This is a genomic window from Streptomyces sp. NPDC001594, from assembly GCF_042893675.1.
Classification (GTDB): domain Bacteria; phylum Actinomycetota; class Actinomycetes; order Streptomycetales; family Streptomycetaceae; genus Streptomyces.
Genome location: NZ_JBIAVB010000004.1, coordinates 111426 through 166110, shown reverse-complemented (window position 1 = coordinate 166110; position 54685 = coordinate 111426). Strand labels below are relative to the sequence as shown.

Genomic DNA, 54685 nt, shown 5'->3' with positions numbered 1-54685 from the left:
GCCACAGTCCCTGACGATCAGGCGTGCCACCGCGGACGACGCCGAAGCCCTCACCACACTCGTGCAGCAGTCGGGCGCCTACTCCGGACCGTACGCCGCGATCGTCGCCGGCTACCGGGTGACGTCCGACTACATCGACCGGAACGAGGTCTTCGTCGCGGACGACGGCCGGATCCTGGGCTTCTACGCGCTCCTGCCGGACCAGGCCGAACTCGACCTGGCCTTCGTGGCCGACGCCGCGCAGGGGTCGGGAGTCGGGCGGCTGCTCATCCGGCACATGCTCGACCGGGCGAGCGCCGCCGGCCTCCCGCAGGTGCGCGTCGTGTCGCACCCGCCGGCCGAGGCGTTCTACCGCCGCATGGGCGCCGAGCGCGTCGGCACGGTCGCCCCCGCGCCGCCGAAGGTGACGTGGGAGCGCCCGGAACTGCGTTTCCTCACGGGTGCCCCGGCTGCCGACGCCGCGGCGTCCGGAACCCGGGTGATCATCCTCAACGGCGGCTCCAGTTCCGGTAAATCCGGGATCGTGCGGTGCCTGCAAGCCGTCCTGCCCGACCCCTGGCTGGCCTTCGGCGTGGACACGCTGGTCGACGCCATGCCGCCCTCCCTCCGCGCCTCGGACGCGGGGATCGGCTTCGCCGACGGCGGCGGGGTCGTCGTCGGCGAGGCGTTCCGCACCCTCGACGCCGCCTGGGCCGACGGGATCGCCGCCATGGCCCGGGCCGGGGCCCGGATCATCGTGGACGACGTGTTCCTCGGCGGCCCGGAGTCCCAGCGGCGCTGGCGCGCGGCGCTCCAGGGGCTGGACGTCCTGTGGGTCGGCGTCCGCTGCGACGGCGAGGTGGCCGCCGCCCGCGAGATCGCCCGCGGCGACCGCCCCTCGGGGATGGCCGCGGCCCAGGCCGAGACGGTCCACCGGGGCGTGGCGTACGACCTGGAGGTCGACACCACCCACACCGAATCCCTCACCTGCGCCCGCACCATCGCCGCCCACCTCTGCCCCGCCCGATCCGCGGGCCACGGAAATTGAACATGTTCACTAGAAACAATTGAACATGTTCAATCCCTCTGACAGGCTGTTGCCAGCGGCCGCCGCCCATGGCGTGCCGCTCGTTCGGCATGCCATGAGGGGGATACGCCGTGGACGAGAGCACGCCGTGGAAGAACCTGGGGATCATCGGGCTGAGGTTCATCGACCTGGTGGTCCGCTACGCGATCATCTATGCGATCCCTCTGGCTCTCGGAGACAAGCTGCTGTGGCACACCAGCGAGCCATGGCGGCTCCTCCTGGTGGTCGGGGTGCCGTCCGTCCTGATCAGCTTCGTCTACGGGCTGGTCTCCGCCCTTCCGGAGGGTGAGTTCCGGGCCCGACTCACCGGGTGGCTGCTCCTCCCGCTACTTCCGCTGCTGCCGCTGTTCCTCTTCGTTCCAGTGCTGTTTCCCCCCCTCCTCGTGGCTCAGGCGCTCTTCGCCCTCCGGGTGATGCGCTTTCCCTTCCTGGGCCCGTCCCAGCTCCGGCGGCTGGCGAAAGCGGCGGTCACCAAGTTCGCCGGGCGCCAGAACATGACCCAGGTCACCACGAAAGGGTGACACGGGGCTGTCGCGGACGGCGGCGAACCTTGCCGCATGACCACGACCACGACCCCGAAGACGGCCCCGAAGCCCACCCCCACCCTGCCGCTCACCGACCAGGACTGCCTCGCCGAGACCCTCACCTTCAACGCCCGCTTCGAGGCCGACGCCGCGAGCCGCCCCGTCCGCGGGGCCGCCCCGGACGCCGCGCTCCTCGCCCGGCTGCGCCGCAACCGGCTCGCCGGGGACCAGCCGCCCCTGCGGCTCCCGCAGGGGCGGGACCGGACGGTCGCGGGCGGGGTCCGGGTGCGGACCTTCGTGCCGGACGCCGGACACGCCGAGGGGGTGTACCTGCACATCCACGGCGGCGGCTGGGCCTTCGGCTCCGCCGACGGGCAGGACGAGCGGCTCCGGGGCATCGCGGAGGAGGCCCGGCTGGCCGTCGTGAGCGTGGACTACCGGCTCGCGCCCGAGCACCCCTTCCCCGCCAGCCCCGACGACTGCGAGGCCGTCGCCCGCTGGCTCGTCACCCACGCCGCCGCCGAGTTCGGGACCGACCGGCTGCTCATCGGCGGCGAGTCCGCCGGCGCGCACCTCAGCGTCCTGACCCTGCTGCGCCTGCGCGACCGCCACGGCATCGCCGGGATCTTCCGCGCCGCCCACCTCCTCTTCGGCCCCTACGACCTCTCCATGACCCCGAGCCAGCGGGCCTTCGGCCCCCGCCCCCTCCTCAGCAACACGGACTCCCTCCGCGGCAGTTACGAGCTGTTCTCCCCCGGCACCGGCCCGCAGGAGCGCCGGGACCCCGAGCTCTCCCCGCTCTACGCCGACCTGACCGGCCTGCCGCCCGCCCGCATCGTCGTCGGCACGGAGGACCCCCTGCTGGACGACTCCCTCTTCCTCGCCCGGCGCTGGCAGGCGGCGGGCGCCCCCGTCCAACTCGGCGTCGTGGCGGGCGCGATGCACGGCTTCACCCTCTTCCCCCTCACCGTCTCCGAACGGGAGCGGGTGCGCGAACGGAAGTTCCTGGCCGAGGCCGCGGCCCGGTAGCGTCGGGCCCATGGACCGCACCACCCGGCTCTACGCCCTCGTGGAGGAACTGCGCGCCGCCGCGCCCCGGCCGCGCTCGGTCGCGGCGCTCGCCACCCGCTTCGAGGTCAGCACGCGGACGGTGCAGCGCGACCTCCAGGCGCTGATGGACGCCGGCGTTCCCGTCCGCACCGCCCTCGGGCGGGGCGGCGGCTGGACCGTCGACCCGGCTATGACCCTGCCCCCGGTCCACTTCACCGCCGACGAGGCAGCGGCCCTGGCCGCAGCCCTCGCCAACGCCGACACCCCCTACGCGGCCGCCGCCCGCACCGCCTACCAGAAGCTGCTCGCCTCGATGACCGGCCCCACCGCGGCGGTGGCCGAAACCCTCGCGGCCCGGATCGTCGCCCTCCCCTCCCGGACGGAGCCGACGGTCCGCGCGGCGGTGGAACGGGCCCTCACCGACGCCACCGTCCTACGGCTCACCTACGTGGACGCGGCCGGCCGCCCGAGCGAACGCGCCGTGGAACCGGCGGGCCTGCTCACCGCCGAGGGCCGCTGGTACCTCATCGCCTGGTGCCGCACCCGCCGCGCCGGCCGCGGCTTCCGCCTGGACCGCATCACGACCGCCACCCCGACCGACGAACCGTCCCACCCCCACGACCTCGCCGCCCTCCTCCGCGGCTCGATGGCGGCCGACGCAACCCGGCCGACCGCCCTGGACGGGAGACCGCGCGCGCCGTAGGGATCCAGTGGGTGGGCATCAGGCGGCGCCGGTCAGTCGGTCCTGCACCCCCGGTCCTTGGCCACCGTGTCGAAGAATGCCCTGAAGAGGGCCGTCCGGGCTTGTTCGTGCGCGGTAGCGCCCGCGTCCAGCAGCAGGTCGCGGTACGTGTCGTCGTAGCTCATCGCGACGTACAGGTCCCCTGCGGCGCAGGCGGTGACGGTGCGGTTGTTCTGCGGGGTGGCCGTCTCATCACGGCGTACCCCCTGGGTCAGGAGGGGATCCTCGCTGACGGCAAGGGTGAGGCGAGGCGCGCCAGGGCCCTTCAGGGTCAGCTCACAGACCCTGGTCCTGGAGTCGCTTCCGGTCACCCGCTCGGTGCCGGGTTCCGCTCGTCCTCTGAGGAGAGCGGCCTCCGGCAGCCTGAAGCCGGCCATGCCGCAGGCGTTGGCCGGATCGGTGGGCCGCGGTTCACCCGCGCCGGACGGACCCTGCAGGCGCACAGGAGCCTTCAACGCACCGCTGCCGGCGCAGCCGAGCCCTTTGGCGACGTGCCGGGCTGCGCTCACCGCGGCCTGGGCCAGATCTTCGCGGGCGGCCCGGCCGTGGGTGAGGTTCATCTCGAGCACGGGTACATTCGCGCGCTGAACGCCGGGTGGAGTCTTGGCCTCGCAGCCGGCGGGAAGCAGAACCCATGCCTGGGTCTCGGAGACGGCGCCGGTGGGGCCGCCCACGAAGTAGGAGGAGGCCGACGGGTCCCTCCACAGCCGCGATCCGAGGGCGAAGTCGGCTGGCTCGAAAGAGAGTTCCGCCTTCATTTCCGGCTCGGCTGCCCCCAGGAACTTGCTGGTGCGCCGCACGGTGCACGAGAAACCGTACGGGTCCGATTCCTCGTGGCCGTTCTTCCGGGTGAGCCTGCCGGGACCGTCCAGCACGGGGCTCAGCTCCGATGAGGTGAGCGCGTCGTCGCAGAAGCGGTCCTGGCCCATGACGTCGGTGTTCCACCAGATGAGCAGTCCGGCGCAGCCCGCCAAGGCGAGCAGTGCGGCGAGTCCTGCGCGTGTGGTTCGCCGACTGATGCGAGTATGCGGGGGCATGGTGGTCACTTCCGTTCTCGCAAGGCGAGGTAGGCGCTTTCACGCCCGCTGGTGTAGCTCTGCTGAGCCTCTCGCTGGGCCGCTCCGACACTGGTCGCCGACTGATGGGTCTCGCTTCCCCAGCTCTGGAAGAACTTGTCGAGGTCTGTCTGCGCGGCGTCGTTGGCGGAGCTGATGCGCTCGCGTGCCAGCAGGCCCTGTTCCGAGGTGACTCCCTTGAGCCATTCGTTCCAGGCCCCGTCAACCGTCCGCTGGGCGAGGTCTCCGACGATGGGTATGCCGGTGATGGCGCCACCGATGACGTGGTACCCGTACACCCTCATGTCACCGGCCGCGCTCAGGACGGCATCGCGCTCGCTGAGCTTGATGTCGCCGCCTATGGCGTTGATTGCGCCGTTGACCTCCCCGATCTTGGCCGCGCGGTTCTTGAGGGCTTCGGGGTCGGAGAGGTCCGAGGTGGTGAGTTGCTCTGCCATGTAGCGGCGCTCAGACTCGTGGAGGAGGAAGTAGTTCTCCGGATCCTCGGACACTCCTCTCAGCACACGCAGCACACTGCTTCTGCTGTTCTGGATCCTGGAATTGTCGCCGGCGGCCAGCGCGTCGTCCTTGCCCACCCTGTCACCGGGTCCTTCGCCGGCGATGATGTCCACCACGTCCGGGGAGTAGGACGACAGAGCACGGGCAAGAGGGCCGCGTACGTTCGCGTACTCCTCGCTCTTCAGGACGTTGTCGCCCTGTCCCTTCAGCACACCCTTGTCGTCCTTGCCGTTTCCGTCGCCATAGTCGAAGAGGTTGACGGCGTCGTGCATGATGCGGGCCTCGGCCTCGGAATGACGGGTGATCTCCGTGCCGAGAGACCCCGGGGTGTGGCCGGTCGTGCCGGTTTCCAGGATGAGGCCCAGGCCTGCCCGCACGTCTTTGTCGAAGGTGTCGGCGGATACGCGCTCACTGTTCCCGATCCACGTGGTGGTGTCCACGTGGTTCCAGTCGCGGTCCTTGAGCAGATACCGGAGGTTGTCGTTCCTGCCGTCCGGGCCGGGGTCGAGATAAGAGGTGGCGGCCTCGGGATTCTTCGACATGATGCCGAGGACGCCGTCGAGGGGATCGTTGGCGAACCACCCCCTGTTGTCACCGCTGAAGTTGCCCGTGAGGTCCCAGATGTCCGGGTTGCCGCCTTGTTTCTTGTCCTCGGCCTTACGAATGTCCGTGGCCATGTCGTGCAGGAAGGGGGTGGAGTACCCGTCGCCGTGCTGCATCAGCGTGACCAGGCTCTGGTAGCCGTGGACCTGCTGGCCGTGACTCCGACCGAGGGTGTAGTCGCCGATCTGCTTGAGGTCGTACGAGGCGAGCCCGGCCTTGTCGAGCTGGGTGCGGAAGTTCCTGTAGAACCCGGACTCGGGGTCCTGCATGGCGTTCGACAGGGAGTTGGCGAGGCCCTTCTCCACGTTCAGGTAGCGCTGCTTGTTGCCCTTGTCGTCGCCGTACGCGTGGTCGTTCAGCTTGTTCGTGAGCTTCAGGGTGTTCTCCGCGCCCATTCCGTTGAGGAAGGTCTGGTTGAACTCCTGGCTCTTGGCGTTGTCCCGGAAAGAGCGGTCCAGCTCGGCGTAGTCGGCTGCGGAAACGCTCCCGCCGCTGTTGATGCGGGTGGCGATGGACTGGGCGTTGCGGGCTTCGTAGACCTCGATGTCCCCTTGGGCGTCGGCGTTGAAGCCGTGGGAGGTCTGGTCGCCGCCGAAAGCGTCCTTGTTGCTGTCGACCACCACCGCGTCGAGGGCGATCTTGACGCCCTGGTCGGCCTCCGAGACGGCCTTCACCCCGTCGTCGATGCGCTGCTGCCATTCGGCGACGGCCTTGCGTAGGGAGGCCTCGCCGTCCGGGTCGTGGTGGTAGGCGCTGGACTCGGCGGGTGTGAGCCTGGAGAAGTCGAAGGCGACCCTGCCCGCCTCCGAGACCGTCATGCCTGCCTTGACCGCCTCTTCCCGGGCGCTCTCGACCCTGTTCTTCAGGTCGGTGAACTGCTCGTGGGCGTCGCGTAACAGACTCGCGATCGCCTTGGCCTGGATCTGCGCGGCGGAGTACTCGTAGCGGGTGCCGGTGAAGGTGTCGCGGGCAGCGAGGGCGCTGGCACCGAGCCAGTCGGGGCCCAGGGTGATCTTCTGGACGCTGTCGCCGTAGCGGCCCTCGACCTTCTTCAGCTCCTGCGCCATGGCGTCCCATTTGTCGGCGGCCGTGGTCAGCTGGGTCAGGTCGGTCGTCATCACCTGGTGGTACGTCAGCACGCGGGTCTCCTGGAGATCGTTGAGCTTCGACTGCGGGGCGATTGTCCGGAAGGCGTCACCTGTGGCGACGTCGTTGCGCGCGAAGAGCCCCAAGCGCCGCGCAGCGAGCTCTTCACCGCGGCATCGGTGGCCTCGTCCGCGTGCCCGGTGGCCTTCTTGGTGTTCGGCTGGAGCTCGGTCTCGATCGCGTTCGCGGCGTCCGTCTTCTGGGAGGGCGTGGAGGCGAAGTCCGCCCCGCCGCCGCCTGCTCCTCCAGGTCCCCCCGGACGTAACCGGTCCTGTCCGTTCCGTTCCCCTGGCATGCCCGTGCCCCTCCCCCATGCGGTGGACCGTGATCGTAGAACGGGGGTTCGTGCGTGATCCAGGAGGAAGGCGGAAAGAAGCCGTCAAGATCCCGGGCTCGGGATCTTGACGGCTCAGGGTGGGCCGGCTGTTGCCAGGCCCCCGCTTACGCCGCCCGGTGGGCGGAGCCGGAGTGCTGTCCGGGTGGGGCCGAGGGGGCTGCGTGGGCGTGGACGGACGGGAGGAGCCAGGTGGCGACGAGGGCGGTCAGGAGGGCCGTCCACCACGCGATGCGGCCGCGCGTGGTGGAGGGGGCGGGCTGGCGCATCATGTCTTCTTCCGAGAGAAGCGGATGATGCGACAAGCTAGCGAAACGGCATCTTCCGGCCGGGCATGTCGGCCCGGGGCGTGTCGTCAGCGGTCCGGGTCGAGCAGGTGGTCGGCCTTGCCGGCCTTGATGTCCCGGATGAGCGCGGAGAGGGCCTCGCGGCTGTCGGCGAGGGGGCGGTCCTCCTGCCCGGCGACGGCGATGTAGCTGTTGCCGTCTGCGTCCACGCCGATCCGGTAGCAGTTGTTGCCCTCGCCGCAGTACGGAGCTTCCCAGCGGATGTCGGCCATCGTTCTCACAGCTCCTTGTGGATGCGGTGGATGAAGTCTCGGGAGGCGGAGGGATCGAGTGCCCTGGAGTCCATCCATTCCAGGTGGCTGCGGTATTTGGACAGCTGGTTCTCCGCGTCCATGAAGCTCGGCCCGTGAGCGGAGTCGAGCTGTGCGGTGTCCAACTGCGGAACGGGTCCCCCGGCGTACAGCAGGGCGTGTCCGGCCCCGGGGAAGATGCCTTCGGCGATGGGCAGCACCCGGATCACGACGTGGTCGGCGGTGCTTTGCTCGGCGAGGTACTTCAGCTGGTCGCGGGCTGCCTGCCGGCCGCCGAACTGCATGAGCAGGGCCGTCTCGTGCACGAATCCGGTGTAGGGCACGGGCTGGGCGCGCTGTAGGACACACCGGCGCTCCTGGCGGAGGGCGACGCGGAGTTCGACCTCCAGACGGGGCAGCTCCGGCAGGACCGCGCCGAAGATGGCCCGCGCGTACTCCTCGGTCTGGAGGAGTCCGGGGACGTGCACGGTCTGCACGGTGTGCAACCGCTGGGCGTGCCATTCGAGTTCGGCGATGTCGAGCAGGCCGGCCGACAGCTTGCCCCGGTACTGGTCCCACCATCCGCGCGTCCGGGGCTGGGCCATCGCGACCAGGGCCTCGACGTACGTGCCGTCCGTGCAGCCGTAGTGGGCGGCCAGGGTGCGCAGGCGCTCGGGGCTCAGGGTGCGGACGCCCGACTCGATGTTGGGGATCTTGCCCCGGTCGAGCCCGATCAGCCCGGCGGCGAACTCGGCTGTCACGCCTGCGTTCAGGCGCAATTTGCGCAGCTCGGCTCCGAGCCTCGCTTGTCGGTACGTCGGGGACGTCCTGGGTGGCATGAGGGCAGTCTGCATGGAACCACCCGTTGGGTCCAACAGTGGTGCGCACATCACCAAGCACGTGGCGCAGGCATCACTTAGCCCCTACATTGGGTGGCGCACCGCTCACGCAGGGGAGTCGAAGTGCATCGCCGCAGCACGCCTCGGCCTCGGCGACGGGCCACCTCCCCACCCCGCGTGAGCCATCCGTGCGCGTCGAGCTTCCTTCGCCAATACGCCGTCCCCCCAGACGACTTGGGAGCCGAACATGCTCACCCCCTTCCACGCGCCCTTCTTCGCCACCCCCACCGCCTGCCCGGTCGCCCCCGACCACCCGGCCCCGCCGGACGGGCTCTCGTGCAGCATGACGCTGCCCGCCTCCGCCCGCTCGGCCGGTATCGCCCGGCATGCCGTACGGGCCGCGCTGCACGCCTACGCGCTCGACCCCCTCGCGCCCACCACCGTGCAGGCCGCCTCCGAACTGATGGGCTCCGCCTGGCGGATGGACCCGGGCGGGGAGCTGTACCTGTCGCTCCGCCACCGTGACGACGCCCTGCGCCTGATCGTCTACGACGGCCACCCCACCCACGCCCACCCCCGCCTCGCCGCCCTCTGCGAAGCCCGCCGCCGGGCCACCCTCCGGGTCTTCTCGGCCCTCGTCCGGGACCACGGCGGCGACTGGGGAGTCGGGCCCTCACGTGAGCCCGGCGGCGGGACCCGCACCTGGGCCACGCTGCCCCTGTGAACCAGGGCGTCAGGCCTTGCGGGGCTGGTTGAAGCGGAGCATGTTGCCGGCCGGGTCGCGGAAGGCGCAGTCGCGCACCCCGTACGGCTGGTCCATCGGCTCCTGGAGGACGTCGGCGCCCGCCGCGCGGATCCGCTCGAAGGTGGCGTCGACGTCGTCCGTGGTGAAGATGACCCCGCGCAGCATGCCCTTGGCCATCAGCTCCGCGACGGCCTGGCGGTCGGCGGGGGTGGCGTTCGGGTCGGCGAGGGGGGGCTCCAGGACGATCTCCACGTCCGGCTGCGAGGGCGAGGCGACGGTCACCCAGCGCATGTTCTCGTACCCGACGTCGTTGCGGACCTCAAGGCCCAGGACGTCCCGGTAGAAGGGGATCGCCTTGTCGTGGTCGTCCACGGCGATGAAGCACTGCGAAAGCTTGATTCCCATGTCTCAGACGCTACGCGGGGCCGCCGGGTTTGGCTTCTCCGTTCCTGACCGGCCGGGTGTGGATCTTGACGATGCAGGCGGGGATGGCGGCGCTGTCGCCGTGGTCGCGGGCCCGGTAGGCGCTCGGGCTCTCGCCGACCAGCTCGGTGAATCGGGAGCTGAACGAGCCCAGCGACGTACAGCCGACCTCGAAGCAGACCTCCGTCACCGACAGGTCGCCGCGCCGCAGCAGGGCCTTGGCCCGTTCGATGCGGCGGGTCATGAGGTAGCCGTAGGGGGTCTCGCCGTAGGCGGCGCGGAAGCTGCGCTGGAAGTGGCCGACCGACATCAGGGCGATGCGCGCCAGCGCGGGGACGTCCAGCGGCTGGGCGTAGTCGCGGTCCATCGCGTCACGCGCCCGGCGGAGCCGGACGAGGTCCTCCAGGTTCATGACCCCCACCATCTCACAGGGCGAAATCGGCCTGCCGGAGTCGATCTTGGACGCTTAGGCTGCGCCGCATGCCGAAGCAGCCGCCGCAGCAGCCCGTGAAGCTCCTCGTCCTGATCGCCACCCTCCCCGGCCGCGGCCGGGAGCAGCGGGAGGCGTACGAGCGCCTCGCGCCGCTGGTCCGGGCGGAGGAGGGGTGCCTGCGCTACGACCTCCACGGGGTGGCGGACGACCCGGACCGCTTCGTCCTGGTCGAGGAGTGGACCTCGAAGGCCGCCCTGGCCGCCCATGACGCCACCCCCCACATGACCGAAGCCGACACCACCAGCCCCGCCTTCCGCGCGGGCCCGGCCCAGGTCCTGGAACTGACCACCGCCCCTCTGGGCTGAAGCCCCCTTGCCCGCCCGTTCGAACGTTCGACGGCGATCGCGCGCATATGATCAACGCCATCCGACATGGGGGGATCGGGATGGTGACCTACAACCAGATCATGACCACGAATTTCGGTCTGCTGGTGTCAGCGGCCGCCAAGTGGGAGGCGATGGCGGGTGAACTGCAGAAGGTCGAGAGCCGCTACGGCGAGACCGTGCAGACGATCACGATGGGTGACAACTGGTCGGGTGTCAGTGCCGGTGTCGCCCTGACGAAGTTCACCGCGACCCGCTACGAGTACTCCGCCGCGCAGAGCCAGGCCAAGGCTCTCGCGAGTCTGCTCCGCGGAGCGCACGAGCAGTTCACCGACCTCAAGGCCAAACTGGAGAGCGCCCGCAACGACGCGGTCGCCGCCGGGATGACCGTCTCCGGCGAGGGTCGCGTCGCCTTCGACCACGCCAGGCTCACCCCGGCCGAGCGCAGTGCCTACCAGCACGACCCGGACGGCCAGGCCACCGTCCGGAACGCGGTCGAGGCATGGCAGCAGCACATCGACGACCGGGTGAAAGCGGTGGCCGAGGCCGACGTGCACGTCAAGGACGCCCTCGAAGCCGCCGTCGTCGACAGCAACAGGGACGCCCTGGGCAGGGGCGCCGACGAGACCCTCACCGGCTTCAACAACTACGCCGAGGGTGACCTGGCCAAGGCGAAGAAGCACGAACCGGCCGACATCAAGACGCACCCCGACGCCTTCACCGTGACCGGACCCGACATCGGCTGGACCACCAGCGGCCTGAAGTACGGCAAGGAGGGGTCGTTCAAGGCGTACGCCGACCTCTTCCACGTGTCCGCTCAGGGGGAGGACCACTTCGGGGGGCTGAAGCTTTCCGGGGTGGAGGACGTCTACGGCGGCGCCAGGGTCACCGGGAACTACGGTCTGACGGACAAGGGCGCAGTTTCCAAGCTCGAGGCGTCGACCGGCCTGCGCTTCCTGCAGGAGGGCCGAGCCGAGTACGGCGCCCACAGTGGTTACGCGCGCCTGGAGGCGTTCGCCGGAGCAGAGGCCGCGAGCACTGCCCAGGCGGGTGAGAACGAGGTCGCCATCAAGGCGAAGAGGTTCGCCGGGGGCAAGATCACCGCCGCCGGGGGTGTGGAATCCGGTGGCCTGGGTGTCGGTCTGACGGGTGAGGGCTGGATCGGCAGAGGGACGGAGTGGTCCCTCGGCTGGAAGAAGGACGAGGGGACCGGCGCGTGGGATTTCGACGTCGCCGCCGGCGCGGCCGCGCCGTACGGAGGCAAGCTCGGGCTGGAGATCACGGTCGACCCGGGCAAGATCAAGAAGACGGCCACTGACGTGGCGCACGAGATAGGCAGCTGGTTCGACTGATGGACGTTTCCGTCGAAGGAGGATCCGTGATGCCCACGACACTGCCGGTGCCGGTCGAGTTCACCTTGCCGGCGGGCTGGCTGCCCACGGCCGCCCCGCCCGGTGTGGCCCACGCCGCGGTCCTTCCCGGGCCTGACGCGGGGTTCTCGGCGAACATCACCGTGGACGGCGGATTCCCCCGGGAAGAGGTGACGGCTACGGAGCTCGCGGATGCGTCGGCGGCGCGGATCCGGGAGTTCGCCCGAGAGGTGGCGGTGACCCACCGCAGCGAGTTCGGACCGGCCGACGCGCCGGCGCTGGCCCAGCGCATCACCTTCTCGGCCCTGGAGGGCGGGGCGCGCCGGGACTTCGTCCAGTCCCAGGTCTACCTGTTCCTGCCGGACGAGGAAGACCCGCGCAAGCGCGCGCTCGTACGGCTCGCCCTGACGGCCACCGCCGTCCAGTACGGCGAAGTCCTGGCAGACTTCCAGGACTTCGTGCGCACGGTGCGCACGGTGCGCACGCGGACCAGGGTGGAGGGCTGACGGTGGGGCGGCTGTGGGACAGGTTCATGGGGACGAAGCACCCCGCCGAAGGGGTCAGGCCCGTGCCCGCCGCCGAGTTGCGGGAGGCGCTGTTCGCGGTGGGTGGACCGGACGTCCCGTTCCGGATCCGGCAGGGCCTTCCCAAGGAGAAGGCCGACGTGGTGGCGGAACACCGCATCCCGGAGCTGGAGCTCACCGTCAAGGTGCGGATGCGGCTGCTTCCCGTGCGCCGTGAGGTGGAGGTGATCACGGAGCAGTGGGGGAGGGTGTCGTACGAGGGCGGGCGCATGCAGTACGCCCGTGGGGCGGGCACCAGGAGGGTCCGGCGCTGGCAGTTCCAGAAGGGCCCCGACGGGCGCCGGCGGATGGTCGAGACCTTCCGCTACGACTCCCGCGACATGACGGACCCCCTCCAGCGCACGGTCCTCGACGGGGGCTGGGTCTGGCGCCAGGTGATCTTCGGCAGCTGAGGGGCCTGCCCGTGTCCCGGTGGATGAACGCCTGCCTGAGTCCCGGCGCCGCTCAGGCCGTCTTCAGTGCCGTCGTGTCGATCTCGAAGTCGAAGGGCGCGGGCACGGACAGCGGATTGCCGAAGGAGACCGTCTTATGCGCCCTGTAGCCCTGGGGCGAGGGGTCGGAGAAGCAGGTGATCTCCTCGGCCTGCATGTCGACCACGAGGTACACGGGCACCAGCTCCCCGTAGACGCGCAGCTTTTCCTGCCAGTCCACGTCTTTGGTGGAACTGGATGTGAACTCGGCGACGAGGGACAGGTTCTCGGCGTCCCCGTGTCGTCCCTGCTCCTTGAAGACGGCCCTGTCGACGACGTAGACGTCCGGCCCGTAGGCGCGTCCGGCAGAGGGGAAGCTGAACAGGAACGGGGCGAAGGTCGCGACGTGCCCGTCCGGTGAGTGTGCCTTCAGCTGCTCCTGCAGGGACTCCATGGGCGGGAAGTAGGAGAACTTCGACCACGGCGTCATGACGATCTTCCCCCGGATGAGCTCGGCCTTGTAGCCGTCTGGCGTGTCCATTTCCTCAACCGTGCGCAGCATGTCCTCGACGGTCGGTCCCCCCTCGACGGTCTCTATGGGCCGGGATCGCTCGATCATGGTCGTCACCGTGGTCCTCCGGGCGGCGTCGCTGTCTCGTCACGCTGTGTGCCTTCCCCCAGGCTAGCGCCGCAGACCGACACCCGCCCCGGCTGCACGGCCGCTCACCCGTTCGGGGTGGGACGGGGGCTGGGTCTGGCGCCCGGTGGGCTTCGGCAGTTGAGCGGCCCGCCCCTTACCCCGTTGGACGTCGTGTCTGTTCTGCCCCCTCCTGCCCCGGTTCGGTAGCGTGGCACGCCGTACGCGCCCGACGATCAGGAGGGGCACGCCGGTGCCGGGTTCCAAGCGGAGGACACGGGCGGTGGTGCGGGGTGCCGAGGCGCTGGACGCGCGGCTGCCGCTGGGGGAGATCGCCAAGGGGGCGGTGCGGAAGGTCTTCCCCGACCACTGGTCGTTCCTGCTCGGCGAGCTCGCCCTCTACAGCTTCGTCGTCCTGCTGCTGACCGGGGTCTACCTGTCCTTCTTCTTCGACCCCTCCATGCGCGAGAGCGTCTACCACGGCTCGTACGGCCCGCTGCGCGGCGTGCGCATGTCGCAGGCCTACCTCTCCACCCTCCGCATCAGCTTCGACGTCCGGGGCGGGCTGCTGATCCGCCAGGTCCACCACTGGGCGGCGATCGTCTTCCTCGCCGCCATCGGCGCCCACCTGCTGCGCGTCTTCCTCACCGGCGCCTTCCGCCGCCCCCGCGAGGTCAACTGGACGATCGGCGTGACGCTGTTCGCGCTGGCCACGCTGGAGGGGTTCGCCGGCTACTCCCTCCCCGACGACCTGCTGTCGGGCACCGGGCTGCGCATCGCGCAGGGCATCGTGATGTCGGTGCCGGTGGTCGGTTCGTACCTGGCCTTCTTCGCCTTCGGCGGGGAGTTCCCCGGCCTCGACGTCATCCCCCGGCTCTACCCCGTGCACATCCTGCTGGTGCCCGGCCTGCTGCTCGCCCTGATCACCGTGCACCTGCTGCTCGTCGTCCACCTCAAGCACACCCACTGGCCGGGACCCGGCCGCACCGGCCGCAACGTCGTCGGCCTGCCCTTCTTCCCCCAGTACCTGGCCAAGTCGGGCGGGCTGTTCCTCCTGGTCTTCGGCCTGCTCTCCGCCCTCGCCGCCCTCGCCCAGATCAACCCCGTCTGGGTGTACGGGCCCTACCGCCCCGACCTGGTCTCCACCGGCTCCCAGCCCGACTGGTACATCGGCTTCCTGGAGGGCTCCCTGCGGCTGATGCCCGGCACCGAGACCCGGCTGTGGGGGCACACCGTGGTGTGGAACCCGTTCGTCGCGGCCGTCCTGCTGCCCGGCGCGTTCTTCACCGTGCTGTACGCCTATCCCTTCTTCGAGCGCTGGATCACGGGCGACACCGGCGAGCGGCACCTGTGCGACCGGCCCCGTGACCGGCCCGTCCGCACGGGGCTGGGCGCGGCGGCCCTCGCCTGGTATGCCGTGCTGCTGCTGGCCGGGGCCCAGGACGTCCTCGCGTTCGTCTTCGCCGTGCCCCTGCCGGAGCTGACCTGGACCCTGCGCGCCGCGTTCTTCGTCGTGCCGGCGGTGGTCTTCTGGCTCACCCGGCGGCTGTGCCTGGCCCTGCAGGACCACGAGCGGGAGCTGCTGGCCGGCGGGGAGGAGACGGGCCTGGTGCGCCAGGGCGTCGAGGGCGGCTTCCACCCCGAGCACCGGGCCCTGCCGGCCGGCGAGCGGTACAGGATGCTGGTGGGGGAGCAGCCGCGGCCGCTGGAGGACGACCACGACCCCACCCGCCCCCTGCCGCACCGGCTGCTGGGGCGGGCCCGGGCGGCCGTCAGCTCCTGGTACTACCGCGACCGGGTCCCGTACCCGGTGACGCCCGAGCAGCGCGTGGAGATCGCCGAGGCGACGGCCGGCCCGGACCGCCCGCCCGAGCGGTAGGCCCGGCCGGGCCCTACTCGGGGTGGTCGAGGTTCTGGAAGGCGAAGCCGAGGATCCCCGCCCCCAGGGCCCCGAAGCCGATCAGGAACAGCCACAACCCCTGCACCACCCCCAGCCCCGCCAGTGCCGCGCCGAGCGCGGTCAGGACGGGGTAGTAGCTGCGGTCGGGGAAGAAGGTCCGGCGGCCGGAGGCCTCCCGCACCTCGGCGTCGTCGCGGTCCTCGGGCCGCTCCCCGCCCCGCCGGTGCCGGCGCCACAGGAAGGCGGCGACCAGGGCCGACATCAGGAAGGACACGCACAGCGCGGAGCTGCCCGCCGGGTCGGTGGACAACCAGCGGTAGACGATGGCGGTGGCCCCGAAGAACAGGGCCGTTCCGGTGAACAGCCAGGCCTCAGCCTTCACGGGGCACCTCCGGGTGGTGCAGGTCGAAGGCCGGGGACTCCGAGCGGATCCGCGGCACGGCGTGGAAGTTGTGGCGGGGCGGCGGGCAGCTCGTCGCCCACTCCAGCGAGCGGCCCCAGCCCCAGGGGTCGTCGACCGCCACCCGCTCGCCCTCGCGCGCGGTCTTCCAGACGTTGTAGAGGAACGGCAGCGTGGACACTCCCAGCAGGAAGGCGCCGATCGAGGAGAGGGTGTTGAGGAGGGTGAACCCGTCCGACGCCAGGTAGTCGGCGTACCGGCGCGGCATGCCCTGCTCGCCCAGCCAGTGATGGACGAGGAAGGTCAGCTGGAAGCCGGGGAACAGGGTCCAGAAGTGCAGCCGGCCCAGCCGCTCGTCCAGCATCCGGCCGGTCAGCTTGGGCCACCAGAAGTAGAGCCCGCCGAAGGTGGCGAAGACGATCGTGCCGAAGAGGACGTAGTGGAGGTGGGCGACGACGAAATAGCTGTCGGTGAGGTGGAAGTCCAGCGGCGGCGAGGCGATCAGCACCCCGGTCAGCCCGCCCAGCAGGAAGGTGACGAGGAAGCCGACCGACCACAGCATCGGCGTCTCGAAGGAGAGCGAGCCGTGCCACATCGTGCCGATCCAGTTGAAGAACTTCACCCCCGTCGGCACGGCGATCAGGAAGGAGAGGAGGGAGAAGAACGGCAGCAGGACGGCGCCCGTCGCGAACATGTGGTGCGCCCACACGGTCGCGGACAGGCCGGTGATGGCGATGGTCGCCCCGATCAGGGACACGTAGCCGAACATGGGCTTGCGGCTGAAGACCGGGACGATCTCACTGACCACGCCGAAGAACGGCAGGGCCACGATGTAGACCTCCGGATGCCCGAAGAACCAGAACAGGTGCTGCCACAGCAGCGCGCCCCCGTTCGCCGCGTCGAAGACGTGCGCCCCGAACTTGCGGTCCGCCTCCAGGGCCAGCAGGGCGGCCGTGAACACGGGGAACGCCAGCAGTGCCAGGATCGACGTGAACAGCACGTTCCAGGTGAAGATCGGCATCCGGAACAGGGTCATGCCCGGCGCGCGCAGGCAGATGATCGTGGTGATGAAGTTGACCGCGCCGAGGATGGTGCTCAGACCCGCCACGGCCAGGCCCATCGCCCACAGGTCGGGGCCGGTGCCGGGGGAGTAGACGGCCCCGTTGAGCGGGGCGTACGCGAACCAGCCGAAGGCCGCCGCCCCGTCGGAGGTCAGGAACCCGGAGACCACCATCAGGCCGCCGAAGAGGTAGACCCAGTAGGTGAAGGCGTTCATCCGGGGGAAGGCCACGTCCGGCGCCCCGATCTGCAGCGGCATCACCGCGTTGGCGAAGCCGGTGAAGGTCGGCGTCGCGAACAGCAGCATCATGATCGTGGCGTGGACCGTGAACAGCTCGTTGTACTGCTGGTTCGACACGATCTGCAGCCCCGGCCGGGCCAGCTCCGCCCGCATCACCAGGGCGAGCACCCCGGCGAAGAGGAAGAAGCAGAAGGCCGTCACCAGGTAGAGGTTGCCGATCACCTTGTGGTCGGTGGTCGACAGCCAGCGCAGCACCGCCGCGCCCTGCCGGACCCGCCGTCCGGTCCGCGCCTCCGTCTCCGGCGGGGGTGAGGGGTCCAGCGCCGTCATCGGGTCCTCCAGGGAGCCTCGCAGCTTCCCGGCCCCGGGGCCCCGCGGCCCCGCAGCCGGGCGTGCACTCCCTTCGAGTACCGCCGACCCGCCCCGTCACCCGTCCGACGCGCCGGGGCCCGCCCCGGCCCGGCCCGCGTATCCCCCGCCCGGGGGAGCGGTCACCCTCCGCCGTGGGCGCGGGTGATGAGGTCGGTCGCGACCTCCAGGGCCGCCAGCCGGGTCGCCTCCGGGTCGGCCTCGTCCACGTGCTGGAGGAACATCATCCCCGCGTGCAGCGTGAACAGGGCGCTCACGCAGCGCACCTGGTCCGCCAGCGGCCCGTCCTCCGTGCGCAGCAGCTCGACCAGGGTGAAGATGCGCTTCTTGACGATCTCCCCGATGCTCAGCTCGCGCATCGTCGCCTGGTTCTCGTGCATGAACCGGTACAGCTGCGTGCCCGCGACCATGGCCTCGCTGTAGCGGCGCAGCATCTCGCGCTTGGTCTCCAGCGTCCGGGGCTGCTCCTGCGCCCATTCGATCAGCTCGTCGATGGGCCGCGTGCGGTCCTCGAAGACGCTGATGATGATGTCTTCCTTGGTCTTGAAGTGGTAGTAGAGGGCCGCCTTCGTGACCTCCAGCCGCTCCGCGATCTCGCGCAGCGAGGTCTTCTCGTACCCCTGCTCGGCGAACAGCTCCAGCGCGACGTCCTGGATGCGCTGACGCGTGTTCCCGCGCCTGGCCTGCGGTCCCGTGCCGCTGGAGCTGCTGGACATGTGTCTCCCCACGAACTTACTTGACGCCCGGCTAGTGACGGGTCTACCTTCCCCAGTGTAGTGAACTAGCCGGGCGGCAAGTAAGTGTCCGCGCAGGGGAATGAAGAGATCGGTGTCACGGGGAGTGGACATGAGCGACGCAGTGAAGCAGGCCGGACAGCCGGAGGAGGTGAAGCCGCGCAGCGTACGGGTCGTCCTGATGGCCCTGATGATCGCGATGTTGCTCGCGATGCTCGACAACATGATCATCGGTACCGCGATGCCGACCATCGTCGGCGAGCTCGGCGGCCTCGAACACCTCTCCTGGGTGGTCACCGCCTACACCCTGGCCACCGCCGCCTCCACCCCGATCTGGGGCAAGGTCGGCGACATGTACGGGCGCAAGGGCTCCTTCCTCACCTCGATCGTCATCTTCCTCATCGGCTCCGCCCTCAGCGGCATGGCCCAGGACATGGGCCAGCTCATCGGCTTCCGCGCCATCCAGGGCCTGGGCGCCGGCGGTCTGATGGTCGGTGTCATGGCGATCATCGGCGACCTGATCCCGCCCCGTGAGCGCGGCAAGTACCAGGGCATGATGGCCGGCGTGATGGCCCTCGCCATGATCGGCGGCCCGCTGGTCGGCGGCACCATCACCGACCACATGGGCTGGCGCTGGTCCTTCTACATCAACCTCCCCCTCGGCGCCGTCGCCCTCGCGATGGTCTCGGCGGTCCTGCACCTGCCCAAGAAGAAGGCCAACGGGAAGATCGACTACCTGGGCGCCGCCCTGCTGACCGTGGCCATCACCTCGACCGTCCTCGTGACCACCTGGGGCGGCACCGAGTACGCCTGGGGCTCCGGCGAGATCATCGGCCTGATCGTGGCCGGCGTCCTGGCCATCGCCGCCTTCGTCTACGCCGAGACCAAGGCCGCCGAGCCGGTCATGCCGCTGCACATCTTCCGCAGCCGCAACTTCACCCTGATGTCCGTCATCGGCTTCCTCGTCGGCTTCGCCATGTTCGGCGGCGTGCTCTACCTCCCGCTGTTCCAGCAGGCGGTCCAGGGCGCCTCGGCCACCAACTCCGGCCTGCTGCTCCTGCCGATGCTGCTCTCGATGATGGTCGTCTCGCTCGTCGTCGGCCGCATCACCACCAGCAGCGGCAAGTACAAGGTGTTCCCGATCGCCGGCGGCGCCCTCATGGTCGTCGGCCTGTTCCTGCTCGCGACCATGGACACCGGCACCACCCGCCTGGTCTCCGGCCTCTACATGGCCGTCCTCGGCGCCGGCCTCGGCTTCCTGATGCAGATCACGATGCTGGTCGCGCAGAACAGCGTGGAGATGAAGGACATGGGCGTCGCCTCCTCCTCCGCCACCCTCTTCCGCACCCTCGGCGGCTCCTTCGGCGTGGCCCTGATGGGCTCCCTGTTCACCTCCCGCGTCACGGACACCATGTCCGAGCGCCTCGGCCCGCAGGCCGCCAAGGCCTCCGGCTCCGCCCAGCTCGACGCGGCCAGCCTGGCCAAGCTGCCCGAGGCCGTCCGCGACGCCTACCAGCACGCGGTGGCCGCCGGCACGCACTCGGCGTTCCTGCTCGGCGCGGCCATCGCCGTACTCGGCTTCGTACTCGCCTGGTTCGTCAAGGAGGTCCCGCTGCGGGGCGCCGGACCGGCCCAGGCCGGCGGCGCGGGCGCCCAGGCCGCCGCCTCCCCGGCCGACTCGCTCGCGCACTGACGCGCGGCGGCACGCACCACACCGCACCACACCGCACCACCCGAGAGGCGGGTGGGGCCCGGGAAGTCCCGGGCCCCACCCGCCTCTTCGCGTGTCCCCGGGGGCCCGCGGGACGACCGTGACAACAGTGGCAATAAAGGACCAAAGTCCTGATTACCGGGAACTTATAGGGCAATTAAGGGGAACCTTCTCAGGTTCGAAGGCGTCCTGATCCACATGACGCGCACGCAGAAGCACAGCCCCCGAGCCCGGATAGCCGTCGCGGCCTCGGCCGCAGCCGTCGCCGCCACCGTCTGGGGGGTCACCACCCTGCTCCCCGCCGGAGCGGACCACTCCGCCCATGACGGTGCGTCAGCCTCCAGTGCCACCCCGGCGGACGGAAAACCGGGCGCAACCCCCGCCCCCTCCACCGCCGTGCCCGAGAGCATCGCGCACGCCTCGGAGGCCGGCGGTGACGCGGTAAACATCACCATTGACGACGGCCCCGACCCCCGCTGGACCCCCAAGGTCCTCGACGTCCTCGCCAAGTACGACGTGAAGGCCGTCTTCTGCATGATCGGCCCGCAGGCCCAGGCCCACCCCGACCTGGTCAAGCAGGTCGTCGCGGCCGGACACCGGCTCTGCGACCACACCATGGACCACGACACGACCATGGCCAAGAAGCCCGTCCCCTACCAGGAGGCGCAGATCCTCGACGCGAAGAAGCTGATCGAGGAGGCCGCGGGCGGCGCCGCCGAGGTCGAGTACTACCGCGCCCCCGGCGGGGCCTTCACCCCCGACAGCCGCCGCATCGCCGCGGCCGCCGGGATGCGCCCCCTCGGCTGGAACGTCGACACCAAGGACTTCGGCAAGCCCGGCACCGCCGCCATCGTCGCCAACGTCAAGCGCGAGATCGGCAACGGCCCCACCGTCCTCTTCCACGACGGCGGCGGCGACCGCAGCCAGACCGTCGCCGCCCTCGACCAGGTACTGGCCTGGCTCAAGGACGAGGGACGGCCGACCGGCTTCCCGGTCCGCACCGCCCCCTGACACGCCGTCTCCCCCGAACGGCTGCGGGTCCGCGCCCCGGCCCCGCCGCCGGTGTTCCCTGGTCGTGCACGAAGCCCCGTACGCACGAACCCGCCAGGAGACCCCCGTGATCCCCGTGCACCAGCTGAGCGACCCCGCCGTCCGCGCCTTCGTCACCGCCCTCAACGCCGGCGACCGGCAGGCCTTCGGGGCGGCCCTGGCGCCCGGCGCCACCATGTCCGACGACGGCAGCGACCGCGACGTGAACGACTGGGCCGACCGCGAGATCTTCTCCTCCAACGGCCACATGGACGTCGACTCCGAGTCCGACGGCGGCCGCTCCCTGGTCGCCGAGTACCGCAACGACACCTGGGGCGCCATGCGCACCGCCTGGCGGTTCAGCGTCGAGGACGGCCGCGTCAGCCGCTTCGAGACCGGCCAGGCCTGACCGGCGGCGGGCGCCCCCTACAGCCCCCGCGCCACCTGGAGCACCGCCGCCGTCAGCGGCCCGTTCTCCGGGGCCAGGCCGCCCGGGACCCGAAGCGGCGGCGCGTGTACCCGTACGCGATCCCCGTCACCGGGTCGGCGAACCCGTTGGCGCCCGCCGCGCCGCAGTGCCCGAAGGCCTCCGGCCCCACCGCGTGCTGCTTCTCGAAGCCCAGCCCGAAGTGGTCCGCCTCCGCGGCCACCGCGTCCTGGCCCGGCGTGTGCAGCCGCGCCACCTCGGCCGCCGTCTCCGGCGTCAGCAGCCCGGCCCGGCCCTCCAGGCCGCCGACCGCGGCATCCCCCGTCACCATCCGTAGATCATTTCGCTGTTCGCGCACAGACAAGCAGAAGCCGGTCGGTTCATATGCCTCCCCTGGCCGGAATCTGTCACCTGTGCCCGCGCGTCCCGCTCACGTACGGGTGAACGCGGGCCCCGCGACGTTCCGGCCCCGGCGCGGGCGCCGTTGGACGGGGCATGACGCGCACCCGCACCGCCGCTCTCACCGTCGTCGCCGCCGTCGCGGCCCTCACGCCCGTCCTCGGCCAGGCGGCCGCCACCGCCGCCGACGGCAAGGGGGAGGGCAAGGGGAACCTCCCCCAGGACCCGGTCGGGAGCGGGAAGGCGTGGAGCGGGGACCAGAAGCACAAGGTGGAGGGGGAGGCCCGGTTCCACCCGGGGGTGCAGTACCAGACCGTCACCCGGCCCGGACCGGAGGGCGCCCCGGAATGGGAGCGCAAGGTCGGGGACCCGAAGACGCTGGCCTGGCTGCCCTCGTACGAGTTCGCCTGGACGGTCTCGGACGTGCTGGTGAACAAGGGCCTGACCACGAAGAACGGCAAGCACGCCCTCACCCTGCACGCCGTACTGCGCGACGCGCGGCACACCGCGGTGGCGCAGGTGCACAAGGAGCTTTCCGGCCAGGCGGCGACGGGCCGTCAGAAGGTGGCGGGGGACAAGAGGATCGCGTGCGACACCGGTGACTACACGGTGGAGTGGACGATCGAGCGCCCGGGCTACGCGACGGTGGGCGGCACGCTGCGCTGGAACTCCAGCTGCGAGCAGTACCGGACGGCGTTCGCGGCGGAGCGCGCCGGGAAGTAGCCGTGAGGGGGCCGCGAGGGGGCCGCGAGGGGGTTCGGCCCGGAAGGAGGCCTGTCGCCCTGCGCACCTCGTGGGTGCTCGGCGGGCGACCGGGCCACGGCTCCTGGATGGAGGGCCGCAGACCATTCTGCCGTACGGGGAAGGCGTCTCAGCCGTTCTTCCGGCCCGCCTCGGCCGCCTTCGCGGCGATGCCCTCCAGTACCGCCTTGGCGTCGCCGTTGGGGTCGGTGGCGTGGCCGATGTTGCGCTTGATGGTGTCGCTGACCGTCACCCAGGACGGGTCGTTGACCGGGTAGAGCTGCGCGCCGCGCAGGGCGGTCAGGAACTGCTCGTCGTTGCGGTCGAGGCCGCCGCCCGAGGGGGTACGGGAGGCCGAGACCGTCGAGGGCAGCAGGTGGTAGCGGCCCGCGAAGTCCGACAGGTTCTTGTCCTGGTAGAGGTAGTCCAGGAACTTGCCGATCTCCGGCCCCTTCCCGTTCTGCTTGAACGCCATCATCCAGTCCGCCACGCCCACGGTCGGCGGGATCTCGCCGGCGCCGAGGTTGTCCGAGACCGGCATGGGGACGGCCTGGACGGTCATGCCCTTGGCGCGGGCCTCGTGCAGCAGCGAGGGGTAGCCGTTGACCATGCCGACCTCACCGCGCAGGAACGCGGCGAAGGCGTCGGCGCGGTTGAGCTGGGACGGCGGGGTCGGGCCGGTGAGGCCGGGGGTGACCAGCTTGTCCTTGAGCCAGCGGAAGGTCGCGATGTTCTGGTCGGAGGCCAGGCTGTAGTTGCCGCTGCTGTCGGCATACCCGCCGCCGTTGCTCAGCTCCCAGATCATCGCCTCGGCGTGCGCCTCCTCGGGGCCCAGCGGCAGGGCGATCGGGTACTTCACCCCCTTGTCCTTGAGCGCCTTGGCGTCGGCCGTGAGGTCGGACCAGGTCTTCGGGGGCGAGGTGATCCCGGCCTGCTTGAACAGGGTGTCGTTGTAGAAGAGCAGGCGGCTGGACGCCACGAACGGCAGGCCGTAGAGGGTGTTGCCGACGGAACCGGCCTCGGCGAGCGGCTGGAGGAAGTCCGCCTCGGCGCTGATGGAGAGCAGTTCTTCCGCGGAATACAGCTTTCCCTGCGCCGCGAAGTCCGAGTAGGAACCCATCAGCGCCATGTCCGGCGCATTGCCGGCCTTGACCATACGGGAGACCTCGCGGTCGATGTCGGCCCAGGGCAGCAGCTGCACCTGGACCTTGATGCCCGGGTTGGCGGCGGTGAAATCCTTCGTCACCTTGTCCCAGAAAGCCTTGGAGCTGGTCGCCGGCGTATCGCCGTATTCGGCGGCCACCAGGCGCAGCGTGCCGCTGTCGCCTGCGCCACCGGCGGAAGACCCGCAGCCGGAGAGCGTGACGAGCAGGCCGAAGGCGGTCGCCGTGGCGGCGGTGCCGAACATTCTTCGTCGCACGGGTGGATACCCCTGATTTTCTTTTGAGACCGGATATTACTTATCAGTTGCTCCGGGCTGGGGTGTCCCGCCGCGGCCCGTCCTGGCCGGAATTCTCTCCTGACGGCGGCGGAGTTGTTTCCATCGGGGCGGCACTTGTGTCCGATGCTCCAAAACGGCTTTTCCGCATTTGTGTTTTCGAATATGCGGCGACGAATTCCGACGCGCGTAGACCAACCGAAACGCCCGTTTCCTTCCCCGGCGTCCCGCGCGCGAGCCTCCCGCGGCTTTCCGGCCCGCGGCCCTAGCGTGGCCGCATGACGAGGAATCAGGCCCCGGGGCGGCGAGCGGCCGTCGTGCTCTGCGTGACGGCGGCGCTGCTGGGACCGGGGAACCCGGCCGGAGCCTCCGCCGGGCCGCCGCGGGGTCCCGGCGCCCTGGTCTACGTCGCCGACCTCCACTCCGACACGGTCTCCGTCGTCGACGCCCGCACCGGCGGGGCCGTGGACGCCGTCCCGGTCGGGCGCGGACCGGACAGCGTGGCCGTCGGCCCGGACGGCTCCCGCGCCTACGCCACCGACTCCGCGGCGGACACCGTCTCGGTGATCGACACCCGCACGAGGACGGTCGTCGCCACCGTGCCCGTCGGGGACGAACCGAGCAGGGTGACGGTCTCCCCCGATGGCCGGCGCGTCTACGTCGCCGACGTCGGGTCGGACGACGTCTCGGTGATCGACGCCCGCACCCTCACCGTGACGGACACCATCGCGGTGGGCGACGCCCCGCTGGGCCTGGCCGTGACGCCCGACGGCGGCACCCTGTACGTCGCCGCCGCGGGCTCCGGCACCGTCTCGGTGGTCCGGACCGACACCGGACGGGTCACCGGCGCCATCCGCGTCGGCGCCGGACCGACCGCCCTGGTGCTCACCCCCGACGGCCGCAGCCTGTACGTCTCCAACCTGTCCTCGGACGACGTGTCGGTGGTCGACCTCCGCCGGGGCGCGGAGACGGACCGGATCCCGGTCGGGAAGCAGCCCGCGGGCATCGGGGTGCGACCGGACGGCCGCGAGGTGTACGTCGCCGACCTCGGGTCCGACACGGTGTCGGTGGTCTGCACCCGCGCCCGCGCCGTCACGGCGACCGTCCCGGTGGGCCACGGCCCCAACGGCCTCGCCGTCGCCCCGGACGGCTCCCGGGTGTACGTGAGCGACTTCGACTCGGACACCCTGTCGGTCGTCGACACCTCGACGCACCGCGTACGGGCCACCGTCCCCGTGGGCGACGGCCCGACGGGCGTCGCGGTCTTCTAGTCGGCGAACTCGCCGGCGTACGGGTCCGGCTCGCCCGTCTCGGGGTTGCGGCCCTCCTGCCAGCGGCGCTGGGCCTTGCGCCAGTGCACGAAGCTGAGGTGGCCGGCGTCCCAGAAGGTGATGCCGACGGGGCTCACGTCGAACTCGTCGGAGCACATCCGCAGCAGGAACTCGGCCATGCCGTACGGGTACACCGCGAAGGCGTCCGCGGTGTGCCGCCCGACGACCAGGACAGGCCAGCGGTCCGGGTCGGGGTCGGTGGTGAGCCAGCACAGGATGTCGGCGCCGGCGGTGACCCCCCAGGCGATGATCGCCTCCGGGTCCACGCCGAACGCGGCCCGCCCGCCCCCGGCCTCCCACGCCTGCCGGGCGTTGGCGGTCTCCTCGGCCATCTCGGCCGGGTCCCACTGGAGTCCGGGCTTCGGCAGGGGCAGCAGGATCCCGGCCTCGCCGTTGATGGAGCCGGCGCCGAAACGGCCCATGAACGCGACGAAGTCGGAGGGGAAACGGGTGCCCCAGGCGGCCTCGGCCGCCTGCCAGTCGACGTCCTCGTCGGCGCCGTGCGTCGCCGGCATGATCTGCTCAAGCGCCTTGACCCGCGCGTTCTCCGTCATGCCCGCCGCTCCCCTGACACCCCACCTCAACCGCCCCAACCTACCGCCCGGGCGCCGCCGTGACCTAGGGCCCCTCGAGACGTTCCAGCGCGACCGTGGCGCCGGGGTGCAGGCCCCAGGCGGCCATGGCCCCGGCCTCCGCCTCCAGGACGTGGCGGGCGCGGGGGCGCGGCAGGCCGAGGCGGTTGGGGGGCATGGTGGTCACGGCGATGACGCGCAGGCGGCGGTCGAGGTGGGCGACGTCGATGGGGAACCGCATGCGGAAGGTGTGCACGGAGGCGGCGGGGGTGAGCAGGAGCGCTCCCTCGATCCCGTCCCGGCCGAGCAGTCCTCTGGTCCGGGCGCGGTAGGAGGCGGCGATCTCCAGGGGCACGGCGGTCTCCCCGAGCCGGAGGATCCCGGCCCCGTCCTGATAACCCATGCCGCCACCTTAGGCTCCGCCGGCCGTCTCCGGGCCCGCTGCGCGGAGCGAGAAGGGGTCCCAGGGCCCATCCCCGGCCGGGGGCGGGGGTCTACCGTCGGCGGATGGGCGTCGTCGTGATCATCCTCGCCGCCGCGTACGGCGCGGCCGCCGGACTGGGGCTCCCCCGGCCCGCCTACCGGCTGTCCGTGGAGCCGGGCGAGCCGTGGCGCACGCACTGCCCCGACGGGCACCCGGTCGAGGGCTGGTTCGGCCGCGCCTGCTGCGGCCGGGGCCGGGGGTGGGCCCCCGCCGCCCTCAGTGCGGCCGTCTGCGCCGCGCTGGCGGCCGCCGGAGGGGTGCGGCCCGAGGCGGCCGTGTTCGCCGGGCTCGCGCCCGTCCTCGTGCTGCTCGGGATGGTCGACCTCGCCGTGCACCGGCTGCCCGACGTGCTCACCCTCCCCCTCGCCGCCGCGACGGCGGCCCTGCTCGGCGCCGCCGCCCTCCTGCCCCGCGCCGCCGGCACCTGGCGGGGGGCGCTGCTCGGCGGGGCCGCGCTCGGGGCGGCGTACCTGCTGCTGTTCCTGATCAACCCCGCCGGCATGGGCCTCGGCGACGTCAAGCTCGCGCTCCCCCTCGGGGTCGCTCTTGGGTGGTACGGGTGGGGGGTATGGGCCGCCGGGGCCTTCCTCGGGCTGCTCTACGGGGCCCTCTACGGCCTCGCCGCCCTCCTGACCAGCCGCGCGACCCGCAGGACCGGCTTCGCCTTCGGCCCCTTCATGGCCGCCGGAGCCCTCACCGGAGTGCTCCTGGGTGGATTCGGAGCGTAATCATTTCGCGCCGATGCACGCAGGACGCTTTACGAAGGGTTATGGTGGAACCCCCCCCTCGGGCCGGTCCGTATCCCCCCCACGGACCGGCCCGTTTTTTCTTTCCGCCGCAGTGCGGGCGAAAGCGCAGGTCAGCCGCGCTGGGCCCAGATGTTGGTGCCGGGGGTGGAGACGGCGAAGGAGTCGATCTCCTTCAGCTCCTGCTCCGACAGCGGAGCCCCGGCCAGCGCGGCCACGTTCTCCTCCAGCTGCTTCACGCTCGACGCGCCGATCAGCGCCGAGGTCATGCGGTCGTCCCGCAGCACCCAGTTCAGCGCCAGCTGGGCCAGCGACTGGCCGCGCCGGGCCGCGATCTCGTTGAGCCCGCGCAGCCGCCGCACCACGTCCTCCGACAGCAGCGCCGGGTTCAGCGACTTGCCGGCCGCCGCCCGGGAGTCCTCCGGGATGCCCTGGAGGTACTTGCCGGTCAGCAGGCCCTGGGCGAGCGGCGCGAAGGCGATGCAGCCCATGCCGGACTCCTCCAGGGTGTCCAGCAGCCCGTCCTCCTCCGTCCAGCGGTTGATCATGGAGTACGAGGGCTGGTGGATGAGCGGGCGCACGCCCATCTCCCGCAGGATCCGCACGGCCTCGGCGGTCTGCTCCGCCGTGTACGAGGAGACGCCGACGTACAGCGCCTTGCCCTGCCGGACCGCGGACGCGAGCGCGCCCATGGTCTCCTCCAGCGGGGTCTCCGGGTCGAAGCGGTGCGAGTAGAAGATGTCGACGTAGTCGACGCCCATCCGCTTCAGCGAGGCGTCCAGCGAGCCGAGGAGGTACTTGCGGCTGCCCCACTCGCCGTACGGGCCGGGGTGCATCAGGTAGCCGGCCTTCGTGGAGAGGACCAGCTCCTCGCGGTAGCGGGCGAAGTCCTGGGCGAAGATCTTGCCGAAGTTCAGCTCGGCGGAGCCGGGCGGCGGGCCGTAGTTGTTGGCCAGGTCGAAGTGGGTCACGCCGAGGTCGAACGCGCGGCGCAGGATCGAGCGCTGGGACTCCAGGGACTTGTCGTCGCCGAAGTTGTGCCAGAGGCCGAGGGAAATGGCCGGAAGCTTGAGCCCGCTGCGGCCCGTGCGCCGGTAGGGCATGGAGTCGTAGCGGTCGGGCTCTGCCCGATAGGGATTGGTATCAGTCACGTTGTCCTTGCTATCACGGACTTGTGACCTACCGAGTTGGGTACCCGATCCCGCCGCGCAGTAATGTGGCGGGGACTCGGGGGAGACCGCAATTCGTACGGGGGCATTGCACGGAGGGGCTGGAAGATCGTGAAGCTGCGCGACCTGGTGTACAGGCTCTATGCACGCCGGGTGGAAGGTCGCCTCGACCATGACGCGTCGCCCAAGCACATCGGCGTCATCCTGGACGGGAACAGGCGCTGGGCCAAGGCGTCCGGGAGTTCGACGGTGCAGGGCCACCAGGCCGGTGCCGACAAGATCTCCGAGCTGCTGGGCTGGTGCACCGAGACGGACGTCGAGGTCGTCACGCTGTGGATGCTCTCCACGGACAACCTGGACCGCCCCGAGGGCGAGCTCCTCCCGCTGCTCAACATCATCGAGAACACCGTCAGGGGCCTCGCCGAGGACGGCCGCTGGCGCGTCCACCACGTCGGCAACCTGGACATCCTGCCGTCCCGGACGCAGCACGTGCTGAAGGAGGCCGAGCAGGCCACCCACGACATCGGCGGGATACTGGTCAACGTCGCCGTCGGCTACGGCGGCCGCCAGGAGATCGCCGACGCGGTCCGCTCGCTGCTGCTGGAGCACGCCGAGAAGGGCACCTCCTTCGAGGAGCTCGCCGAGGTCCTGGACATCGACCACATCGCGGAGCACCTCTACACGCGCGGCCAGCCGGACCCCGACCTGGTGATCCGCACCAGCGGCGAGCAGCGGCTGTCCGGGTTCATGCTGTGGCAGAGCGCGCACTCCGAGTACTACTTCTGCGAGGTCTTCTGGCCGGCGTTCCGCAAGGTCGACTTCCTGCGCGCCCTGCGCGACTACGCCGCCCGGCACCGCCGGTTCGGGACCTGACCCCGGGCGCGCCCCCCGCGAGGAACCCCGGCGGCCGAACCCCCCCCGGAGCCACTCCGGACCCGCCCGTCCCCTTCGTCGAGCCTTCACCTGGGCTTCACCGAGCGTCCGTCATATGCCATGGCATGGGCGCCCCCGTTCAAGGGCATAAGCCTTGCAGGTCGATGCCCGATCCACGGGTGTCGAATCTCAGCGGACGGCACCGGGCCGTCCGCCCGGGAGGCCCTTTGCACCAGGACGAGCGTGCGGTTCGCACGGACGGAATGGAGGGCCGGAAAGCGGCCCTGGCACAGGTGCCGTTGACCGGTCCGGTCTTCATGGCCCGACCTCTTACGAGGGGGTACGTCCTTCCGTGGTGACCAGCACTAAGCGCCGCCTGTCCGACAGGCGGACCTACGTCCTCGACACCAGCGTCCTGCTGGCAGACCCCAACGCGATCTCCCGCTTCGACGAGCACGAGGTCGTGCTCCCGATCGTGGTGATCACCGAGCTGGAGGCGAAGAGGCACCATCCCGAGCTCGGCTACTTCGCCCGTCAGGCCCTGCGCCTGCTCGACGACTTCAGGGTCCGCCACGGCCGCCTCGACGCCCCCATCCCCCTGGGCGATCTGGGCGGGACCCTGCGCGTCGAGCTCAACCACTCCGACCCCGGCGTCCTGCCGGCGGGCTTCCGGCAGGGGGATAACGACTCGCGCATCCTCGCGGTCGCCCGCAACCTGCAGGCCGAGGGGTACGACGTCACGGTCGTCTCCAAGGACCTCCCGCTGCGCATCAAGGCCTCCTCCGTCGGCCTGCTGGCCGAGGAGTACCGGGCGGAGCTGGCCATCACCGATGCCGGCTGGACCGGCATGAGCGAGCTCGCGCTCTCCGGGGAGCAGGTGGACCTCCTCTACTCCGAGGAGCGGCTCTACGTCCCGGAGGCCGCCGAACTGCCGGTGCACACCGGGCTGATCCTCCAGTCCGAGCGCGGCAAGGCCCTGGGCCGGGTCACCGCCGACGGCAACGTCCGCCTGGTGCGCGGCGACCGCGACGCCTTCGGGCTGCACGGCCGCAGCGCCGAACAGCGCATCGCCCTGGACCTGCTCCTGGACCCGGAGATCGGGATCATCTCGATGGGCGGCCGGGCCGGCACGGGCAAGTCGGCGCTGGCGCTGTGCGCGGGCCTGGAGGCCGTCCTGGAGCGCCGCCAGCACCAGAAGGTGATGGTCTTCCGGCCGCTGTACGCGGTGGGCGGCCAGGACCTCGGCTACCTGCCCGGTGACGCCGGCGAGAAGATGAGCCCCTGGGCCCAGGCGGTCTTCGACACCCTCTCGGCGGTCGCCGGGCGCGAGGTCATCGAGGAGGTGCTGAACCGCGGGATGCTGGAGGTCCTGCCGCTCACGCACATCCGCGGCCGCTCCCTGCACGACGCCTTCGTGATCGTCGACGAGGCCCAGTCCCTGGAGCGCAACGTCCTGCTGACCGTTCTGTCCCGTATCGGGACCAACTCGCGGGTGGTTCTGACCCATGACGTGGCCCAGCGCGACAATCTGCGGGTCGGCCGGTACGACGGAGTGGTCGCCGTCGTTGAGAAGCTGAAGGGGCATCCGCTCTTCGCCCACGTCACGCTCACCCGCTCCGAGCGCTCCCCGATCGCCGCACTCGTCACGGAGATGCTCGAAAGGATCTGATCGCCCAAATCCCCCATAGTGGGACGGCGAGTTGACGCCGTCCGGCAAAGGCGCAGGAGCCTAGCCGGACGGCGTCCTTCCGCACAGGGCTTTGGCCAAATCGACGGCGTCCTGCCTGATGTGACCTTTAACACGCAACGCGGAATTGCCTTGCGGCGTCGAGGTCCGGCAGAGTCTGTTTTCCGTCAGGCCCCGCATACGGCACTCCTGTATCTCCTGTTGGGGATACGCGCAGCACCACAACTCCACAGCCGTTGACCGTATGCCGCCCGGTTTCACGCGGCAGCCCCCGCAAGGGAGTTGTCCTCGGGCCCGTGTCTCCAGTGACCAGAACACCACGGAGTCCAGTGTCGAAGGGGCACTCTTGCGCCCGCGCGGTCACTGCGGACGCTGCTGGAAGGACACCGTGTGAGCCGGATCTCGGTCCGGGGGTTCGCAGTGGCTTCGGCCACCGCGGTCACCACCGTGGGCGCTGTCGTCGGCGTCGCCACTGGCGATGCCGCCACCTCGAACGACCTCGAGACGACCGCGTCCGGAGCGACTCTCCTCCAGGACGTTCCGGTCGGCGAGCAGGCCCAGGTCCAGAGCGGGTCCCTGGCCCAGCAGGCCGACGCCATCGCCCACGCCGCCGACGACGACGCCAAGCGCTCGGCGGAGGAGGCTGCCCGCATCCAGGCCGCCGAGGACGCCAAGTCCAAGAAGGCGGACGCGCAGAAGGCGGAGCAGGAGAAGAAGGACGCCGACGCCAAGAAGCTCAAGGACGAGCGCGACGCCGCCGAAGGCATCGCCAGCCGCTCTGCCACGCGCGACGCCGGCGACTTCCCCGTCCAGGGCTCCTACACGGTCGCCCAGGTCAAGGACATCGCCCGGCAGCTGGTCCCCTCGGGCCAGTTCCAGTGCTTCTCCAACATCATCAACGAGGAATCCACCTGGAACTACCAGGCCGTGAACTCCTCGTCGGGCGCCTACGGCCTGGTCCAGGCGCTCCCCGGTTCGAAGATGGCCTCGGCCGGCTCGGACTGGCGCACCAACCCGGCCACGCAGATCAAGTGGGGCCTGGGCTACATGAACGAGCGCTACGGCAGCCCGTGCAGCGCCTGGAGCTTCCACCAGGCCAACGGCTGGTACTAGAGGCCCGGCGGACGACGCCCGCGCACAACCCGGGGGAACCCCACACCGTCCTACGGTGTGGGGTTCCTCGCGTGTACGGTCGTGCGAGGCGTGGTCGCGGGGCGGGGGAAGGGAACGACATGGCGAAGTGGACGGGTTGGCTCGGCCGGCTCGGCAGAGGGCTGAGCCGGATGGAGGCGCGCCTGGACGAGCGGCGGGCCGAGGTGGAGGCGGAGGCCGAGGCCGACGTGGAGCCGCTGCCGCTCCCGCCCGCGCCCGCCCCCCGGGCGGAGGTCCCCGACGTCCCGGAGGAGCCCGCGCCGGCCGTCCGGCCCGACCCGGCGGCCGTCATCCCCTGGGGGGTGCGCGTCGCCGCCGAGGCCAGCTGGCGGCTGCTGCTGCTCGCCGGGATGGTCTGGGTGCTGATGAAGGTGATCAGCGAGGTCCGCCTGGTCGTCCTCGCCTTCGCCGCCGCCCTCCTCGTCACCGCGCTGCTCCAGCCGTTCGTGGTCCGGCTGCGCCGGATCGGGCTGCCGCGCGGGCTGGCCACCGCCGTCACCGCCGTCCTCGGCTTCGTCGTCATCGGGCTGGTCGGCTGGTTCGTGGTCTGGCAGGTCATGGAGAACCTCGACGACCTCTCCAGCCGGCTGCGCGAGGGCATCAACGAGCTCAAGAGCTGGGCACTGGACAGTCCGTTCCACGTGACCGAGAAGCAGATCAACGACATCGCGAAGAACCTCAGCGAGACCATCGGCACCAACACCGAGGAGATCACCTCCGCCGGTCTCCAGGGCGTCACGGTGCTCGTCGAGGTGCTGACGGGCATGCTGCTCGCGATGTTCTCGACGCTGTTCCTGCTCTACGACGGCCAGAAGATCTGGAAGTGGGTCCTCGGCCTGGTCCCCGCCGCCGCCCGCCCCGGCGTCTCCGGCGCCGGCCCGCGCGCCTGGCGCACGCTGACCGCCTACGTGCGCGGCACGGTCCTGGTCGCCCTCATCGACGCCGTGTTCATCGGCCTCGGCATCTACTTCCTCAAGGTGCCGATGGCGGTCCCGCTCGCCGTGTTCATCTTCCTGTTCGCCTTCATCCCGCTCGTCGGCGCGGTGGTCTCCGGCGCCCTCGCGGTGGTCGTGGCCCTGGTGACCCAGGGGCCGTTCACCGCCCTGATGGTGCTGCTGGTGGTGCTGGCCGTCCAGCAGATCGAGGGGCACGTGCTCCAGCCCTTCATCCTGGGCCGGGCCGTCCGGGTCCATCCGCTCGCGGTGGTGCTGTCGGTCGCAGCCGGCGGGATGATCGCCGGCATCGGGGGCGCGGTCGTCGCCGTGCCGCTGGTCGCCGTCACCAACACCGTGGTCGTCTACCTGCGGGCCTACTCGCGCGAGCGGCGCCTCGCGGCGCCCTCCCCGACCGGTCCCGCGCCCCACGGCGCCACCGCCGCGTCGGCGGCCGAGCGGGAGCCCCGGGGATGATCAGCGAGCCCGAGATCGAAGGCGGCTGGTCCTCCCAGGCGCCCGAGCAGCCCGCCGACGCCGTCGGTCCGGCGGGGGCCGAGCGGCCCTTACGGGCGGCGCACTGGCGCTGGGCCCTGGGCGGGGCGCTCGTGGCCTCCGCGGTGTTCGCGGGGGCCCTGGTCGTGCAGGAACGTTACGGCGGCTCCGGGCCCCCGATCCGCTACCGGCACAGCGAGCAGCTGTGCACGGAGACCCCGCTGAAGGCCGTCGGCGCGGCGCTCGGCGGCCTGGGCCGGGGCGTGCCGAGCAACGGCGAGGGCCCCGCGCTGGACTGGTCGAACTGCTTCGCCAACGGGAACAGGGAGAACCAGGCCTTCGCCTCCTACGCCCAGATCCTGGTCGAGCTGCACAAGAAGACCGACCCCGCGCCGGAGTTCGCGGCCGTGCCGGTCCTGGACCCCTACGTGACGCCCCTGGCGGCCGAGCCGGTGTCCGGGCTGGGCGAGCGGGCGGTGCTCTCCGGCTCGCTGCAGGCGCCCCGGCTCCAGGTGCTCGACGGCGGGGCGGTCTTCACGCTCACCGTCCAGTGGTGGGGCCGCGGCGACGGCGACAAGAGCGACCTCGACGGGGACGCCGTCAAGGCGGCGATGGTCGAGGACCTGCGCGCCCTGCTGACCCGGCTCAGGAAGTAGCCGCGAAAGCACCGTGCCCCCGCGGCCGGAAGGGCGGCGGGGGCACGGAGGGGGTACGAGTCCACTCGTACGGGTGACTACTCGGCGGCCAGGGCCGCTTCGGCGTCGAGGGTGACGGCGACGGCCTGGATCACCGAGGCGATCTTGAAGGCCTCCTGGACCGTCTCACGGTCCACGCCCGCCTTGCGCAGGACCTGCTCGTGCGAGTCCAGGCACTGGCCGCAGCCGTTGATGGCGGAGACCGCGAGCGACCAGAGCTCGAAGTCCACCTTCTCCACGCCCGGGTTGCCGATGACGTTCATCCGCAGGCCCGCGCGCAGCGTGCCGTACTCCGGGTCGGAGAGCAGGTGCCGGGTCCGGTAGAAGACGTTGTTCATCGCCATGACCGCGGCGGCGGACTTGGCGGCGTCGTACGCCTCCGGGGACAGCGCGGCCTTGGCCTCGGGCTCCAGCTCACGCAGGACGCGCGGGGAGCGGGCGGCGATCGCGCAGGACAGGACGGTGCCCCACAGCTGCTGCTGCGTCAGGGTGTCCTGGTTGCCGATGACCGAACCGAGGTTCAGCTTCAGGTCCTTGGCGAAGTCCGGTATGGCGGACTTGAGGGCGTCGAGGGACATCCGTCACTCACCGGCCAGCAGGGCGCCGGCGTTCAGGGTGTCGTCGCCCTTGTTCCAGTTGCAGGGGCACAGCTCGTCGGTCTGCAGGGCGTCGAGGACCCGCAGGACCTCCTTGGGGTTACGGCCGACGGAACCGGCGGTCACCATCGAGAACTGGATCTCGTTGTTCGGGTCCACGATGAAGACGGCGCGCTGGGCGAAGCCGTCCTCGCCCTGGATGCCGCAGGCCTGCATCAGCTCGTGCTTGGAGTCGGCCAGCATCGGGAAGGGCAGGTCACGCAGGTCGGCGTGGTCCTTGCGCCAGGCGTGGTGGACGTACTCGGAGTCGCCGGAGAGGCCGAGGATCTGGGCGTCGCGGTCGAGGAACTCGTCGTTCAGCTTGCCGAACGCGGCGATCTCCGTGGGGCACACGAAGGTGAAGTCGGCCGGCCAGAAGAAGAGGACGCGCCACTTGCCCTCGTAGGTCTTCTGGTCGATCTGCGCAAACTCCTTGCCGGCTTCGAGCGAGACGCAGGCGGTCAGGTCGTAGCTGGGGAACTTGTCACCGACAGTGAGCACGAACTCTCCTTGCGGAATGGAAAGTGACCCTTTTGGGGGCTTTCCGAGGGGGTTGGACTGATCTCACATGCTGGCACAGCTGCATTGATTAGGGAAATAGCTAGTCTTGTGGTGGGTGATCGGAGGTACCTATCAGTGGCTGTGAGTAGTAGAGGACAGAAGCAGCCGACGCTGGCGCAGCTGCGCGCCTTCGCGGCGGTCGCGGAGCACCTGCACTTCCGGGACGCCGCGGCGGCGATCGGCATGAGCCAACCCGCGCTGTCCGGGGCCGTCTCCGCGCTGGAGGAGGCCCTCGGGGTGCAGCTGCTGGAGCGCACCACGCGCAAGGTGCTGCTCTCCCCGGCCGGCGAGCGGATCGCCGTCCGGGCGCGGGCGGTGCTCGACGCGGTGGGCGGGCTGTTGGAGGAGGCCGAGGCGGTGCGGGCGCCGTTCACCGGGGTGCTGCGGCTGGGGGTGATCCCCACCGTCGCCCCGTACCTGCTGCCGACCGTGCTCGGGCTGTTCCACCGGCGCTACCCGCGCATGGACCTCCAGGTCCACGAGGAGCAGACGGCCTCCCTGCTGGAGGGGCTGGCCGCGGGCCGTCTCGACCTGCTGTTGCTCGCGGTTCCGCTGGGCGTTCCCGGGGTGTGTGAACTCCCCCTGTTCGACGAGGACTTCGTCCTGCTCGCGCCCCGTGACCATCCGCTGGCCGGCCGCCGGGACATCCCGCGCGAGGAACTGCTGGGCCTGCAACTGCTGCTGCTGGACGAGGGGCACTGTCTGCGCGACCAGGCCCTGGACATCTGCCGCGAGGCCGGACGCACCGCCGGGGCGGACGTCACCACCACCGCCGCCGGACTGTCCACGCTGGTCCAGCTGGTCGCCGGCGGGCTCGGGGTGACCCTGCTGCCGCGCACCGCGCTGCGGCTGGAGACGGCCCGCAACGAGGCCCTGGCCACGGGCTACTTCGCCGAGCCGGCCCCCTCGCGGCGGATCGCCCTGGCGATGCGGAGCGGAACCGCCCGGCAGGAGGAGTTCCGGGCCGTCGCGGGCGCCCTGCGCGAGGCCGTGCGCCCGCTCCCGGTGTGGCCCACCGACTGAGGGGGTCACACCGGGAGCGGTCCGGGCGGGCTACTCCGTCCGCAGGCCGTCCGGGCGCATCAGGCGCAGCAGGGGCGCCACGGTCAGCAGGGTGACCGCGGCGACCAGCCCCGCGCCGGCGCCGGTCAGCGCGAGCACCGCCGTCCAGTCGACCCGGACCGGGACCCGGGCCATCGCCATCAGCACCGCGCCCAGGCCGATACCGGCCCCGGCCGCCAGGACCAGCCCGAGCGCGACCGGCAGCGCCGTCTGCCAGAGCACCGACAGGCCGAGCGCGGAGCGCCTGGTGCCGAAGGCGACCAGGGCGGACAGCAGCCGCCTGCGCTCGCGCAGCTGCTCCAGCTGGGTGACCAGCAGGCTGGTGCCGATCAGGACCAGCACCGCGCCCGCGCCGAGGAACAGCCCGGCCCGGATCCCGGCGAAGGCGGGGTCCTGCCGCGTGGCCCGCAGTGAGGACACCGTGGCGAGGGGGTCCCCCTTGAAGGCGGCGGTGCGCACCCGCTCCAGCGCGTCCGGCACCGCGTCGTCGGTCTGGACGTAGACCTGGGCGCTCTGGGAGCGTCCCGTGTCCTTCGGGGCCGCGGAGGGGGTGACCAGCACCCCCGTGGAGATGCGGCCCGCGGGGTCCTCGCGGGAGGGGACGGCGCGGGCGGCGGCCGGGACGGTCCATTCGACCGTCTTCCCGCCGAGGGCGGCCGAGGACTCCGGGGACATCCGGACGTCGCCGGCGTAGACGTGCTCACCGGGCGCCAGGGCCGTGCCCGGCGCGCCGCCGTCGAGGAGGAGGAAGGCGTCGCCCTCCCGGCAGGAGCCGAGCTCCGCGAGCTCGGCCAGCGCCTCGCAGGTACCGATGGTCACGTCGGACGAATCGAGCGTCGGGAACTGCCGCGCGGCACCGACGCGGGTCAGCGCGACGGCCCGGGTGACGCCCGGGGCCTCACCGATCCGCCGGGCCACGTCCTCGGGGCGGGCGGAGGAGCCGCTGTGGAGCAGGACCTGGGCCGAGGCCCGGCCCGGGTCCTGCCCCGTCGGCCGCGTCACCGCGCCCTCGACGCCCGAGAACAGCATCTGCAGGGCGATGGCCCCGGCGACCGCCACCGCGATGCCGTTGACCAGGCGGGCGGAGGAGCCGCTGGAGACCTGGAGGCGGCGCACGGCCAGCTGCCAGGAGACGGGGCCGCCGCGCATCCGGCCGACGGAGCGCTCCACCATCCAGGGCAGCAGGGCGGTGATCCCGAACAGCAGGAGCACCACGCCGCCGCCGACCTGCCACTGGTTGAATCCGCCGTCGATGCCGCGGCGCGCCATCGGCGCGAGCAGGCCGATCCCGCCGAGCGGCAGCAGCAGCCGCCACCAGACGCGGCGCGGGCGCGGCGCCCCCGTCCGCAGGACGCCCAGCGGCTCGATGACCACCCGGCGCAGCGCGAACAGGGCCACGGCCACGGCCGCCACGGGCACGGCGAGGGCCACCAGGACGACCAGCCCGGGCGCGGGGGTGAGGTCGGCCGGGAAGACGCTGCGCTGCCCGACGGAGAGCGAGCCGGTCAGCTCGCGGCCGGCCGCGAAGAAGACGGCGCCCAGCAGCAGCCCGGCCACGGCCCCGGCCAGCGCCTCGCCGGCCGCGATCCGGCGGACCGTCCGGCCGTCGGCGCCGACCAGGCGCAGCGCCGCGAGCCGCTGGTCGCGCCGCTCCCCGCCGGAGCGGACGGCGGCGGCGATGAACACGGCGACCGGCAGCAGCAGGGCGACGAAGGTCAGCAGGACCGTGAGCATCAGCACCGGGCCGAGCTCGGGGCGGTCCGGTTCGCCGAACCCGGTGATCCGCTGGACGCGCAACTCGCCCGGCCCGGGCGCCGGGAGGGTGTCGGCGCCCTGGTAGAAGCTGAGTTCGGCCGGGCCGGTGAGGCCGTCGTCGCCGATCACCGTGGTGATCCGGGCGTCGAGGCGGTCGCGCAGCAGCGCGCCGTCGTCCGAGCGCAGCAGCTCCGCGAGCGCGGGGGAGACGGCCAGTTCGCCGGGGGCCGGGAAGGCCTTCAGGCCCGGCGGGAGCGGGGCCGCGGGGCCCTCCGGCCGCAGCAGCCGGCCCTCGACGTCCCGGCCGTGGTACGTCATGTCGGCCCTGGCGATCAGCAGGGTGTCGCGGCCGGGCCCGGCGGCCGTGGGGGCGCCCAGGACGGAGCGGGCGTCGGCCCGTTCCCCGCGGGCGGCGAGCGCGCCCGGGATCGCCGTACTGATCAGCAGCAGCGCCACGCCGAGGCCGACGCCGACCCCGGTGAACAGGGTGCGGGTGCGGCCCTCGCGGCCGCCGAGGGCGAACCGGGCGCCCAGCGCCAGGTCGCGGAGCCAGGTCCGGAGCACGCTCATATCGCCGGTTCCATGTCGCGGGTGCGGCCGTCGCGGACGACGATCTCGCGGTCGGAGTACGCGGCGACGCGGGTCTCGTGCGTGACGAGGACGACGGCGGCGTTCGCGGCCCGGGCGGCCTCGGTGAGCAGCTGCATGACCAGTTCCCCGTTGAGGGAGTCCAGGGCGCCGGTGGGCTCGTCCGCGAAGACCACCCGGGGGCGGGTGACCAGGGCGCGGGCCACCGCCACGCGCTGGCCCTGGCCGCCGCTGACCTCGCCGGGGCGCTTGGCGCCGACGTCCTCGACCTGGAGCCGTTCCATCCAGCCCAGGGCGGTGGCCTCGGCCTCCCTGCGCCTGACCCCGGCCAGGCGCAGCGGCAGGGCGACGTTCTCCACGCAGGTCAGCTCGGGGACGAGCTGCCCGAACTGGAAGACGAAGCCGAACTGGCCGCGGCGCAGGGCGCTGCGCTCGGCGTCGCCCAGGGCGGTGAGGTCGCGGCCGTCGTAGGTGACGGTGCCGGCGTCGGGCGCGACGATCCCGGCGAGGCAGTGCAGGAGCGTGGACTTGCCGGAGCCGGAGGGGCCCATGACGGCGACGACCTCGCCGGCGTGGATGGAGAACCCGGCGCCGTCGAGGGCCTTGGTGGTGCCGTACGCCTTGTGCAGGCCGGTGGCGACGAGGAGGGAGCCGGCGGGGGTCATCATCGGCGCACCTCGCGGGCGAGTTGGTCCAGGCGGGCGGAGGTGAGTTCGAGCCAGCGCAGGTCGGCCTCCAGGTGGAACAGGGCGTGGTCGCAGACCAGCTGGTCGGCGAGGTCGCCCTTGCGCTTGCGCTGGGTCAGGATGCGCATCAGGCGCAGGTGTTCGGCGCGCTGGGTGTCGAGCAGGCCGCTCGCGCTGCGGCCGGTGAGCAGGGCGAGGACCACCTTCGTGTAGAGGGTGGAGTGGAGGTAGGGCTCCGGCTTCTCCGGTTCGGAGAGCCAGTGCGCGACGTCGGTGATCCCGGCGTCGGTGATGGCGTACCGCTTGCGGTCGGGGCCGCCGCCGCTCTCGATCCCGTCGACCTCGACGAGGCCGTTCTTCAGGAGGCGGGACATGGTCGAGTAGACCTGCCCGTAGGCGAGCGGGCGGTCGTGGCCGAAGTTCTCGTCGAAGGCGCGCTTGAGGTCGTAGCCGTGGCGCGGGCCGGCCTCCAGGAGGCCGAGAAGGGTGTGGCCGATGGACATGGCGGCGACTATACACGGGGTGTATACGCGCGGTGTATAGATGGCCCCGGCTGATGGGTTCTCGCGGGTGGGGGCGGCGGCGGGCAGCAGGACGCCCGGGCGCGGTGGTCGCGCCCGGGCGGGGTCCGGCGGGGTGGAGGAGTGGCGGGTCAGGTGTCCCGGCCGGTGCGGGGGCGGCCGCGCGGCGGGATCGGGGCGGCGCCGCCGGGGAGCCTGCCCGCCTCCGACAGGGCCCGGCGCAGCAGGAACTCGATCTGCGCGTTCGCGCTGCGCAGCTCCTCGCCGGCCCAGCGCGCGAGGGCGTCGTAGACCTGCGGGTCGAGCCGGAGCAGCACCTGCTTGCGCGGCTCCCGTCCGGCCCGGGCGGGAGCCGGCTCGGACGGGTCCTGGTCGCCCCTGGAGGTCACTGGTACAGGGTGCCCGTGTTGATGACCGGGGTGGCCGCGCGGTCGCCGCACAGGACCACCATCAGGTTGGAGACCATGGAGGCCTTCCGCTCCGGGTCCAGGTCCACGATCTCCTCCTCGGCCAGCCGGGTCAGCGCGAGCTCCACCATGCCCACCGCGCCCTCGACGATCTGCTTGCGCGCCGCCACGACCGCACCGGCCTGCTGGCGCTGGAGCATCGCGGAGGCGATCTCCGGAGCGTACGCGAGGTGGGTGAAGCGGGACTCGATGATCTCCACGCCCGCCGCCTCGACCCGGGTCGCCAGCTCGGCCGCGAGGGTCTCGGTGATCTCCTCGGCGTTGCCGCGCAGCGAGAGCCCGCCCTCGTCGTGCGAGTCGTAGGGGTACTCGATGGCGATGTGCCGGACGGCGGCCTCGGTCTGCGTCTCGACGAACTCGGTGAAGTCCTCGACCTCGAAGACGGCCCGCGCGGTGTCGGCCACCCGCCACACCACGACGGCCGCCAGCTCGATGGGGTTGCCGTAGGCGTCGTTGACCTTCAGGACGGCCGTCTCGTGGTTGCGGACGCGGGTGGAGATCTTCTCGCGCGAGGTCAGCGGGTTGACCCAGCGCAGCCCGTCGGTGCGGATCGTCCCCCGGTAGCGGCCGAACAGCTGGACCACGCGGGCCTCGCCCGGGGCCACCGTGTTCAGCCCGCTCATGGCCAGGACCGAGGCGAGCACCAGCAGGATCCCGAGCGGGATCAGGGCGGCCTTCGTCGCCGTCGCGGTCACCGTCGCGCCGAGGCCGATCACGGCGGCGCCGGCCACCGCACCCACGAGCCCGAACAGGAGGGCGAGCCCGCCGCCGACGTTGTGCGCGGCGAACTCCCTTACGTCGGCCGGTCGTTCGGCCGTCTTCGTCGCTGTCATGGAATACCCCCGTTTGGTGCGTCGCGTCCGGTCCTGGGCGGCCGGAAGTCCTAGCAAAGTGATATCACTTTTTGCGATGACCGCAACCCATCCGGCATCGTGAGCGTCGGTTCCATCGGAGTGGGTGCTGATTCTCACGTCCGAATTGACCGGTATTGATCAGGGTTAGCCAACCTTTGTCACAGCCTGCGGTGTTAGTTTTCTGAGCTGACGTCGGGGGGGTAATCGAGCGGAGCGGGAGCGATGGGCCGAGCAGATGCGCGACGGGCGCAGCAGCAGCGCGGAGGGCGGAAGGCGCCGACCGGGCGTGCCGCCGGGCGCGCTGCCGGGCGCGCGGACAAGCCGACCGGGAAGAAGCGCGGCGGCATACGCCGGTTCTTCACCTGGAAGACGATCCTCGGAACCTTCCTCGGCGGGATCCTGCTCCTCGTGGCCGGAGCCTTCGCCCTCTACTTCTCCGTGGACGAGCCGACCGACCCGAACAAGACGGCGGTCCTGCAGAGCAACACGTTCAAGTGGGCCGACGGGTCGGTCATGACCCGCACCGGCGACATGAACCGCGAGATCGTCTCGATCGACAAGATCCCCGAGGACGTGCGCACGGCCTTCATCGCGATCGAGAACAAGACCTTCTACAAGGACCGCGGCGTCGACTTCGTCGGCATCGCCCGGGGTGCCTTCAACACCCTGCGCGGCAAGGGCACGGCCGGCGGCTCGACGATCACCCAGCAGTACGTCAAGAACTACTACCTGACGCAGGACCAGTCGGCCACCCGCAAGCTCCGCGAGATGGTGATCTCCCTCAAGGTCGACCAGCGCATGGAGAAGGACGACATCCTCGTCGGCTACCTCAACACCAACTTCTACGGCCGCGGCGCCTACGGCATCCAGGCCGCCGCCCAGGCCTACTACGGCGTCGACTCCGACAAGCTCACCCTGGAGCAGGGCGCCTACCTGGCCGCCGTCATCCAGGCCCCGAGCCAGTACGACCTCGCCACCGCCGGCCCCAACGGCCGCCGGCTGGTCACCATCCGCTTCAACGCCGTCCTCGACAACATGGTCGAGATGGGCAAGCTGGACAAGGCCAAGCGCGACACCCTGCACCTCCCCGAGCCGATCAAGCCCAAGCCGCGCCCCGGCATGGACGGCCAGAAGGGCTACCTGATCCAGGCCGCCAAGGCGGAGCTGAGCGCCCACGGGATCAAGGAATCCGACATCGAGGCCGGCGGCTGGACGATCACCCTCAACATCGACAAGAAGAAGCAGGCCGCGCTGGAGAAGGCCGTCAACGACGAGCTGGAGTCCAAGCTGGAGCGCAAGAACACCAAGGACCGCCCGGTCGACCAGAACGTCCAGGCCGGCGCCACCTCCGTGGACGCCAAGACCGGCAACATCGTCGCCATGTACGGCGGCGTGGGCCTGCAGGAGAAGTCGGCGAGCAACGCCCTGCGCACCGACTACCAGCCCGGCTCCACCTTCAAGCCGGTCGTGCTGGCCACCGCCCTGGACACCGGTGCGAAGACCCAGGACGGCCGCCTGATCACCCCGAACGCCCTCTACGACGGCACCAGCAAGCGCCCCGTGGTCGGCAGTGACACCCCCTTCGCCCCGCAGAACCAGGACGACATCAACTACGGCGACCCGATGCTCACGGTCCAGGAGGCCACCAACTCCTCCGTGAACTCCGTCTACGCCCAGATGTTCGTGGACGCCAAGCCGGAGGTCGTGAAGAAGACCGCGCTCTCCCTCGGCATGAAGGACCGCGAGGGCTGGCCCGCCGACAAGCCCGCCATGTCGCTGGGCACCATGAGCGCCAACACCGTGGAGATGGCCGGGGTCTACGCCACCTTCGGCAACCACGGCAAGAAGATCACCCCGACCATCGTCAAGAGCGCCGAGCACGTGGACGCCGAGTACAAGCCGGCCAGCCCCATCGGCGGCCAGGTCATCAAGCGCGAGACCGCCGACACCGTCACCAAGGTCCTCACCGGCGTGGTCCAGGACGGCTCCGGCAAGGCCGTGCGGTCCGACGCCTACCAGGCCGCGGGCAAGACCGGTACCACCGAGTCCAACGTGGCCGCCTGGTTCACCGGCTACACCCCGGAGCTCGTCACCGTCGTCGCGATGTTCGGCGAGGACCCGAACTCGCACAAGCAGGTCACCCTCACCGGTACGGCCGACAAGGGCCGCGCGGGCGGTTCCAGCTTCCCCGCCCAGATCTGGCAGGCGTACACCACCGCCGCGCTCAAGGGCGTCAGCACCGGCGAGTTCGACCTGTCGGACGCGAAGATGGGCACCCCGGTCGGCCCGACCCGTACCGCGGTCCCCTCCAGCGGCCCCTCCGGCTCCGCCAACCCGTCGCCCTCCGGCTCCGGCACCCGCCCGACGGGCACCCCGGACCCCTCGGGCAGCGGCACCGGCAAGCCGGACCCGACCTCGTCGACGAAGAACCCGACCCCGCCGACGAAGAACCCGACCCCGCCGACGGGCGACCCACAGCCGCCGACGAAGAAGCCGACGCCGCCCCCCCTGTTCCCCGAGGCGCCGCAGCAGTAGGCAGCAGTACGAGAACACCGCCGCCCCGCAGCCTTCCGGCTGCGGGGCGGCGGTGTTCCGCGTCCCGTACGGCGTCCTGTACGGCGCTCAGCGCCGGTCGGGCGCCGGCGGCAGCGCCAGCTCGAACCAGACCACCTTGCCGCTGCTCAGCCGGGTCGCGCCCCAGCGCCGTGCCAGCCGGTTGACCAGGAACAGGCCGCGCCCGCCCTCGTCCGTCTCCCGGGCCCGGCGCTGGCGCGGCAGCTGCGGGGAGTCGTCCCCGACCTCGCAGCGCAGCACGTCCGTGCGCAGCAGGCGCAGGGTCACGGGCCGCTCGGCGTACCGGACGGCGTTGGTGACCACCTCGCTGACCAGCAGCTCCAGCGAATCGCTCAGCTCCTCCAGCCCCCAGCGGGACAGGGCGCGCCGGGCGAACCGGCGGGCCCGGCCCGGAGCGGTCTCCTCCGGGTCCAGGAACCAGTACGCCACGTCGCTGGGCGCGATCCCCTCGAAGCGGGCCGCGAGCAGCGCGATGTCGTCGTCCCGGTCGCCCGGGCCGAGCATGTCCAGCACGTCGTCGCAGAGGGCTTCCAGCGGCGGCGAGTGGTCCAGCCCGGTCAGCTGCGCGGTGGTGGCGAGCCGTTCGCGCAGCTGGTCGATGCCCGTCCACACGTCCCGCAGCCGGGACTCCACCAGCCCGTCGGTGTAGAGCAGCAGCGTGGCCCCGGCCGGGGCGTCCAGCTCGACGGCCTCGAAGTCCACCCCGCCGACCCCGATGGGGGCGCCGGGCGGGACGCGCAGCACCTCGGCGCGGCCGCCCAGGTGCAGCAGGACCGGCGGCGGGTGGCCGGCGTTGGCGATGGTGATCCGGTGCGAGACCGGGTCGTAGACCGCGTACAGGCAGGTGGCCATCCGGTCGGAGCCCAGCCGCTGGGCCTGCTCGTCCAGGTGGTGCAGCACCTCGGCCGGGGGCAGGTCCAGCTGGGCCAGGGTCTGCGCGGTCGTGCGCAGCTGGCCCATGATCGCGGCGGAGGTCATGGAGTGGCCCATGACGTCGCCGACGACGAGGGCGACCCGGCTGCCGGGCAGGGGTATGGCGTCGTACCAGTCGCCGCCCACCCGGGCCGTCTCGGCGGCGGGCAGGTAGCGCGAGGCCAGCCGCACCCCGGTGGGCTGGGGCAGGCCGTCGGGCAGCATGGTGCGCTGGAGCTCGTCGGCGATGTACGCCTCGCGCCCGTAGAGCACGGCCTTGTCGATGCCGAGCGCGGTGTGCGTGGCCAGCTGGGCGGCGACGAGCAGGTCGTTGGTCTCGAAGGCGTCCCGTTCCGGGGTACGCAGGAACACCGCCGCGCCGATCACGCGCCGGCGCCCCCGCAGCGGGGCGAGGATGGCCCGCTGCCCGCGCGGTACGGGATGGCCGGCGCCCAGCAGCTCGGGCAGGGCGTCCCGGGCGCCGGGGGCCGACCCGAACACGGGCCGTACGCCGCGCAGCACCTCGGCGAGGGCCCCGCCGGGCAGGATCTCGCACAGCTCCGCCGCGGGCAGGTCACCCTGCGGGCCGACGAGCGGCAGCTGGCTGAAGTCGAGTTCGCCGGCGCCCCCCGCGGCTCCGGCCCCCTCGCCGTCGGCCAGGGCCAGGTCGTCGATCGGCCGGAGCCGGTCGGTGCGGCGCAGCCTTAAAACGACCGGGCCGACGGGCCGCTCGTCGCCGACGGGCAGCGGGTCGCGCAGGTAGACGAGGATGGCGTCGGAGAAGGTGGGCACGGTCGCCCGGCACAGGCCGAGGACGATCTCGTCGAGGTCGATGCCCCGGGCGATCCGGCGCGTGGCGGCGCCGACGAACCGCAGCCGGTCGCCCTCGCGCCGGGCCACGCCCACCTCGGCCGAACCCGCGCCCGGGCCGCCCGCGCCCGCGGCCGGTACCGTCCGCGCCCCGGCCGCCGGACCGGCGGCGGCCTCGTCGCGGCCCGCGTTGCGGGCGGCCTCGCCGTCACGGGTCCGCGCGGCCCCGGCGCCCGGGTCCGCCGGGCCGTGGCCCGAGGAGCCGTCGCCGGCGGTGCCGCGCGGGCGCGGGAAATCGGCATGCGTGCGTACGGCCTCGGCGGCCGTGATGGGGGCCTTGCCGTGGCCGAGCTCGTCCGTACCTCCGCCGGGGGCGACGGTGGGCTGCGGGCCCTCCTGGGAGGTGGGGTACTCCGTCACGCGTGGAATTCCGTCCGTTCGCGCTCGATGTGCGCTGCACTCAACTCGGTCAGTCGCGGTATACCCGCTCAGCGGCGGGGGCACCACCACCCCCGGGTTCCGCGTCCCGCTCGTTACCTTTCTTCCGCGTCGACCTCCGGTCAAGTCCCGGTCGCCGCAGGTCATTTACGGGTACGGGACCGGGAGGCTCCCCCGCGCACGACCGGCGGAGGACGATCCTACGTTTGAACCCCGGGGGCGCATCAAGGGTCTCATGACGTCATATGCGCCGGGGTGCGGTCCCAGTCCTCGGGCAGAACCGGAACGTCCCAGGTCGGATCGGGCCTCCAGTTCTCCCAGCCGTCGCAGAACGGCGGCCCCCAGGCCTTGACGACCTCCAGTGCCGCGCGGCCCGCTTCCTCCACCCGCGCGGCCGTTTCGTCGTCGATCAGCCCGACCCGGCGCGCCTGCGCGAACTCGTCCTCGTCCCGCCACTTCCAGCTGCGGTCGGGGTGGACGGAGATGTCGAGGAAGTGGTCCACCGAGTCCACCCCGCCCGACCAGCGGGTGCGCGGCTCCTCCAGGTTCACGTACCAGTCCTTGAACAGCCAGTCGCAGTCCCAGAACAGCCACACCGACCAGGGATCCGCGGGCCGGGCCAGCTTGAGCACCCCGGCGCCGAACCAGCGCGACCGCACGGTGGTGCGCGGCGCCGTGTAGCGGGTGGCGAGGGGCTCCTCGTGCACCGGGGTGCCGTCGGCGAGCACGGGCTTGACGCATTCGGTGCCGGGCGCCATCCACACCGCGAGCAGCTCGTCGGTGTCCTGGACGACGGTCACCGGGCGGGCGATGTGGACCTGGCCCCGCGGGCCGTGGCCGCGGTAGCGCCAGAGGACCGGGGTCCCGGGTGCCCAGTGCGCGCCGTGCTTCCCGCCCGGTGCGGCGGGGCCCGCCGCACCGGTGCCGGGCCTGGAAGTACCTGTCATGCGCAGATCTTAGGGCGGCGGCCCCCGGGGATGCTGCGGTGCAGGTCACGGTGGGGGTCCCCCCGGCGGTAGCCGGGGGAGCGGCCGGGGGCCGTGAACGACCGGATCCGGCCCCTCCCGGCGCCCCTTTCGCGGAGGTTCAGGGGCGGGTCATCCGCAGCACGTCCAGCGCCTCGTCCAGCTGCCGGAGCGTCAGTACGCCCCGGTCGACGTAGCCGGACTCCAGCACGACCTCGCGGATGGTCTTGCGTTCCGCGAGCGAGCGCTTGGCGACCTTGGCCGCCTCCTCGTAGCCGATGTAGCGGTTGAGCGGGGTCACCACGGAGGGGGAGGACTCGGCGAACTCCCTGGCCCGCTCGGCGTTGGCGGTGATCCCGTCCACGGTGCGGTCGGCCAGCAGGCGGCTGCCGTTCGCCAGCAGGCGGACCGACTCCAGGAGGTTGCGGGCCATCACGGGGAGCATCACGTTGAGCTCGAAGTTGCCGGCGGCGCCCGCCACGGCGACCGCGGTGTCGTTGCCGGTCACCTGGGCGGCGATCATCAGGAGGGCCTCGGGGACGACCGGATTGACCTTCCCGGGCATGATCGAGGACCCGGGCTGGAGGTCCGGCAGATTGATTTCGGCCAATCCGGTGCGCGGTCCGGAGGCCATCCAGCGCAGATCGTTGCAGATCTTGGTGAGCGAGACCGCGATCGTCCGCAGCATCCCCGAGGTCTCCACCAGCGCGTCACGCGCCCCCTGGGCCTCGAAGTGGTTGCGGGCCTCGGTCAGCGGCAGCCCGGTGGCCCGCGCCACCTCGGCGATCACCGCCGCCGAGAACCCGGGCGGGGTGTTGATCCCGGTCCCCACGGCCGTACCGCCCAGCGGCAGCTCGGCCAGCCTGGGCAGCACGGCCTCCAGGCGCTCGATCCCGTAGCGGATCTGGGCGGCGTACCCGCCGAACTCCTGGCCGAGGGTGACGGGGGTGGCGTCCATCAGGTGCGTGCGACCGGACTTGACCACCCCGGCGAACTCGGCGGCCTTGCGCTCCAGGGCCAGCTCCAGGTGGCGCAGGGCCGGGACCAGGTCGCGGGTGACGGCGGCGGTGGCGGCGATGTGGATGGACGAGGGGAAGACGTCGTTGGAGCTCTGCGAGGCGTTGACGTGGTCGTTGGGGTGGACCTCACGCCCGAGCCGCTCCCCGGCCAGGGTGGCGATCACCTCGTTGGTGTTCATGTTGGACGAGGTGCCGGAGCCGGTCTGGAAGACGTCGACGGGGAAGTGCTCGTCCCAGCGGCCCTCGGCGACCTCCGCCGCGGCGGACCGGATGGCCTGCGAGGTCTCCTCGTCCAGCACCCCGAGCTCCGCGTTGACCAGGGCGGCGGCCGCCTTGATCCGGGCCAGGGCCTCGATGTGGGCGCGTTCGAGGTGCTGCCCGGAGAGCGGGAAGTTCTCCACCGCGCGCTGGGTCTGGGCGCGCCACTTGGCGTGGGCGGGCACCCGCACCTCGCCCATGGAGTCGTGCTCGGTGCGGAACGCCGTGGGCTTCTGATCATCGGTCATCTTCACATCCTCCTCAGAAAGTTGAGCAATTGTCTTGTTCGGACTGTTCCCATCTCCCCTACCGGCCAGTAAATACCCGGGGTAACACCGCTATCGGGGAGGCAGCACATGGCTCGTTCGCAAGCGAAACCCAGACTCAGATCTACATTCGCCGCGGTCGCGGCGGCCCTGGCCGCCCTCGGGGGCGTCACCGCCATCACCCCCATGGCCGAAGCGGCCCCCGCCGCATCCGGCTCGATCACGCCCCTGTCACCGGAACTCGAAGCCATCCGCGCCGCCGAGGCCACCAGGATCTACGGCGACCCCGCGATCCGCCCCCTCGCCGAACGCAAGACCGGGCTCATCTCCCTCGGCGACAGCGAGATCTCCGGCGAGGGCGTGGGGAACTACGACCCCGCCACCAACACCTCGGCCAACCAGTGCCACCGCTCGCCCGACTCCGCGATCCACCGCACGGGCATCCCGGCCGACCTCACCTTCAACGTCGCCTGCTCCGGCGGCTACACCGGCAACATCCGCATCGGCGGCAGCAAGCAGTACGCCGACGAGCTGGTGCAGAGCGACAACCTGGCCATCAAGGCCCGCAACACGAAGATCAAGATGGTGGTCCTGGTCGCCGGCGCCAACGACGACCTCCAGTTCGGCCCCGTCATGACCGACTGCGTCACCCGCTGGGTCCTCAGCCAGGGCACCTGCGAACCCAAGTACGGCCCCGGCTGGCAGTCCCGCGTCGACGGGCTGGTGCCCAAGGTCGAGGCCACCATCGGCGACCTCAAGACCGTCATGCGCGAGGCCGGCTACGCCGACTCCGACTACAAGCTCGTCGTCATGGGCTACCCCAGCCCCATCGGCCCCGACTTCAACGACAACCCCGCCTTCCCCGGCAAGCTCCCCGGAGGCTGCGCCGGCTACGACTCCGACGCCGCCTGGGGCCGCAACTACGCCGTACCCACCTTCGAGAAGGGCATGCGCACCGCCGCCCTCGCCGCCGGCGCCACCTACCTGGACAACTCGCGGCTCTTCCACGGCCACGAGGTCTGCATGGAGGACACCTGGGCCCGCGGCCTCTACCTCGACCTCGGCGACCACTTCCCCTGGGACGAGAACACCGCCCGCCAGTCCTTCCACCCCGACTACCGGGGCCACGGCGCCTTCGCCTCCTGCCTCACCCAGCTCTACGCCTCCGGCCTGCGCGAGGCCTCCTGCGCCGACCCCGCCAGCACCGGGACCCCCGTCCTGCAGCCCGGCGCCTGGGACGACCTCTACAAGCCCCTGAAGAACGAGGCCACCGGCAACTGCCTCGACTCCTTCGGCGGCTCCAGCGCCAACGGCACCAAGGTGGTCGGCTGGGACTGCCACGGCGGCCGCAACCAGGACTGGTGGTACGACTCCGCCAACAAGTCCGTCCACGTCGGACTCAGCCAGGACCGCTGCGTCGACGTCCCCGGCGCCGCCTACACCGCCGGCACCGGCCTGATCCTCTGGAACTGCCACGGCGGCGCCAACCAGCAGTTCGTCCGCGACGGCGCCACCCTGCACCCCGCCGCCGCCCCCGCCCTGTGCCTGACGGTGGCCGCCGCCCACGAGCAGCTGCGCCTGCAGACCTGCAACGGCTCGGCGGCCCAGCGCTTCGCGTGAACGACGGGCGTCCCCGCGCACGTGCGGGGGCGCCCCCACCGATCCGGTCCGGGCCGGCGGCTACCGCGCCGCCGCGCCCGCCGCCGCGCGGACACCCCGGGCTTCCAGCTGCTCGCGCACCTCACGGGGCCGGTTGGTGATGATCGTCTCCACCCCCAGCCGTACGCACAGCTCCACGTCCTCGGGCTCGTCCACGGTCCACACCCGCACCCGCAGCCCCTTGGCCCTCAGCCGCCCCACCAGCCCGGGATCGCGGCGCACCAGGTCGATCCCCGGCCCGGCGTGCCCGGCGAACGGCGGCCGCGGGGCGCGCAGCTGCCGCTCGATCAGGTGGACAGCCGGCAGCCCGGGGGCCAGCCGGTGCAGCCGGGTCAGCGCCTGGCGGGAGAAGCTCATCACCTCGACCCGGCCGTCGGAGCCGTCCGCGAGCCCGTACTCCTTCAGCATCCGCACCAGCTCGGCCTCCAGCCGGCCGCCGGCCCGGGTGGGGTGCTTGGTCTCCACCGCCAGCCCCACCGGCCGGTCCGCCGCCAGGGCCTCCTTCAGCAGGTCCTCGAAGAGCAGCACCCGGGCGCCCCGGTGCTCCGCACCCTTCCAGCCGCCGAAGTCGAAGGCGGCCAGCTGCGCGTACGTCAGCTCGGAGACCACCCCGCGCCCGTCGGAGGTCCGCTCCACCGTCCGGTCGTGCACGCACACCAGCCGCCCGTCGGCACTCAGCCGCACATCGCACTCCAGGGCGTCGGCCCCGTCGGCGATGGCCTGCCGGTAGGCCCCGACGGTGTGCTCGGGGTACTCGTGGGAGGAGCCCCGGTGCGCGACCACGCGGATCGCGCGGGCGGTCTCGGGGGAGGGGGTGGGGGTCGTCGCAGCCATGCGGGAATCCTTGCGAACCGGGGTGAACGGCCAGGTGCGGGCCTGTGACCCCGACGTTAACCCGCACACCGCGCGCACGGTTCAAGGCGTGCGAGGCTGCTCCCGTGACGGCAACAGCCTCGCCGCGCCCGCCGCGCGCTACAGGCCCGGGCCGCGCACCGGGATGCTGGTGAAGGTCGGCTGCTCGGGTTCACGCGAGGTGAAGAAGTCGTTGCCCTTGTCGTCCACGACGATGAAGGCCGGGAAGTCCTCGACCTCGATCTTCCAGACCGCCTCCATGCCGAGCTCCTCGTACTCCAGGACCTCGACCTTCTTGATGCAGTCCTGGGCCAGGCGCGCCGCCGGGCCGCCGATCGAGCCGAGGTAGAAGCCGCCGTGCGTGCCGCACGCGTCGGTCACCTGCTGCGAGCGGTTGCCCTTGGCCAGCATCACCTTGGAGCCGCCCGCCGCCTGGAACTGCTCGACGTAGGAGTCCATGCGGCCGGCCGTGGTGGGGCCGAAGGAGCCGGAGGCGTAGCCCTCGGGTGTCTTGGCCGGGCCGGCGTAATACACCGGGTGGTCCTTGAGGTACTGCGGCATGCCCTCGCCCGCGTCCAGCCGCTCCTTGATCTTGGCGTGCGCGATGTCGCGGGCCACGACCAGGGGTCCGGTGAGGCTGAGGCGGGTCTTGACCGGGTGCTCGGTCAGCGTCGCGAGGATCTCGTCCATCGGCTGGTTCAGGTCGATCCGGACCACCTCCGCCGACTCGGCGAGGTGCTCGTCGGTGGTCTCGGGCAGGAAGCGCGCCGGGTCGGTCTCCAGCTGCTCCAGGAAGACGCCCTCGGCGGTGATCTTCGCGACGGCCTGGCGGTCGGCGGAGCAGGAGACCGCGATGGCGACCGGGAGGGAGGCGCCGTGGCGCGGGAGGCGGACGACGCGGACGTCGTGGCAGAAGTACTTGCCGCCGAACTGGGCGCCGATGCCGATCTTCTGCGTCAGCTCGAAGACCTGCTGCTCCAGGGCCTCGTCGCGGAAGCCGTGGCCCAGCGCGGAGCCCTCGCGGGGGAGCTCGTCCAGGTAGTGGGCCGAGGCGTACTTGGCGGTCTTGAGCGCGTGCTCGGCGGAGGTGCCGCCGACGACGATCGCCAGGTGGTACGGCGGGCAGGCCGCCGTGCCCAGCGAACGGATCTTCTCCTCCAGGAACTTCATCATGGAGGCCTCGTTGAGGACCGCCTTGGTCTCCTGGTAGAGGAAGGACTTGTTGGCGGAGCCGCCGCCCTTGGCCATGAAGAGGAACTTGTACGCGCCGCCGTCGGTCGCGTAGAGCTCGATCTGCGCGGGCAGGTTCGAGCCGGTGTTCTTCTCCTCCCACATGGTCAGCGGGGCCATCTGCGAGTAGCGCAGGTTCAGCCGGGTGTAGGCGTCGTAGATGCCGCGCGAGAGGGCCTCCTCGTCGCCGCCCTCGGTCAGCACGTTCTGGCCGCGCTTGCCCATGACGATCGCCGTGCCCGTGTCCTGGCACATCGGCAGCACGCCGGCCGCCGCGATGTTGGCGTTCTTCAGCAGGTCGAGGGCGACGAACTTGTCGTTCGCGCTCGCCTCCGGGTCGTCGATGATGCGGCGCAGCTGGGCGAGGTGCGCGGGGCGCAGGAAGTGCTGGATGTCGTGGATGGCCTCCTCTGCGAGCTTGCGCAGCGCCTCCGGCTCGACCTTGAGGAACGTACGGCCGTCGGCCTCGAAGGTCGAGACGCCCTCGGAGGTCACCAGCCGGTAGGGGGTGGTGTCCTCGCCCAAGGGCAGCAGGTCGGTGTACGCGAACTCCGGCATGTGGCCAATCCTCACTCGGCAGACAGCGCTGACGCCCGATTTGGCAGCGCGACTGTCCAGCGTAGAACCTCCCGGCCCGGCCTTGTCTGTGAGGTAGGGCTCACCGGCCAGTATCGCGATCTATCGTGTCTCGCTATGCTGGCCGACGTGGACATGGAAAAGCACCCCGCAGACGCCGCCGGCCCCGGCCCGGCCCCCGAGCCGCCCGCCGCTCCGGCGCCGCCCGCCGCTCCGGCAGCACCGGCGTCGCCCGCGGCTCCGGCAGCACCGGCGTCGCCCGCGGCTCCGGCAGCACCGGCCGCCGGCGGGCTGCGCGCCTCCGACGCCGACCGGGACCGGATCGCGCAGATCCTCTCCGACGCGCTCGCGGAGGGCCGGCTGACGCCCGAGGAGCACTCCGAGCGCCTGGACGGCCTCTACGCGGTCAAGACGGTGGGGGAGCTGGAGGTGCTCGTCCGCGACCTCCCGGCCGGAGCCGCCGCCCGTCCCGCCGCCCCGGCCGCCGCCCACGCGGGGATCGGCCCCGTGGAGTCCGTGGTGGCGGTGTGCAGCAGCTCCGCCCGCAAGGGCCGCTGGCGCCCGGGCCCGCACACCCGCGCCGTCTCCGTCCTGGGCGACATCACCATCGACCTCACCGAGGCGGTGTTCGAGCAGCAGGTCACCGAGATCAACGTGGTCGCGGTCCTCGGCAACGTCGAGATCCACGTCCCGGAGAACGTCACCCTGCGCGGCTACGGCAGCGGGCTCCTCGGCAACTTCGAGGTGCACGGCGGGGGCGCGGCCGCCGACCCGCAGGCGCCCGTCGTGATCGTCCGCGGCCTCGCGGTGCTCGGCAACATCGAGGCCCGGCCCAAGCTCGGCGCCCGCCTCGTCGACCTCGCCGACAAGCTGCGCAAGCGGCTCGGCTGAGCGCGCCGCCGGTGGGCGGGTTTCGGACGAACCGCGTCCGGCCCGCCGTCAACGGCGCTTAGGGGAACGCGCAGCGGGTAGGGACAGGTGCGTCGTCTCTCGCTCGCGTACCCGTCGTCAGGAGTAGACCGTGCCGCATCCGCCGCATCAGTCCCTGCAGGCAGCCGCCGTCCAGAGCCTTCAGACGCGCCCGGCCGCCGTGCCGAAGCCGAGGGTGGCGGCCAGGGAAGAGGAGGACGGCCCCTGGCACACCGAGGCCGTGTGCCGCAGGGACGAGGCGGGTCTCTTCTTCGCACCGTCCAAGGAGCCGACCGCGGCCCGGCTGGCCCGCGAGGAGGCCGCCAAGCGGGTCTGCGCCCGCTGTCCGGTGATGGTCGCCTGCCGCGAGCACGCCCTGCTCCAGCCCGAGCCGTACGGGGTCTGGGGCGGGCTGACCGCCGCCGAGCGGCGGGTGGTGCTGGGCCGCAGGCGCCGCCGGGCCGCCGAGCTGCTGCCGGGCGCGCCCGGGCCGGTCGCCGCCGCGGGCTGAGCCGCGGGCCGCGCAGGCCGTAGGAGACGACTGAGGGGCGGTCCCCCGCACGGGGACCGCCCCTCGGCGTTGCCGTCACCGGCCTCGGGCCGCTCCTACTGGGCGCGGCCCAGGGAGATGCCGCTGTAGGCGCGCAGCTTCGACAGGCGGTGCGTGGAGTCGATCTGCCGGATCGTGCCCGACTTCGAGCGCATGACCAGCGAGGAGGTCGTCGCGGTCTCGGAGCGGTAGTGGACGCCGCGCAGCAGCTCGCCGTCCGTGATGCCGGTCGCGACGAAGAAGACGTTCTCGCCGGAGACCAGGTCGTTGGTGGTCAGGACGCGGTCGAGGTCGTGGCCCGCGTCGATGGCCTTCTGGCGCTCGGCCTCGTCCTTGGGCCAGAGCTTGCCCTGGATGGTGCCGCCGAGGCACTTTATGGCGCAGGCCGAGATGATGCCCTCGGGGGTGCCGCCGATGCCCATGAGCAGGTCGACGCCGGTGCCCTCGCGCACCGCCATGACCGAGCCGGCGACGTCACCGTCGGAGATGAACTTGATGCGGGCGCCGGTCTCGC

The 54685-nt window shown here is 71.7% G+C and carries 55 protein-coding genes and 1 pseudogene (2 of these 56 only partly in view); 27 read left to right on the top strand and 29 right to left on the bottom strand.

Features of this window, described 5'->3' with window-relative positions; translation table 11 throughout:
* The 5 genes and pseudogenes from ACFY0O_RS09675 to ACFY0O_RS09655 form a co-directional block, all read left to right on the top strand.
* Positions 1 to 367 (top strand): annotated as a pseudogene (locus tag ACFY0O_RS09675) (GNAT family N-acetyltransferase); its annotated part reaches 2 nt to the left of the window's first position; the annotation flags it as partial.
* A gap of 111 nt (positions 368 to 478) precedes the next feature.
* Positions 479 to 1027, top strand: a complete 549-nt coding sequence (cpt, locus tag ACFY0O_RS09670) for a chloramphenicol phosphotransferase CPT (protein ID WP_388945585.1) — start codon at positions 479 to 481, stop codon at positions 1025 to 1027.
* Between the two features lie 110 nt (positions 1028 to 1137).
* Positions 1138 to 1587, top strand: a complete 450-nt coding sequence (locus ACFY0O_RS09665) for a hypothetical protein (RefSeq protein ID WP_388944913.1) — start codon at positions 1138 to 1140, stop codon at positions 1585 to 1587.
* Positions 1588 to 1623: 36 nt separating this feature from the next.
* Complete coding sequence (locus ACFY0O_RS09660; protein WP_388944911.1) at positions 1624 to 2619, top strand: alpha/beta hydrolase; 996 nt, start codon at positions 1624 to 1626, stop codon at positions 2617 to 2619.
* A gap of 10 nt (positions 2620 to 2629) precedes the next feature.
* A complete protein-coding gene (locus ACFY0O_RS09655) occupies positions 2630 to 3343 on the top strand; it encodes a helix-turn-helix transcriptional regulator (RefSeq protein WP_388944909.1) in 714 nt (237 codons plus the stop codon).
* 32 nt (positions 3344 to 3375) lie between these two features.
* Here the strand turns inward: ACFY0O_RS09655 and ACFY0O_RS09650 are convergent, their stop codons facing one another.
* From ACFY0O_RS09650 to ACFY0O_RS09630, 5 genes are all read right to left on the bottom strand, one after another.
* Entirely contained in the window at positions 3376 to 4428 is a 1053-nt protein-coding gene (locus ACFY0O_RS09650; protein WP_388944907.1) for a hypothetical protein, read from the bottom strand.
* Entirely contained in the window at positions 4425 to 6698 is a 2274-nt protein-coding gene (locus ACFY0O_RS09645) for a DUF6571 family protein (RefSeq protein ID WP_388944904.1), read from the bottom strand. Before ACFY0O_RS09645 ends, ACFY0O_RS09650 begins: the two co-directional genes overlap by 4 nt.
* 448 nt (positions 6699 to 7146) lie before the next feature.
* Positions 7147 to 7311: a hypothetical protein gene (locus tag ACFY0O_RS09640; protein ID WP_388944902.1), complete on the bottom strand. Its 165-nt coding sequence runs from the start codon at positions 7309 to 7311 to the stop codon at positions 7147 to 7149.
* Positions 7312 to 7394: 83 nt separating this feature from the next.
* Positions 7395 to 7598, bottom strand: coding sequence for a hypothetical protein (locus ACFY0O_RS09635; RefSeq protein WP_388944899.1), 204 nt, complete (start codon positions 7596 to 7598; stop codon positions 7395 to 7397).
* A 5-nt stretch (positions 7599 to 7603) separates the two neighbouring features.
* Entirely contained in the window at positions 7604 to 8455 is an 852-nt protein-coding gene (locus tag ACFY0O_RS09630) for a helix-turn-helix domain-containing protein (RefSeq protein ID WP_388944896.1), read from the bottom strand.
* A gap of 247 nt (positions 8456 to 8702) precedes the next feature.
* Here ACFY0O_RS09630 and ACFY0O_RS09625 point away from each other — a divergent pair, with 247 nt between their 5' ends.
* Positions 8703 to 9179: an ATP-binding protein gene (locus ACFY0O_RS09625; RefSeq protein WP_388944894.1), complete on the top strand. Its 477-nt coding sequence runs from the start codon at positions 8703 to 8705 to the stop codon at positions 9177 to 9179.
* A gap of 9 nt (positions 9180 to 9188) precedes the next feature.
* Here ACFY0O_RS09625 and ACFY0O_RS09620 read toward each other — a convergent pair whose 3' ends face one another.
* Positions 9189 to 9605 carry a VOC family protein gene (locus ACFY0O_RS09620; protein WP_358895466.1) on the bottom strand — a complete coding sequence of 139 codons (417 nt, stop codon included), beginning with the start codon at positions 9603 to 9605 and terminating at the stop codon, positions 9189 to 9191.
* A gap of 10 nt (positions 9606 to 9615) precedes the next feature.
* Positions 9616 to 10035, bottom strand: a complete 420-nt coding sequence (locus ACFY0O_RS09615) for a helix-turn-helix transcriptional regulator (RefSeq protein ID WP_388944891.1) — start codon at positions 10033 to 10035, stop codon at positions 9616 to 9618.
* A 68-nt stretch (positions 10036 to 10103) separates the two neighbouring features.
* Between ACFY0O_RS09615 and ACFY0O_RS09610 the strand changes: the two genes are divergently transcribed.
* From ACFY0O_RS09610 to ACFY0O_RS09595, 4 genes are all read left to right on the top strand, one after another.
* On the top strand, positions 10104 to 10421 hold the full coding sequence (locus tag ACFY0O_RS09610) for a putative quinol monooxygenase (RefSeq protein WP_388944888.1): 318 nt from the start codon (positions 10104 to 10106) through the stop codon (positions 10419 to 10421).
* Between the two features lie 101 nt (positions 10422 to 10522).
* Positions 10523 to 11791: a hypothetical protein gene (locus ACFY0O_RS09605; RefSeq protein WP_388944886.1), complete on the top strand. Its 1269-nt coding sequence runs from the start codon at positions 10523 to 10525 to the stop codon at positions 11789 to 11791.
* A gap of 29 nt (positions 11792 to 11820) precedes the next feature.
* Positions 11821 to 12315: a hypothetical protein gene (locus ACFY0O_RS09600; protein WP_388944883.1), complete on the top strand. Its 495-nt coding sequence runs from the start codon at positions 11821 to 11823 to the stop codon at positions 12313 to 12315.
* A gap of 26 nt (positions 12316 to 12341) precedes the next feature.
* A complete protein-coding gene (locus ACFY0O_RS09595; protein ID WP_388944880.1) occupies positions 12342 to 12785 on the top strand; it encodes a hypothetical protein in 444 nt (147 codons plus the stop codon).
* Positions 12786 to 12837: 52 nt separating this feature from the next.
* Here ACFY0O_RS09595 and ACFY0O_RS09590 read toward each other — a convergent pair whose 3' ends face one another.
* Entirely contained in the window at positions 12838 to 13422 is a 585-nt protein-coding gene (locus tag ACFY0O_RS09590) for a Uma2 family endonuclease (RefSeq protein ID WP_388944877.1), read from the bottom strand.
* 271 nt (positions 13423 to 13693) lie between these two features.
* Between ACFY0O_RS09590 and ACFY0O_RS09585 the strand changes: the two genes are divergently transcribed.
* Positions 13694 to 15319 (top strand): cytochrome bc complex cytochrome b subunit, encoded by a 1626-nt coding sequence (locus tag ACFY0O_RS09585; RefSeq protein ID WP_388944875.1) that lies wholly within the window; start codon positions 13694 to 13696, stop codon positions 15317 to 15319.
* 13 nt (positions 15320 to 15332) lie between these two features.
* On the opposite strand, the gene ACFY0O_RS09580 is transcribed toward ACFY0O_RS09585, so the two are convergent.
* The 3 genes from ACFY0O_RS09580 to ACFY0O_RS09570 form a co-directional block, all read right to left on the bottom strand.
* Positions 15333 to 15722: a cytochrome c oxidase subunit 4 gene (locus tag ACFY0O_RS09580; RefSeq protein ID WP_388944872.1), complete on the bottom strand. Its 390-nt coding sequence runs from the start codon at positions 15720 to 15722 to the stop codon at positions 15333 to 15335.
* Positions 15712 to 17370, bottom strand: a complete 1659-nt coding sequence (gene ctaD, locus ACFY0O_RS09575) for a cytochrome c oxidase subunit I (protein WP_388944870.1) — start codon at positions 17368 to 17370, stop codon at positions 15712 to 15714. Before ctaD ends, ACFY0O_RS09580 begins: the two co-directional genes overlap by 11 nt.
* 161 nt (positions 17371 to 17531) lie before the next feature.
* On the bottom strand, positions 17532 to 18125 hold the full coding sequence (locus ACFY0O_RS09570) for a TetR/AcrR family transcriptional regulator (RefSeq protein ID WP_388944867.1): 594 nt from the start codon (positions 18123 to 18125) through the stop codon (positions 17532 to 17534).
* 130 nt (positions 18126 to 18255) lie between these two features.
* On the opposite strand from ACFY0O_RS09570, the gene ACFY0O_RS09565 reads away from it, so the two are divergent.
* The 3 genes from ACFY0O_RS09565 (at position 18256) to ACFY0O_RS09555 (ending at position 21292) form a co-directional block, all read left to right on the top strand.
* On the top strand, positions 18256 to 19836 hold the full coding sequence (locus ACFY0O_RS09565) for an MDR family MFS transporter (RefSeq protein ID WP_388944865.1): 1581 nt from the start codon (positions 18256 to 18258) through the stop codon (positions 19834 to 19836).
* Positions 19837 to 20052: 216 nt separating this feature from the next.
* The gene (locus tag ACFY0O_RS09560; protein WP_388944862.1) at positions 20053 to 20865 is read left to right on the top strand and encodes a polysaccharide deacetylase family protein; all 813 of its coding nucleotides are present in this window, start codon (positions 20053 to 20055) and stop codon (positions 20863 to 20865) included.
* Between the two features lie 106 nt (positions 20866 to 20971).
* Entirely contained in the window at positions 20972 to 21292 is a 321-nt protein-coding gene (locus ACFY0O_RS09555; protein ID WP_388944860.1) for a nuclear transport factor 2 family protein, read from the top strand.
* A gap of 52 nt (positions 21293 to 21344) precedes the next feature.
* Here the strand turns inward: ACFY0O_RS09555 and ACFY0O_RS09550 are convergent, their stop codons facing one another.
* A complete protein-coding gene (locus tag ACFY0O_RS09550) occupies positions 21345 to 21641 on the bottom strand; it encodes a hypothetical protein (protein ID WP_388944857.1) in 297 nt (98 codons plus the stop codon).
* A 164-nt stretch (positions 21642 to 21805) separates the two neighbouring features.
* Between ACFY0O_RS09550 and ACFY0O_RS09545 the strand changes: the two genes are divergently transcribed.
* Positions 21806 to 22432, top strand: coding sequence for a hypothetical protein (locus ACFY0O_RS09545; RefSeq protein ID WP_388944855.1), 627 nt, complete (start codon positions 21806 to 21808; stop codon positions 22430 to 22432).
* A 148-nt stretch (positions 22433 to 22580) separates the two neighbouring features.
* Here ACFY0O_RS09545 and ACFY0O_RS09540 read toward each other — a convergent pair whose 3' ends face one another.
* On the bottom strand, positions 22581 to 23858 hold the full coding sequence (locus tag ACFY0O_RS09540) for an extracellular solute-binding protein (RefSeq protein ID WP_388945582.1): 1278 nt from the start codon (positions 23856 to 23858) through the stop codon (positions 22581 to 22583).
* A gap of 308 nt (positions 23859 to 24166) precedes the next feature.
* Between ACFY0O_RS09540 and ACFY0O_RS09535 the strand changes: the two genes are divergently transcribed.
* Complete coding sequence (locus tag ACFY0O_RS09535) at positions 24167 to 25159, top strand: beta-propeller fold lactonase family protein (protein WP_388944852.1); 993 nt, start codon at positions 24167 to 24169, stop codon at positions 25157 to 25159.
* Here the strand turns inward: ACFY0O_RS09535 and ACFY0O_RS09530 are convergent.
* Positions 25156 to 25773 (bottom strand): SMI1/KNR4 family protein, encoded by a 618-nt coding sequence (locus tag ACFY0O_RS09530; RefSeq protein WP_388944849.1) that lies wholly within the window; start codon positions 25771 to 25773, stop codon positions 25156 to 25158. The genes ACFY0O_RS09535 and ACFY0O_RS09530 overlap by 4 nt on opposite strands.
* 64 nt (positions 25774 to 25837) lie before the next feature.
* Complete coding sequence (locus ACFY0O_RS09525; RefSeq protein WP_388944847.1) at positions 25838 to 26194, bottom strand: DUF192 domain-containing protein; 357 nt, start codon at positions 26192 to 26194, stop codon at positions 25838 to 25840.
* 104 nt (positions 26195 to 26298) lie between these two features.
* Between ACFY0O_RS09525 and ACFY0O_RS09520 the strand changes: the two genes are divergently transcribed.
* On the top strand, positions 26299 to 27003 hold the full coding sequence (locus ACFY0O_RS09520) for a prepilin peptidase (RefSeq protein ID WP_388944844.1): 705 nt from the start codon (positions 26299 to 26301) through the stop codon (positions 27001 to 27003).
* Between the two features lie 131 nt (positions 27004 to 27134).
* Here the strand turns inward: ACFY0O_RS09520 and mgrA are convergent, their stop codons facing one another.
* A complete protein-coding gene (gene mgrA / locus ACFY0O_RS09515) occupies positions 27135 to 28172 on the bottom strand; it encodes an L-glyceraldehyde 3-phosphate reductase (protein ID WP_388944841.1) in 1038 nt (345 codons plus the stop codon).
* A gap of 129 nt (positions 28173 to 28301) precedes the next feature.
* Here mgrA and ACFY0O_RS09510 point away from each other — a divergent pair, with 129 nt between their 5' ends.
* The 5 genes from ACFY0O_RS09510 (at position 28302) to ACFY0O_RS09490 (ending at position 33985) form a co-directional block, all read left to right on the top strand.
* The gene (locus tag ACFY0O_RS09510) at positions 28302 to 29063 is read left to right on the top strand and encodes an isoprenyl transferase (RefSeq protein WP_358895449.1); all 762 of its coding nucleotides are present in this window, start codon (positions 28302 to 28304) and stop codon (positions 29061 to 29063) included.
* Positions 29064 to 29415: 352 nt separating this feature from the next.
* Positions 29416 to 30732, top strand: a complete 1317-nt coding sequence (locus ACFY0O_RS09505; protein ID WP_388944838.1) for a PhoH family protein — start codon at positions 29416 to 29418, stop codon at positions 30730 to 30732.
* 408 nt (positions 30733 to 31140) lie between these two features.
* Positions 31141 to 31863 carry a transglycosylase SLT domain-containing protein gene (locus tag ACFY0O_RS09500; RefSeq protein WP_358895447.1) on the top strand — a complete coding sequence of 241 codons (723 nt, stop codon included), beginning with the start codon at positions 31141 to 31143 and terminating at the stop codon, positions 31861 to 31863.
* A 119-nt stretch (positions 31864 to 31982) separates the two neighbouring features.
* Complete coding sequence (locus ACFY0O_RS09495) at positions 31983 to 33311, top strand: AI-2E family transporter (RefSeq protein WP_388944835.1); 1329 nt, start codon at positions 31983 to 31985, stop codon at positions 33309 to 33311.
* Positions 33308 to 33985, top strand: coding sequence for a hypothetical protein (locus tag ACFY0O_RS09490; protein ID WP_388944833.1), 678 nt, complete (start codon positions 33308 to 33310; stop codon positions 33983 to 33985). Before ACFY0O_RS09495 ends, ACFY0O_RS09490 begins: the two co-directional genes overlap by 4 nt.
* A gap of 77 nt (positions 33986 to 34062) precedes the next feature.
* On the opposite strand, the gene ACFY0O_RS09485 is transcribed toward ACFY0O_RS09490, so the two are convergent.
* On the bottom strand, positions 34063 to 34602 hold the full coding sequence (locus tag ACFY0O_RS09485) for an alkyl hydroperoxide reductase (protein ID WP_388944831.1): 540 nt from the start codon (positions 34600 to 34602) through the stop codon (positions 34063 to 34065).
* Between the two features lie 3 nt (positions 34603 to 34605).
* Positions 34606 to 35160 (bottom strand): peroxiredoxin, encoded by a 555-nt coding sequence (locus tag ACFY0O_RS09480; RefSeq protein WP_358895443.1) that lies wholly within the window; start codon positions 35158 to 35160, stop codon positions 34606 to 34608.
* Between the two features lie 135 nt (positions 35161 to 35295).
* Here ACFY0O_RS09480 and ACFY0O_RS09475 point away from each other — a divergent pair, with 135 nt between their 5' ends.
* Positions 35296 to 36243: a hydrogen peroxide-inducible genes activator gene (locus ACFY0O_RS09475; RefSeq protein ID WP_388944828.1), complete on the top strand. Its 948-nt coding sequence runs from the start codon at positions 35296 to 35298 to the stop codon at positions 36241 to 36243.
* A 30-nt stretch (positions 36244 to 36273) separates the two neighbouring features.
* Here the strand turns inward: ACFY0O_RS09475 and ACFY0O_RS09470 are convergent, their stop codons facing one another.
* The 5 genes from ACFY0O_RS09470 to ACFY0O_RS09450 all read right to left on the bottom strand — a co-directional run bounded on the left by ACFY0O_RS09470 (position 36274) and on the right by ACFY0O_RS09450 (position 41132).
* Positions 36274 to 38607, bottom strand: a complete 2334-nt coding sequence (locus ACFY0O_RS09470) for an FtsX-like permease family protein (protein ID WP_388944825.1) — start codon at positions 38605 to 38607, stop codon at positions 36274 to 36276.
* Positions 38604 to 39290 (bottom strand): ABC transporter ATP-binding protein, encoded by a 687-nt coding sequence (locus ACFY0O_RS09465; RefSeq protein WP_358895481.1) that lies wholly within the window; start codon positions 39288 to 39290, stop codon positions 38604 to 38606. The genes ACFY0O_RS09470 and ACFY0O_RS09465 overlap by 4 nt, the downstream gene beginning before the upstream one ends.
* Positions 39290 to 39814, bottom strand: a complete 525-nt coding sequence (locus tag ACFY0O_RS09460; RefSeq protein ID WP_045948431.1) for a PadR family transcriptional regulator — start codon at positions 39812 to 39814, stop codon at positions 39290 to 39292. The genes ACFY0O_RS09465 and ACFY0O_RS09460 overlap by 1 nt, the downstream gene beginning before the upstream one ends.
* A gap of 149 nt (positions 39815 to 39963) precedes the next feature.
* On the bottom strand, positions 39964 to 40221 hold the full coding sequence (locus tag ACFY0O_RS09455) for a hypothetical protein (protein WP_358895439.1): 258 nt from the start codon (positions 40219 to 40221) through the stop codon (positions 39964 to 39966).
* Positions 40218 to 41132: an SPFH domain-containing protein gene (locus ACFY0O_RS09450; RefSeq protein ID WP_388944820.1), complete on the bottom strand. Its 915-nt coding sequence runs from the start codon at positions 41130 to 41132 to the stop codon at positions 40218 to 40220. Before ACFY0O_RS09450 ends, ACFY0O_RS09455 begins: the two co-directional genes overlap by 4 nt.
* A 243-nt stretch (positions 41133 to 41375) precedes the next feature.
* On the opposite strand from ACFY0O_RS09450, the gene ACFY0O_RS09445 reads away from it, so the two are divergent.
* Positions 41376 to 43688, top strand: a complete 2313-nt coding sequence (locus ACFY0O_RS09445) for a transglycosylase domain-containing protein (protein WP_388944817.1) — start codon at positions 41376 to 41378, stop codon at positions 43686 to 43688.
* Positions 43689 to 43775: 87 nt separating this feature from the next.
* Here ACFY0O_RS09445 and ACFY0O_RS09440 read toward each other — a convergent pair whose 3' ends face one another.
* The 3 genes from ACFY0O_RS09440 to ACFY0O_RS09430 form a co-directional block, all read right to left on the bottom strand.
* A complete protein-coding gene (locus ACFY0O_RS09440; RefSeq protein ID WP_388944814.1) occupies positions 43776 to 45869 on the bottom strand; it encodes a SpoIIE family protein phosphatase in 2094 nt (697 codons plus the stop codon).
* Between the two features lie 251 nt (positions 45870 to 46120).
* Positions 46121 to 46834: a DUF402 domain-containing protein gene (locus ACFY0O_RS09435; protein WP_388944812.1), complete on the bottom strand. Its 714-nt coding sequence runs from the start codon at positions 46832 to 46834 to the stop codon at positions 46121 to 46123.
* 139 nt (positions 46835 to 46973) lie between these two features.
* Positions 46974 to 48377 (bottom strand): class II fumarate hydratase, encoded by a 1404-nt coding sequence (locus tag ACFY0O_RS09430; protein ID WP_388944809.1) that lies wholly within the window; start codon positions 48375 to 48377, stop codon positions 46974 to 46976.
* A 108-nt stretch (positions 48378 to 48485) separates the two neighbouring features.
* On the opposite strand from ACFY0O_RS09430, the gene ACFY0O_RS09425 reads away from it, so the two are divergent.
* Positions 48486 to 50015: a ricin-type beta-trefoil lectin domain protein gene (locus ACFY0O_RS09425; protein ID WP_388944807.1), complete on the top strand. Its 1530-nt coding sequence runs from the start codon at positions 48486 to 48488 to the stop codon at positions 50013 to 50015.
* Between the two features lie 60 nt (positions 50016 to 50075).
* On the opposite strand, the gene ACFY0O_RS09420 is transcribed toward ACFY0O_RS09425, so the two are convergent.
* Positions 50076 to 50888: a glycerophosphodiester phosphodiesterase gene (locus ACFY0O_RS09420; RefSeq protein ID WP_388944805.1), complete on the bottom strand. Its 813-nt coding sequence runs from the start codon at positions 50886 to 50888 to the stop codon at positions 50076 to 50078.
* Positions 50889 to 51026: 138 nt separating this feature from the next.
* Positions 51027 to 52694: a fumarate hydratase gene (locus tag ACFY0O_RS09415; RefSeq protein WP_388944801.1), complete on the bottom strand. Its 1668-nt coding sequence runs from the start codon at positions 52692 to 52694 to the stop codon at positions 51027 to 51029.
* Between the two features lie 147 nt (positions 52695 to 52841).
* Between ACFY0O_RS09415 and ACFY0O_RS09410 the strand changes: the two genes are divergently transcribed.
* Together ACFY0O_RS09410 and ACFY0O_RS09405 are read left to right on the top strand one after the other, a co-directional pair.
* On the top strand, positions 52842 to 53603 hold the full coding sequence (locus ACFY0O_RS09410; RefSeq protein ID WP_388944799.1) for a DUF1707 domain-containing protein: 762 nt from the start codon (positions 52842 to 52844) through the stop codon (positions 53601 to 53603).
* A 130-nt stretch (positions 53604 to 53733) separates the two neighbouring features.
* Positions 53734 to 54132 carry a WhiB family transcriptional regulator gene (locus ACFY0O_RS09405; RefSeq protein ID WP_388944796.1) on the top strand — a complete coding sequence of 133 codons (399 nt, stop codon included), beginning with the start codon at positions 53734 to 53736 and terminating at the stop codon, positions 54130 to 54132.
* A 95-nt stretch (positions 54133 to 54227) separates the two neighbouring features.
* On the opposite strand, the gene glpX is transcribed toward ACFY0O_RS09405, so the two are convergent.
* A protein-coding gene (gene glpX / locus ACFY0O_RS09400) for a class II fructose-bisphosphatase (RefSeq protein ID WP_079429574.1) crosses the window boundary here: on the bottom strand, positions 54228 to 54685 show its final stretch. It continues 574 nt past the right edge of the window; only the last 458 of its 1032 coding nucleotides appear in the window; its start codon lies beyond the right edge, outside the window — the gene reads right to left on this strand; the stop codon is at positions 54228 to 54230.

Bases quoted from the DNA above. Each gene is read 5' to 3' on its own strand.
- ACFY0O_RS09660 (WP_388944911.1), top strand. From the start codon at position 1,624: ATGACCACGACCACGACCCCGAAGACGGCCCCGAAGCCCACCCCCACC.
- ACFY0O_RS09655 (WP_388944909.1), top strand. From the start codon at position 2,630: ATGGACCGCACCACCCGGCTCTACGCCCTCGTGGAGGAACTGCGCGCC.
- ACFY0O_RS09640 (WP_388944902.1), bottom strand. From the start codon at position 7,311: ATGATGCGCCAGCCCGCCCCCTCCACCACGCGCGGCCGCATCGCGTGG.
- ACFY0O_RS09635 (WP_388944899.1), bottom strand. From the start codon at position 7,598: ATGGCCGACATCCGCTGGGAAGCTCCGTACTGCGGCGAGGGCAACAAC.
- ACFY0O_RS09630 (WP_388944896.1), bottom strand. From the start codon at position 8,455: ATGCCACCCAGGACGTCCCCGACGTACCGACAAGCGAGGCTCGGAGCC.
- ACFY0O_RS09625 (WP_388944894.1), top strand. From the start codon at position 8,703: ATGCTCACCCCCTTCCACGCGCCCTTCTTCGCCACCCCCACCGCCTGC.
- ACFY0O_RS09620 (WP_358895466.1), bottom strand. From the start codon at position 9,605: ATGGGAATCAAGCTTTCGCAGTGCTTCATCGCCGTGGACGACCACGAC.
- ACFY0O_RS09615 (WP_388944891.1), bottom strand. From the start codon at position 10,035: ATGAACCTGGAGGACCTCGTCCGGCTCCGCCGGGCGCGTGACGCGATG.
- ACFY0O_RS09610 (WP_388944888.1), top strand. From the start codon at position 10,104: ATGCCGAAGCAGCCGCCGCAGCAGCCCGTGAAGCTCCTCGTCCTGATC.
- ACFY0O_RS09605 (WP_388944886.1), top strand. From the start codon at position 10,523: ATGACCACGAATTTCGGTCTGCTGGTGTCAGCGGCCGCCAAGTGGGAG.
- ACFY0O_RS09600 (WP_388944883.1), top strand. From the start codon at position 11,821: ATGCCCACGACACTGCCGGTGCCGGTCGAGTTCACCTTGCCGGCGGGC.
- ACFY0O_RS09595 (WP_388944880.1), top strand. From the start codon at position 12,342: ATGGGGACGAAGCACCCCGCCGAAGGGGTCAGGCCCGTGCCCGCCGCC.
- ACFY0O_RS09590 (WP_388944877.1), bottom strand. From the start codon at position 13,422: ATGATCGAGCGATCCCGGCCCATAGAGACCGTCGAGGGGGGACCGACC.
- ctaD (WP_388944870.1), bottom strand. From the start codon at position 17,370: ATGACGGCGCTGGACCCCTCACCCCCGCCGGAGACGGAGGCGCGGACC.
- ACFY0O_RS09570 (WP_388944867.1), bottom strand. From the start codon at position 18,125: ATGTCCAGCAGCTCCAGCGGCACGGGACCGCAGGCCAGGCGCGGGAAC.
- ACFY0O_RS09565 (WP_388944865.1), top strand. From the start codon at position 18,256: ATGAGCGACGCAGTGAAGCAGGCCGGACAGCCGGAGGAGGTGAAGCCG.
- ACFY0O_RS09560 (WP_388944862.1), top strand. From the start codon at position 20,053: ATGACGCGCACGCAGAAGCACAGCCCCCGAGCCCGGATAGCCGTCGCG.
- ACFY0O_RS09550 (WP_388944857.1), bottom strand. From the start codon at position 21,641: ATGGTGACGGGGGATGCCGCGGTCGGCGGCCTGGAGGGCCGGGCCGGG.
- ACFY0O_RS09545 (WP_388944855.1), top strand. From the start codon at position 21,806: ATGACGCGCACCCGCACCGCCGCTCTCACCGTCGTCGCCGCCGTCGCG.
- ACFY0O_RS09540 (WP_388945582.1), bottom strand. From the start codon at position 23,858: ATGTTCGGCACCGCCGCCACGGCGACCGCCTTCGGCCTGCTCGTCACG.
- ACFY0O_RS09535 (WP_388944852.1), top strand. From the start codon at position 24,167: ATGACGAGGAATCAGGCCCCGGGGCGGCGAGCGGCCGTCGTGCTCTGC.
- ACFY0O_RS09530 (WP_388944849.1), bottom strand. From the start codon at position 25,773: ATGACGGAGAACGCGCGGGTCAAGGCGCTTGAGCAGATCATGCCGGCG.
- ACFY0O_RS09525 (WP_388944847.1), bottom strand. From the start codon at position 26,194: ATGGGTTATCAGGACGGGGCCGGGATCCTCCGGCTCGGGGAGACCGCC.
- ACFY0O_RS09520 (WP_388944844.1), top strand. From the start codon at position 26,299: ATGGGCGTCGTCGTGATCATCCTCGCCGCCGCGTACGGCGCGGCCGCC.
- ACFY0O_RS09495 (WP_388944835.1), top strand. From the start codon at position 31,983: ATGGCGAAGTGGACGGGTTGGCTCGGCCGGCTCGGCAGAGGGCTGAGC.
- ACFY0O_RS09490 (WP_388944833.1), top strand. From the start codon at position 33,308: ATGATCAGCGAGCCCGAGATCGAAGGCGGCTGGTCCTCCCAGGCGCCC.
- ACFY0O_RS09485 (WP_388944831.1), bottom strand. From the start codon at position 34,602: ATGTCCCTCGACGCCCTCAAGTCCGCCATACCGGACTTCGCCAAGGAC.
- ACFY0O_RS09470 (WP_388944825.1), bottom strand. From the start codon at position 38,607: ATGAGCGTGCTCCGGACCTGGCTCCGCGACCTGGCGCTGGGCGCCCGG.
- ACFY0O_RS09465 (WP_358895481.1), bottom strand. From the start codon at position 39,290: ATGACCCCCGCCGGCTCCCTCCTCGTCGCCACCGGCCTGCACAAGGCG.
- ACFY0O_RS09460 (WP_045948431.1), bottom strand. From the start codon at position 39,814: ATGTCCATCGGCCACACCCTTCTCGGCCTCCTGGAGGCCGGCCCGCGC.
- ACFY0O_RS09450 (WP_388944820.1), bottom strand. From the start codon at position 41,132: ATGACAGCGACGAAGACGGCCGAACGACCGGCCGACGTAAGGGAGTTC.
- ACFY0O_RS09445 (WP_388944817.1), top strand. From the start codon at position 41,376: ATGGGCCGAGCAGATGCGCGACGGGCGCAGCAGCAGCGCGGAGGGCGG.
- ACFY0O_RS09435 (WP_388944812.1), bottom strand. From the start codon at position 46,834: ATGACAGGTACTTCCAGGCCCGGCACCGGTGCGGCGGGCCCCGCCGCA.
- ACFY0O_RS09430 (WP_388944809.1), bottom strand. From the start codon at position 48,377: ATGACCGATGATCAGAAGCCCACGGCGTTCCGCACCGAGCACGACTCC.
- ACFY0O_RS09425 (WP_388944807.1), top strand. From the start codon at position 48,486: ATGGCTCGTTCGCAAGCGAAACCCAGACTCAGATCTACATTCGCCGCG.
- ACFY0O_RS09420 (WP_388944805.1), bottom strand. From the start codon at position 50,888: ATGGCTGCGACGACCCCCACCCCCTCCCCCGAGACCGCCCGCGCGATC.
- ACFY0O_RS09415 (WP_388944801.1), bottom strand. From the start codon at position 52,694: ATGCCGGAGTTCGCGTACACCGACCTGCTGCCCTTGGGCGAGGACACC.